This window comes from Marinisporobacter balticus (assembly GCF_004345705.1).
Taxonomy (GTDB): Bacteria; Bacillota; Clostridia; order Peptostreptococcales; family Thermotaleaceae; genus Marinisporobacter; species Marinisporobacter balticus.
Map to the genome: position 1 here is coordinate 1 of NZ_SLWV01000015.1, position 57,671 is coordinate 57,671.

Below are 57,671 nucleotides of genomic sequence, written 5' to 3' on the forward strand. Positions count from 1 at the left end.
GGTTTCCCGAGGCTATCCCTCTGTATAGGGCAGGTTGCCCACGCGTTACTCACCCGTCCGCCGCTAAGTTGTTTTAAAGTAAGCTTTAAAACAACCTCGCTCGACTTGCATGTGTTAGGCACGCCGCCAGCGTTCATCCTGAGCCAGGATCAAACTCTTAAAATAAAAATTTTCTCCGAAATTTTTATGTCGCCAACGAAATTATTCACTAGCGTTCATAATTTCCGTTGCTCAAAATAAAAAGTTCATTGCTCATTATTGCTTTAAGTTCTTAGAACTTATTGTACTTGACTTAAGTCAAGTGCTGGCTTAAATTCTTACACTGTGTAGTTTTCAAAGATCAAAACTTAGATGTTACAGAAATTTTTAATTTTGCTGTAATTCTTTGCTTAGCATTTACTAAATTTCATTTTTAGTTCACCGCCGTTTGGCGACTAGATCATCTTATCATTTTTTGTCGAATCTGTCAACTACTTTTTTTACCATATGTTACAGAAACTTTTCTAAAATTCCATCGTAACCCCTCAGCAACTTTTATCAGATCTTTACCTTGTCGATTTTTTAAGTTCTGCAATTGACGACGGCAATATATATTATAGCATATTTATCATCTTAAGTCCATTAAAAATTTATTCTTGTTTTAAATTTTCTCATCTTCGAAAGGGACAATCATTACTATATCATAAACATACATAGTAGTCAATATATTTTCAGTAAATCATTATATAATTCTTATAATATTATGTTTATGCCACAAAAGCATATTTTAAAATATCTTACTTAAATACATATTATCCATAAATATAGGCAAAGTTTATTCACTATTTCTTTAATTTAACCCACAGATATATGATAACAAAAGCCCACTTACCATAAGACGTGAGCTTTTGTTCTATACTAGGTGTTCCTGGGTAAGCTGAAACAAATGTTATACGCCACTCATGCATTCCGCAAACAATATCTTCATTGGTCCATTAAAAACTTCTTTCATTTTTATACCTTCAATTATTTAAAATAATATTTTATTGATTCGCCGCAATCACACTTCCCAAAGCAATTGAGTTAAGTTTTGCTTCATGGCTATCCGCTCTTGAAACCAAAACTACAGGCGCCTTAGCACCCATAACAATTCCTGCTGATGCTGCACCTCCAAAATAAGTTAAAGCTTTTCCAATTCCATTTCCCATTTCAATAAAAGGCACAAGTAAAACATCTGCATTTCCTGAAACTTCACTCTCAAAATTCTTGATTTTTGCTGCTTCCATTGATATAGCTAAATCAAAGGATATAGGTCCCTCTACAATAACATCTTCTCCAAATTCACCTTTTTGACTCATTTGTTTTAATTTATCGCCATCAACCGTTGCTTGCATTTTAGCGCTTACTTTTTCTTTTGCTGCTAGAGCTGCAATCTTAACATTTTCTATACCCATTGCTTTCACTACTTTTACAGCATTTTTTGTGATTTTTACTTTTTCTTCTAAGTTCGGTGTAATGTTCATACCTCCGTCCGTTAAGAATAATAACTTGTGATAATTAGAAGCTTCGTAGACCATCACATGACTTAATTGACTATCTGTTCTAAGACCAATTTCTTTGTCTAATACGGCCTTTAGTAAAATAGCCGTATCTAATAAACCCTTCATTACAAAATCCGCTTGTCCTGAGCTTACCAAACCCACTGCTGCCTTTGCAGCTTCATCTAATCCTTTTTTGTTAATGATCGCATAGTCATCAATTTTCAAATTATGTTCTTTTGCTATTTTTTCAATCTCATCTTTGTCCCCAACCAATATGGGGTCCACAATTCCTAACTCAGATGCATTACAAACAGCAATCAAAACTTCTTCATCTTGTGCTGCTGCTACTGCTAATCTCATTTTTTTCTGTTCTTTGGCAATTTTGATTAATTCTTGAAAATTTTTAATCATGTCATCACTCCATATATTTTTATTATATATTAAATTCTTTTAATAAAGTCTAAACAAAATTTTTAAATTCTCTATTTCATTTCACTTATTATACTATCCTACCATTTACTATACTATAATTCACTGAATTTTTCCAGTACTTTGACAGATGCTTTTTCCTATTTTCATTCAATTTTATTCTATTCTTTCTGAAATTTATGCATGTCTATGTACGTAAAAATAACACCAATAATCATTGATGTTATTTTTTACATTCCATTAAATTCAATTTCTTAAGACATTGATTCGTAATTTCATCTTCTGCATTTATTTTTATAGATTTCTCCAAAACTTCTCTCGCTAAATCAAATTTCCCACTTTCCATATAGGTCATTCCTAAATTAGATAATATTTCAGCATCGTTTTCTTGAAATTGAAGACCTTTTACAAAATATTTTTCTGCATTTTTAAAATCATGCATCCCAGCATAACATAAACCTAATTCATTAAGTGTATCCACTTGTGTTGGTTTTATTGTTAGTATTTTCTTTAAATAGTTTATAGCTTCTTGTACATTTCCTGATTGTCTATACCCTAGCCCAATAAAAAATAATAGATTCCACCAATTAGAATATTTTTCAAGAAGTGGCACAAGTTTTTCAATCCCTAAGTTAGGTTGATTGTTCAAAATAAAAGTATAGCCTTCTTCATATTGTATCTGATCGGTTAGTTCTTCTATCTGATACAATATTTCGCCATTCTTTTCTTCATCTATCCCTAAACTTAAACATTTTTCCCATGTTAACTGTGCTTTTTTGAATAACTTTTGATTGGCATAATGAAACCCTAAATGGTAATAAGCCAAAGAAAAACTAGAATATTTTTCAGTGATAATCTCTAAGGCTTCAACAGCTTCTCTTTTAAAATCTTTTTTCTTCTCTTCTTCTTCTGATTTAAACCCAATATCTTGGCAAATCCTAGCATAATTATATAATCCATTAATATTATCTTCCTCTAATGTTATTAGGGCTTTAAAATAAATAAGTGCATCAACTAGTTCTCCCTCTTCTGCGAATTTTAGTCCTTCGTAACTAATATAGTCTACTATTTTAGCATCGAATGCGTATAAAAATGTTTTATATTCTTTTATGTATTTAAATTCACTATCCAATCCAATTAACCTAAGCATTCCTCTTGCCATGCTTGCTAAGGAAATATTATTCGCATCCTTTCCCTCTTTTATAGGCTTGGCCAATTCATTTATATGTATAGGGATAGGTACACTTTTTAATATTGCAAACTTAGAATCTATCATATACGCATCCTTTTTTAATTCGATAAACATAATTCTTTCTAATCTATCTGCTATATGTTTTTCTATTATTTTGAACATAACATACCTCCTCTCTTCCTTATTCATTGATTATATCCCATACTACAAGGATAATTCAACAGGAAAATCTATTTGTTTTCGTCCTATTCTACATCTTTTTTCATCCCATAAAATTCAAGCATCTCTTTTGATTGCACATATACTCCAAATAAAACAACAATACTTATAATCACACAGAGTAATACTATAATTTTAAAAGGCTTTTGATTAAAATTATTAAAATAGATGGGTCCAAATGAAATGCCTAAAAACCGAAAGCTATTATAAATCGCTGTAATCACACCTCTTTTTTTAGCCGGTGCACAACTTGTGATAAATGTATTCAATGTAGTTAATATAGCACCCACACTAATCCCAATCATCTCAAGAATTATAAATTTATGGCTATATTTAGAAACGTAAGGAATGAACCCAATCGCTATGGCGCAAACAATCAATCCGAGAATTGCAATTAGTTTATACATATTCTCTTTTTTTTGTAAGATTCCACCAAACCAATAAGACACAATAGACATGCTTATCAGTGGCAATGCTACAATAAACCCTCTTGTCAATAGGCCTTTATTCTTTTCTTGCCCAATAATATCTGATAAATTTGCAAGAATACCATATAAAATAAATAAAGAAACAAACCCCACAATCAAGCACATAAGGATCGATACACTTTTATCTTTTATCAAACTGATTATTTCTTGAAAATACTTTTTTAAAGGCTTCCGCTCTGCAATACTTTTAGGTTCATGAATAAAATACCCTATGGAAATAGCAATAGGTATCGTTAAAATGGAATAAGAAAAGAAAATCATATACCAAGCAATCAAAGCAATGATCGATCCTAAAATTGGACTAAGCACTTTTCCGATCCCATTAGATGCTTCAATCATTCCTAAAGCTTTACTTCTTTCCCCTTGAGAAAATAGATCACTAACAAATGCCATCGCAATAGGAGAAGTCCCTGCTGCTCCAAAACCTTGTATCACTCTTCCTAATAAAATATATTTATAAGGTTCATGAAATAAAACACTAGAAGACCCTGACACCACCCCACCTAATCCATATATCATCAAAGAAGGAACAAGTATCTTTTTTCTACCGATTCGATCTGACAGAAATCCTAGAAATGGAATAATCATAGCCGCTGGTAACGAAAAATATGTAATCATCAAACTTACTTCATATTGACTAATTTGAAGTTCTCTCTTTATATCTGTGAATACAGGAATCAACATAGAATTTCCTAAAACCATTATAAACGGAACAAAAGATAGTGCAATCATTTTAAGTGTTGTATCTTTTTTCATTCAATCACCTAATTTCTTTTTTGATAGCATTATCTTTTCCATATTTCTTTTTTCATAATCATTTTCATGAAAAATCCATACGCTTCGTATTCATTTGCGGTTGGTAATGATGACCCTTACCTTACTTATATACATTTCTCATAAACATTCTTTTTCTTCTTGTTGTCATACTTAAAATATCAAATAATAAACCCCTATAGATCATGGTATAAGACAATAAAAGTTGCCCTGCAAAATACATGATAAAACTTCCTGATGATAAAGAAAAACCTATTCCTCCCATAAGCATGTTGAATATAATAGTTCTTCCCATAATCGAATAAAATAGTAATCCTAAAATAATATTTGGTACAAACCAATCGATCCAATTTTCCTTAATAAATGAAAAAGCATAGCTAAAGCTTTCTCCTAATGCATACTCTTTTTGATAAATCATCTCTGGCAAAGGATTTAGTAGTATAAAACCTACCCCTTGTACCAACATCCACAAGGACACAAAACCTATTTTGATATTTAATATAGGACTTAAGAGCAAGCTTACAGCATAATTTACGAGCCATATCACCACCACGATCCCATATATTTTTCGTATATATACGGTAAACCCTTTTTTGAAATCATCCAATGTAATTTTCCCATATCGAATAATATTTTCTACTAAATACAAATAGTTAGAGAATAAAGCACTTACTACTAAAGTTACAACGATTCCTGCTAAAATCCAAAATACAAAAACAATCCGAAACAATAAAATTGAAATGATTGAATAGACCAAGCCTGTAAAAATAATCTGCCAATTTTTCAGTGCCAAATAAAATGCCTTTGGAACGATACTTTTATTCGTCTGAATAATATCCTTTAAAAAATTCATACACTCCCCTCCTAAATAGAAACTTTATGGTATTTCGCATTGACAAAAACTTTATAATCTAAATTATAGTCAAATAAAACTGTATTGCTTCTTTTTATGGCTGCTTTTGCATTTGGGTCACTTATAAGCGCCACAATATCATATTGAAAGTTTTCAAAATGAATTTCTTTTATCATTTGTTTCGCTAAAATCCCTTTATATTTAGGTAAATATTTTTCTATATTTTCTTCTTCATGTAAAAAGTTATGTATTCTTTGATTAAAATCCTCCATATGGACATGTGAAAAGTATTTTGGCACCGTACCCTTCCCTTGCATTAGATAATCAAATTTGAGTATTTCACAAAAAACCTCTTTGTTTTTCCATTGATTGCTATCATAAAATTTTAATAATATTTCATACATTTTTGCTTTTCCATGGGAAACATGGTGATATCCCTTTTTTTCCCAAAAATCTGCTAATGCATGATAGAAGTCTGAAGGATTCTCATAAAAATTATGTATAATATAATGAATCGAGTGCTCAAATCCATGAGAATTAAAAAAGATTTCTACCATTTCTTCTATCATTTTCAACTTTAAAATATCTTTATATCTTATATACTTATTTTCCAACACTTCATAAGGTGCTTCTTCTTTAAAAATATACCCATATATATCTTTATCTTTTCTAATCGCCGAACCTTTCAATAGCTTTAAAAATCCTAATTGTAATTTTTCAGGATTTAGATCATATACTTCATCAAAAGATTTTTTAAATCGCTCAAAATTTTCATAAGGTAATCCTGCAATCAGATCTAAATGTAGATGAATATTTTTGAAGTTAGATATTTTTCTTACTACGCTACTTAAAATACTAAAATCAACCTTTCTATCAATACTTTTCATGGTTTTGTCATAGGTTGTTTGAACACCCACTTCAAATTGAAACAATCCCTCTCGCACCTTAGAAAGAAAATCTAATGTTTCATCATCTAATAAATCTGCTGTAATTTCAAAATGAAAGTTTGTATAATTATTATCATTTTCAACAATATATTTCATGATTTCAAGGCTATGGCTCTTTTTTACATTAAAAGTTCTATCTACAAACTTTACTTGCTTCACTTTATTCTCTAAGAATATCCCTAAATCCTGTTTTACCCCATCTAATGGAAAAAACCTTACCCCTCTAATGGTTGATGATAAGCAATATCTACAATTATGAGGACATCCTCTGGTGGTTTCATAATAAATAATTTTATTTTCATATCCCTCTAATCCATCCATATAAGGTGAAGGAATCGTTCCTAAGTTTTTTATCAATTCTCGTTCAGAATTTCTTAAAATATCTTTTCCTTTTCTATGGGTAATTCCCTTTATGTCATTAAGTATACCTTTTTTATTGACTAAAAAGTGCAATAGTTCTTTAAATGTTTCTTCTCCCTCACCAGAAATAATATAATCAATATCATTTTCTAACACCATTAAATCTACCGGATCAAAACTCACCTCAGGTCCTCCAAGTATAATCGTTAGCTTTGGGTTTACTTTTTTTAGATTTCTCACAATTTCTAGGGTATTTGATCTATTCCATATATAGCACGAGAAACATACAATATCAAATCCACCTTTATAAATTTCTGATAAAACATAGTCTGTATGGTGATTAATCGTATATTCTTGTATATTCAAACAATCAAATTCATCCTTACAATAGCTATATAAATAGCGCAAAGATAAAGCAGTATGAATATATTTTGAGTTTAAAGTAGTTAATAAAATTTTCATCTTTTTATTCCCTTCTGTCATAATTCTTTCTTTTGTAAATCTTTCTCATTATTACCCAATACATTATATCACATTCATTCTCTTATAAATATAAAAGTCCATCTTCAGATATTACGCGTATTATTAACAAAATCTATTGTGCAGTTTTATTCATATTTTTGACCTCTATATTCTAAATCCTTTTATATGAATAAATCTTAATTTTTTAAAATCATAATTTGATAGAGGATAATAAATTCTATCGATCGTATGGGCTGCTATCAAAATTTTGTCTAGCGTTTTTATTCCAGCTTTTATATCTATGACTATAGGTGTATGATCATATTTATGATCTTGCTCAAAATTAATTTGCACTACATCCCCAATCTCTATATCATATAAATCCGTTTCTTCTCCAACAGGTCCGACAGATGTATTGTTTGTAATAAATTCATAAAAATATTCTACACTCGTCCAAGCAGCTGCACGATCATTCAAATGATTATAATACCACCCATATTTTCCGTAATTCATTGGACATCCTCCAGCATGAACAACTTGTGATGCAAAATTTGTACAGTCTCCTCCCATTTTCTCAAAATCAGTATACCTTTTATTTCGATCTAACGCCCATTTTACTGCATATTGTACAGCTTCTTGCCTATTATATTCATAAATCTTACGCATTATAAATCCCCCCCTCATCATACTTTATGCTAAATCATCATGAAAATTAACGTACATATGCTCCAGGTTTTAGTCGAATCATAGAAATAATTCCCAATTACTTTATCCTTTTTTCAATTTCAAGGTTATTTAAACTATTTGTATGGTATAATATAGTAAGTTCAATAAAGGAGGAGATGTTTATGACAATTTTCTCAGCTAGACGATTAAAGCATCAATTTTGCATAGAAGAATTAAGGAAAATCGGTGCAGAAGTTATGGAAATAGAAGGAATTATGTTTATTGTGAAATATCACTGCAATAATTTAAACATTGAATATATTTACCATATAAGTCCAGATAACGCCTATCTTCTTGAGCGTATAAAACCTTATTCATTAGTGCTTAGTGAACATACTACTGAAGAAAGCGTGATCAATGCGATAAAAAACGATATTGACCAATTCAATAATGCAAGAAACAGCAAAAACTTTGATGATTTTGTAAGTATAGATAAAGATCTTACTAAAATCGTAAGATATTTTGAAGATTTATATTTATATTATAATATTAACAACGAAGATATTAATTATCTCAAAAATGAGGTACATAAAATGGCAAAATCTATTATTGAAATCCAAGATCGAAGTAAAAGAGTCTATCACAAAACAGAACCAAAGAGCTTTCGATAAAAAGGAGTGTAACGCATCTCCTTTTTTTTATGTCTTAAAATGTTATTAAAATTTATCATAATTTGAAGGTTTTATAAATTTTTTAGCGAATTAAATAGTAATCACTATAAGCTATTAAGAAAGGAGATTCCTATGGAGAATTTTGACAGAATTTCAATCCAAGAGATTTCTAAAAGAGATATGTTAATGATCGTAAAAGCCCTTGAATATACAGGTGAAAAAACAAATATTGATTCTTTTCTTTCATTAAAAGATAGTATTTTAAAGCAATTATGTTCCTTAGCCGAAACAACAGAGGAAGAATTTTTATATTATCTAGAAAAATAAATCTAATGAAAAACCACAGCATCTATAACAAATGCTGTGGTTTCTCTATAATCTTCTAAATATTTCCTCTTTCACATCATAAGCATCTTTCATCATTGCCTCTAATTGTTTTAATAAACTTTCTTTATCCTGAGGCAAATTTCCTTCTAATGCAACATAGTTTGAAGCATGATTACTTCTAAAAATACAATCTCCTACATTTAAATTTCCTATTAATGTTTTTGTCTCCAGTAAAACCTCTTTTGGTGTTAGTAACTTAAAAGCTCCACTTTGTACTGCTTCATATATTTTTGTACCCGGTTGAATTAATAAGGTTAGAATCCCTAGATAGCGTGGATTGATTGCATTAATCACTCTTGCAGATTCTTTTGCATGTTCTAACCATCTTTCTCTTCCCCCCAACCCTGATATAAGGGTTACAGATAGCGGAATCCCCGATTCAACCATTCGCTTCCCTGCTTGAATTGATTCTTCTGAAGTAACACCTTTTTGAATATCCTTTAAAATAGCATCGCTTCCTGATTCAACCCCTAAATAAGCAATCCCTAGTCCTAACTTTTTTAATTTTTGAAGTTCTTCTACACTTTTTCTCAATATATCCTTTGGTGCGCTATAGATTCCTACACGCTCACACTCTGGAAAAAGTTCTTTAATTTTTAATAATATGCGCTCTAACTTATCTGTTTTTAATGCGAGTGCATTTCCATCTGCTAAAAATACACGTTTAATATGTTTATAATGTTTTCTTGCCATTTCTAGATCTTCTTCTATTTCTTTTAGATCTCTCATTCTAAATTTCTTATCTTTATACATACTACAAAAAGTACATTTGTTATGTGAACAACCAATTGTAGCTTGAACAATCAGACTATAGGCTTCACTAGGAGGTCTATACACGCTTCCTTCATATCTCATATTATTCACCTTCCTACATTTTCTCAGGTGCTGCAATACCAAGTAATCCTAGACCATTTTTAATCGTCTCTTTTGACGCATATACAAGGGCTAATCTAACCTTTTGTAATTTATGATCTTCTACGATAATAGGAGAGTTGTGGTAAAAACGATTAAACGCTTGGGCAACATTTACAATGTATCTTGTAACAATAGATGGTTCGTATTTTCTTGCTGCTTCTTCTACTATTTCCGGGAACTGCTCAATGATTCTCACTAAATCCATTGCATCTTCATTCCCTAATAAAGCATAGTCTACATTTTCATCTATTTTCACTTGCGCCTTTCTAAGTACGCTACATGCTCTTGCATGGGTATACTGCACATAAGGCCCCGTCTCTCCATCAAAATTTAAGGTTCTATCCCATGAAAATGTATAATCCTTTATTCTATTGTTCGATAATTCTTGGAATACGACTGCACCAATACCAACTTGCTTTGCAACTTCCTCTATATTTTCAAGTTTTGCATTTTTTTCTTCAATAATTTCTCTTGTTTTTTCAACAGCTTTTTTGAGTACATCTTCTAAAAATACAACTCTTCCCTTTCTTGTAGACATGGTTCCATCTTCAAGACTTACGAGTCCAAATGGCACATGAATACAATCTTTTGCCCATTCATACCCCATCAATTCAATCACTTTAAACCATTGTGCAAAATGTAGATTTTGTTGGGAGGCTACTACATATATATTTTTATAAAAATCATAGTTTTCTTTTCTATAAATAGCAGCAGTAATATCTCTTGTAATATAAAGGGTTGAACCATCACTTTTTCGAATCAAGGCTGGTGGCATATTGTATGCTTCTAGATCTACAATATCTGCTCCTTTTGACTCTTTTAATAAATTTTTCTCTTCCATCATTGTTAATACTCTAGGCATTTTGTCAGAGTAAAAGCTTTCTCCTGCATAAGAATCAAATTTAACGTTTAGCATACCATAAACTCGATTAAATTCTTTTAAACTAACCTCTCTAAACCATTGCCAAAGTCTCTTAGCTTCTTCATCACCATCTTCTAATTTTTTAAACCACATTCTACTTTCATCTTCTAATGCTGGGTTTTTTTCCACTTCTTCGTGGAGTTTGATATAAAGCTTTAATAATGTAGGGATTGGATTTTCTTCTACTTCTTTTTCATCTCCCCAATTTTTAAAAGCAACAATCAGCTTTCCAAATTGAGTTCCATAATCTCCCAAATGATTAATTGTAACCGTATCGTAACCTAAAAAATCATAGATCTTGTAAATGGCATTTCCAATGACTGTACTTCTAATATGTCCTATATGAAAGGGCTTTGCAATATTCGGAGACGAAAACTCAACAATCACTTTTTTTCCTTCTCCTATATTTGAAGATCCAAACTTTTCTCCTTTTGTTAAAACTTCTTCTACTACAGACTTTGCAAAAATAGCTTTATCAATAAAACAATTTACATAAGCAGCTGCATTTTCAACCTTTTCAAACAAATCATTTTCTCTTATTGATTCAGCAATCTCCTGCGCGATCATTTGGGGTGCTTTCCTAAATATTTTTGCTAGTTTGAAACAAGGAAAAGCAAAATCTCCCATTTGAGAGTTTGGTGGAATTTCAATCATTTCAAGTATTTCTTCCTTCGTTAATCCTTCAATCTTTTGTTCTAGCATATCTGCTATTTTTCTTTTAAAATCAATCATTTTGATTTCCTCCTCTTATATACTAAAAAAAAACAAAAACTCCCGCCTCTTAAATCAAGAGACGAGAGTTTTCCCGTGTTACCACTCTTATTGATGCAAAATGCATCCACTCTACTCCTTTATAACGGTAGGACTCCGTTTTGCCTATTTTTTAGCAAAAATCTCAAAGGTACGTTTCGATCTTAGTCGTGTATCAGACTCTCACCAACTCTGATTCGCTTTGACACATCCTAAAATCTACTCTCCTTATCAGCGATAGAACATTCATTTTGTCTAATAATTTATCATAACATTTTATTCAAATCAAGAGATTTCTAATATTTTTCCCAAATAAATCATAAATACCCTATTTTCATTTCGTTTCTTATCTTTAAATATGATACAATGACTTTAACGATTTTTAAATGGAGGTTTGAAATGTAATGATACGCACTATTTCTCTTATGATGAAATACTTTATCGAACAGAAAGAATTTTTTCTATATCCCTATAAAGAAATTAAGAGTATATTTGATATTGTCCTTAGTAAACAGATTTGGTTTTCACATTTTTTTATCGATTTTATCCATCAAGATTTTTTCAACGCATCCATAGACTATCAAAAAAGTATTATTTATAATCAATACGCAGAAATAAAATTAAAAAATAAATATAGAAAATTGTTTTTTTATAAAGTTATTCTTGTACAAGACCCTAATCATTATTCAACAGAACATTTAGAAGAACTGTTTTCTTGGCTAAAAACAGAAAAAATACATGTTAATTTAATCGTAATGGACAGCTCTTCTAATAAAGTATTGACTATATTCTCAAATTTTAAAGATCAAGAAAACATCGAAAGCTTTATCAAAGAAAACATTGGTCATATTCACAATAAAGATATAGAAGAAATTAACCTTTTAGAAATTGAAAAGACAACAAAAGAAAAGAAAGGTTATTATTTTGCACCTAAGAAAGCTTATTTTACAAGTATTTTTATGGCACTCAATATACTTTATTTCATCTATATATCTATGTCTGGTAGTACTACGGATATCTCTCATATTATTCAGTTTGGTGCAAAATATAATCCACTCATTGCAGATGGACAATATTTTAGGCTTATTACAAGCATGTTTATTCATATTGGTGTGCTCCACTTACTTTTAAATACCTATGCTTTAAAGATATTAGGAAAAGACGTAGAATTTATGTATGGTTCTTTAAAATTCATATTGATTTATCTTCTTGCTGGAATATTCGGAAGCCTCGCAAGTTTTTTATTTAGTAATGCCGTATCAGCAGGTGCTTCAGGTGCCATATTTGGTCTGATGGGTGCCTATTTATATTTTGGTATTCGTAAACCCACTATTTTTTCATCAAGGTATGGTATGAATATCATTACCATGTTAATCCTTAATATTGTCTTTGGTCTTACAAATTCGAATATTGATAATTTTGCGCACCTAGGCGGTCTTATGGGTGGCTTTTTCACGAGCTATGCACTAGGTCTTAAAGGCGAAAAGATATTTAAACTTAAACAAATGCTTTTTCAAATTCTCATTATAATTTTTATCATCACAACCCTCTTTACAGGCGTAAACATTCATCAACAGTCATGGGAATACCATCTTCATAAGGGCGTTAACTACCTTAAAGAAAAAGATTTTGAACATGCTGAATTACAATTTGAAGAAGGCTTAAAGAAAAATGAAAATATATCTGAGTTTTATTTTTATTTAGCATACAGCCACTATCAACAAGGAAATAGAGATACCGCCATACAGTATCTTAAAAAAACATTGTCTATTGATCCAAACGATCAAATGGCAAAGAATTTTTTAAATGATATTCAAAATGAATAAATAATAAAAACTGCTCCCTGTGTTGAGCAGTTTTTAAATTTCACGTTTTTACTTTTTTCTGCCCGTCATCTAAAATTTTCTTTTAATCTCCTCTCAATTGATTATAGATTTCTTTCAACATTAAAGTTACTGCCCATACAGGCATTGGCTCATTAATTTTCTCTTTCCATCCTTCTAAATCATTTAGCACTCCTTTTTCATATAAATACTTGATCCCTTCATATTTCCAACGATCATGATTATCTTCTTTCACTATTTTGTCATAAGTATGACCCATATGGCTACATACAGCCTTTATAACTGATTCTGCATATTTTTCCCAATCACTTAAAATTCTTTTTGTATCTTCTTGATTGTCTGCAAATCCATATTCAACAATTACAGTCTCAACAAATCCAGTTTGTCGGTGCATAAAATAATAATCTAAATTAGCGCTATTTGATAATGTTTTAGAAAATGCCCTTCTTTTCTTCTGTCCAACATTTATCAGTTCTGCTAAGATAGCCTTCGCCAGTTTCCCATCACCATGAATACTATATATGGTTTCTGCACCTTCACCACCTCCTGCATTGATATGATTAGATATGCAATATTTCGCCCCTGATTCTTTGACTATTTTTGTTCTTTGGGATGCCCCCAAATATACATCCTCTGCTCTTGTCATTTTTACATTAAAACCCAATTCTTTAAATCTTTTATACTGATACTCTGATATTTTTAGTACCATTTCCTTTTCCAACCAATATTCATTGCTGCCGCCTCCAGGGTCTTTGCCGCCATGCCCAGGATCAATAATAATAGTATTATTCATCATTTTTTCTCCTTTTTCGCCTTATCTAATACATTTATATGCCTTACTATTTTTTTTGCTACCGATTTTTTCGTCATAAAAATCTACCTGAATCCCCTAGGCATTTTTAGAATTGTTTCTCATCGGATAAAGTTTTTTACACTGGGAACACTATCTCTATTGGAGGTGATACAATGAAAAACCACTCAGTTGAGCGGTTTTTATTTATCAGGATAAAATGCATCCATATATTCAAATGGTTTATTTGTATCAACACCATTCATTTTGTCCAAAATTTCTCCTTCAATCATAAATTGTACTTTTTCATTATCTGGCATTATAGTCATCGTATTAACAATGCTTGCAAGTGTTAATAACGTATCATTATGATCACTCGTTAATCCTTCACTAAATTCTTTCGATAAATTTATCGTTACGGTTTTATCATTTTTTTCAATAGATAATAATTTTGTCCCTTTCGGAATTGGGTTGATATTTTCTCCAACACCTTCACAGTCCATCAGTTCATTCATAACAAATTCCTCTACTGTTTTATCTTTTAGCTTTTCATCATTTGCCTTTATACTATATGCTTCATCAAATAAAAAAGGCATCTCCTTATGTCTTAAATATAAAACATAATCAATCATTTTCGCTTCTTTTTGTTCATCATTTTCTTGACTTATGGTGTTTTTCTCTTTTTCATTTTTTTCTTTGCTTTCTTTTTCCTTACAACCTGTAGCAAAAACACTCACCATCAATACCATACATAAAAGAATTGTTATAAATTTTTTCATGGATATCCCCCTCTTTTAAAATATTATTTTATAGTTGTTTCAAAATTTTCTTCATCTAAAACATCTATCCCTTCTCTTTTTAATAGCGCAACAGTAACCCCATCTCCAATCTTCTTTTTACCTGAAAAACTACCATCATAAATAATCCTACTTCCACAAGATGGACTTCTTTTCTTCAAAATTGCAGTCTTAGCCCCATATATTTTAGCAATTTTCAAAGTTTCTTGTGCCCCTTTTATAAAAAACATACTCACATCTTCACCGCTTTTATTTACAACTTTTGCCTGATTATTTAATACATCTTCTCCATCCCCATCAATGATTTCACATGGTAACCTTGGCGTAGCCATCCCCCCTAATTGCTCTGGACATACTAAAATCGCTTTTTTTTCTTTCACAAGTTTTAATATTTCTGGTATTTTATTATCTCCACCATCATATCTACATTCAAGTCCCGCTAAACATGCACTAATCAATATCATTTTTCACCACACCCTTTGTTTCACTATTTTAATTCCACAATCGTTACCCCTGTTCCACCTTCACCATAAGCGCCATCTCTAAAACTTTTCACATGTTTATGACTTTTTAATTCTTTCTTAATCCCTTCACGTAAGATCCCTGTACCTTTTCCATGAATGACCGTTACCTCCTTTAGTCCTGCAATGTACGCATCATCTAGATATTTATCCGTATCCAGAAGCGCTTCTTCTAATGTCTGTCCCCTAAGATCTATAGATGTTCTTATACTTTGCGCTTTATTTTTTGCAATTTTACCCATACCTGTTTTTTGGATATTCTCTTTTTCTTCCCTTTCTAATCGTAAATTCTTAATATTTACATTCACCTTCATAATCCCCACTTGAACCGTCAAATCTCCATTTGCATTAGGTTTGCTTACTACATTTCCTTTTTGATTTAAATTTAAAATAATAACCGTATCTCCAACCTTTAAGTTCTTTGGTGGCTTGGTATTTATCGCTACATCCATATTGATTCCCAAGTCTTCTTCCATTTCATTTAATTTTCCTTTTAAACCGCTTCTCGCTTCTTCTATTTTTCTATTTCTATCTTTTTCGTCTTGCTCTTTTGATAAATCTCTTAATTCTTTGATGATTTTATCGGCCTCTACCTTGGCATTCTTTAGGAGTCTCCTCGCTTCTTCTCTTGCTTCTTTTAAAACTTTATCTCTTTGTATCGCTAGTTTTTCATTCTTTTTATCATATTCATTTTTCTGGCTTTGAATCATCAACTTTAATTTTACAGCCTCATCTCTTTCTTCTTCAGCTATTTTCTTATCTTTTTCAATTCTAGTTAATATATCTTCAAAAGCAATATCTTCTCTAGAAATTAACACTCTAGATTTTTCTATAATATACTCGCTTAGACCCAATCTTTTGGATATGTCAAAAGCATTTGATTTTCCTGGAACGCCAATCAAAAGTTTATAAGTAGGACTAAGGGTTTCTACATTAAACTCCACAGATGCATTCTCTACCCCCTTAGCTGTTAGGGCAAATTGTTTCAATTCCGTGTAATGGGTTGTAGCAATGGTCCTTACGCCCAAAGTATACAAATGATCTAAAATTGCGATGGCTAAAGCGGCTCCCTCTGTAGGATCTGTTCCTGCTCCTAGTTCATCTAATAATACAAGGGAATTGCTATCTATGTCACTTAAAATTTCTACAATATTGGTCATATGGGAAGAAAATGTACTTAAGCTTTGTTCAATGCTTTGTTCATCCCCTATATCTGCAAACACTTTCTCAAAAACAGATAATTTTGTTTCATGATCTGCTGGCACATGGAGTCCTGCCTGCGCCATTAGCGTCAATAACCCTACTGTTTTTAATGTGACTGTTTTTCCCCCTGTATTGGGTCCTGTAATCATTAAAGTATTAAATGCATCTCCGATCCAAATATTTGTGGGTACTACCGTTTTTTGATCTAATAATGGATGTCTTCCATTTTTGATTCGAATAAATCCATTTTTATTCATTTCTGGCTCTACTGCATTCATTTTTACAGCTAGTTTTCCTTTTGCAAATATAAAATCTAATATAGCTAATATCTTTTGATTAGACTTTATTTCTTGCATTTTTTCGCCAATTAAAGCAGTCAGTTCGCTTAAGATTCTCTCAATTTCTACCTTTTCCTTCAATTTTAACTCTTTTAACGCATTATTAAGTTCAACAATAGCCATAGGCTCTATAAAAAGAGTTGCCCCACTAGAAGATTGATCATGAATTAATCCTGGAAAATTCCCTCTATATTCTTGTTTTATAGGCACTACATATCGATCTTGCCGAATCGTAATAATGGCATCTTGAAGAAATTTCTGATTTTGACTAGAAGCGATAATACTATTTAATCGATTTCTTATCGCACTATTTTTAGACTCTATACTTCTTCGAATATTTTTAAGTGCGAAACTAGCATGATCAGATATTTCATTTTCTCCAACAATACATTCATTAATTCGATCTTCAATCGATTTAAAAGTAAAAAGGCTGCTCACATACCCTTCAATAATAGAGAACTTATTTTCACCTTCCCTAGCCTCTTTTATAAAACTTTTAGTTCTTCTTGCTGCTCTTAAGGTATCCGTTACCTCAAGTAGCTGCCCAGGATATAAGAAAGATCCTATATCAGCCCGTTTTAGATGATATGACAAATCATGTACCCCACCTAAAGAAATACTGCCTCTTTGTAGGATTAAGCTTGTTGCTTCATGGGTTTCTTTTTGCCATGTTACAATCTTTTCATACACTGTAGAAGGTCTAATTTTTTCAACCCATTCTTTTCCTAATGTTGATTCAGCATAAGTTATTAATTGATCTTTTATTTTTTGAAATTCTAAAACTCTCAAAGTTCTTTCGTTCATTATAACGCCCCTTACCTATATTCTTATTTACATAACACCTCTAAAAAAGTGCCCCTTTGTCAATCCTTGTTCTTTCATATTTTTAATAAAATCTTTTGTTTCTTGACTTTGTTCTTTATTGCCTTCCAACGTATTTTTTATTGTTTTCATATACGCTTTTAGTGTACTTACAATTTCTTTCTCATCTTCCGTTGTAAATTGTATGCGCATATGGCGTATTCCACCATCCATAAGTTCTTTGATCGATTCAATTAAACAGAGTTTTTGTGCATTTAATATTTGTATTCTACAATTTGAATCTCTTACAATAGGAAAAGTCATCCCTAATGGATCTTTTAATCCAAATTGATTATTTTTGCAAAGGTTACAATGCTTCTGCCCATCTTTTAACATAGTCGAAATAGGACAATACTTGCTAATCATCAATGGTAGATTTCCATGTACAATCACTTCACAAGGAAGTTCAGACTGCTTTATTATCTCTTTTATTTGTTTTAATGTTAACTCGGGGGATAATGTAATTTCTTCTACATTCATCTCTTTTAAGCATTCAATCGATCCATTATTAAATACATTTAACGAAAAATCTGTAATGATCTTTATATCTTTAAAATCTTTCAACATATTTAATACCCCTAAATTTGAAGCCATCAACCCGCTAAGCTTTTCTAACGTATGCATTTTTTTATTGATATTCACCAGTTCTACATCCTCTGTAATTCTTGAAAAAGTTGGAATTAGCGGGGTATTGTATGGTTCTGCAATTTTTAAAGCTTCATCTATGGTAGCAATATCACTATAATAGATTCGATCTATATGAAATTTCAATACAGCCTTCAGCTGGATAATATTATTTACATATACCCTTAACCCTATATGTTCAGACTTTATTCCCTGCTTATTTTTAATCCATGTTTTTGTTTTTTCATAAAAAGCTTTTAAGTCAATATTTTCTCTATGGTTATGATTTTCTCTTAATTGATTCATTTTTTCTATCACATTTCTTCTTAAATTGTTTAATTGTCCAATAGAAATTGCTACCCCTTGATCTAATTGCATCTCTAATGTTTTTAGTTCATAAGGTGTATTTCCTAATTTTGCAATCTGTTCACTAATTCGCTCCTCTGTAATGGATGTTTTTAATGCTTCTTGGACAATATATTCTCCCTTTTCTTCTATATAATTCCCATCATCATCCCATAACAAAAGTTCTATTGCATGATCTAATTTTCCTTTGAATTTTCCATATAGAGCGATCTTTTTATCCTTTTTTTCATAAGTTTCTTTTGCACGCTTAAGCAATGCACTATCAGAAGTTTTATATACAGGACTATCTTTTAAAACAGTTTTATTGAACTTAATTTCAATAATTTCTCCATGATTTGCAGTCTCTTTCTTTTCCCCTTTTTTAAATATGTTCTCTACAATCGTTCCGGGGTTATCCCCTTTTCTAGACCAAATTTCGATTCCATCTCCTTTTGAAAGAAATCCTTCTAATTTAATCTTTACTTTCCTTTTATTTTTATCATAATCTATCACTTTGCCAATCTTTATTCCTCTATTCCCAGGCTTCATAAAGTTCATAATCTTATTCCCTGTTTCTGCTAGTATGTATCCTTTTGTAAATCTTCTATTAAATATCTGTTTTACATCATTGGATATTTGAGCATCTATTTCTGGTTTTCCTTTGTTTAAAATATATTGATCGATTGCTTTTCGATAAGCATTTACAACGGTTGCAACATATTCTGCTCTTTTCATTCTTCCTTCAATTTTAAGGGATTTTATACCTGTATCTAAGACCTCATCTATGTTTTCAAGTGTATTTAAATCCCTAGGACTTAATAAATAGTCTCCTAATGGACTGCTTATTTTTTTTCCACTGTGCATATCTATTAAATCATATGTTTTTCTACAAGGTTGGGCACATCTTCCTCGATTGCCACTTCTCCCACCAATCATACTACTCATAAGACATTGACCAGAATAACTAACACATAGTGCTCCATGGACAAATACTTCTATATCTATTTTGCTGTTTTTTCTCACCCATTCAATTTCTTCTTTTGACATTTCACGGGCCAATACTGCCCTTTGAAAACTCATATCCTCTAATTGCTTTACCCCCTGAAGATTATGTACAGACATTTGAGTACTCCCATGCATTTCAAAATCAGGTAATAGTTCCTTTACAAATTTAGCTATACCTAAATCTTGTACAATGATTGCATCCACATCTATATTATACAGGAATGCCAAATATTTTCCTAATTCTATCAATTCTTGATTGGATACTAACGTATTTACTGTAACAAATACTTTTACACCTCTTATATGACAATATGCTACTGCCTCTTTTAAAACTTCATCATCAAAATTCTTTGCATTTTGTCGTGCACTAAATAATGTGCCTCCTAGATATACAGCATCTGCTCCATTTTGCACTGCAGCCTCTAATGCTTCAAAGCTCCCAACGGGTGCTAATAATTCTATTTCCATATAATCATCTCCTGTAAGAAAATATTGCTTAAATAAAAAAGTAGTAATATTATTATATCACTACTTTCATCATATCATTAGAAAGATTTTACTAATTATTCCTTTTCATCAAACGTTTCAATAAAACTATCTAACTCTTTTCTAGCTTGTACATATTTTATTTGACTATCAAAAATCTTGTTTTTGAGTTTTTCATTTTCTTTCATTGTTTTTTCTAATTCCTTTTCTTTTAAATTCAGTGTCGCCTCCAATGCCTCCATTTTTTTTAATAATTGTTCCCACTCATCCTGTTTTGGATTACTTTTTTTTTCTTCTTCCAACGCTTCAATTGTTTCAATATATTCCATTTCCTTGGTTTTAAAAGCTGTAAGGGTTGCTGCCAATTGATTTCTAGTTTGCTCCAACTCTTCTAACGGCTTCATTGCTTGCGCTTTTATTGCTTCCTTTTCTTCCTGAATTTTAAAATATTCATCTGCTATATTAAGGGAAGTTAAAACTGCTGTCATTGCAGTACTTAATACTTTTCCATTCTTTGAAATATATACCATCTTGTCATCCACATAATTTGCAACTTTTTGCATGTATTCCCTAGATTCCTGTCCAACCATTGTATATTCTTGTCCATATATTCTAACAATCACTTTGTTTTTATTACTCATCCATATCTCTCCTCTTAAATAATTGGAGTCCTATATATATAAATTCTTTAGAAAACTATAATTTCCTTCTTGTTTTTATCGAATGCTCATTTATTTAACTGAATTTATTCTATATAACCTATTATATTATATCTTAGTCATGAAATAAATACTATAGGAGCCCTAAATTCGTTTATTTTTTGAACATTCTACATTTCTGATTTTAGGTATGTATCCTTGAATTTTCGAACCTTCTTCTGTCTGTTAGCATACTATATAATTGAATAAGAACCTTAGCATGCTTGAAGAAAACTACTACAATATTTTCATATTAGATGGAGGAGGTAACATTTATGAGTTCTGTAAACATATTCCCACAAGTAGATACAGCTCAAATCAGTTCTTATGAACCAAATAAAGTATTTGGTTCATGTAAAGATATGTACTTAGGAAGAAAAGATATAAATACCCGCTTTCGAATGCTCTTTAAATTTCCCATTACATCCATCCCTGATGAATGTATGATTTTAAAAGCTGTCCTTAGAATCTATGTTCAGTTTGCTGGAATGCTCATTCCTAGTTTCTTTACCCCTTATGCATTAAAAGAAGATTGGCATAAACAAACCGTTACATGGAATAACCAACCTTTTTTTCATCCGAATGTATCAGGAGATACAACGATTATAAAAAGAGTGGATTGTCATTATTTCAATATCACAAAAATGGTTGCAAAGTGGTATGAGCATGAAATAATGAACTATGGATTAATTATAAAAAATGAAGAGTTACTGGATGGAACATGCAAACGCGTTAACACAGTTTTAAATTCTGATTTGGCCCCTAGGGTAGAAATAACCTATGCTCAAAAATCTAAAATCAATATTGTTCCTACACGCTTTGTTTCAGGAATAGAAGTAATGGATACAGATGAGCTTTACAGCTTTTCATCTACAATAAATACATCTCTTACAACAACAATTACCTGTCACATCGAAAATTTAGAAAACAAGCCCGTAGAAGTAAAATATCAAATGAGTCCTAATGGGATTGATTTTGTTGATGATTGTAGTTCGCCTAGAATCACACCAGCTAATGGAATGATTCTATTTGTTCCTTGTTCATTTGCAAAATATGGGAGAATTGCAGCAAGAAATGTACATTCTGGAGAAACATCAAAAATCAAAATATGGTATCAAGCGCAAGAATAACGCCTTTTTAAATCATTTAAAAAATAAAACTAGGCACATTTTATTTCGTGCCTAGTTTATTTTTTAAAAAGATTTTTTTCATCATATTGAGCCCTTCATAATCTATTTGATCAAAAAGCTTTATGCTTCTTGCAAATTCTTCATAAGCTATGTTATCAAGTCCATGATGATAGTACAGCTTAGCAAGTCTTAATAAAACTTCATCATTTTCAATAAGATTCAACAGCTGTAATGATTTTTCAAAGTTTTCAGGAGATGTAGCTTCAATAATAATATTTAACAATTCAAAAATAATATCTGTGAATTGTTTAGATTCTTCTTGATCATCACTAATAATTTCATAGTTTTTTCCTTCTAATGTATTTTTCAGAGCATAATATACCTTTCTTGTATTGTTGTTTTCAGGATTTCTAACCATATTCAAAAGCTTAGTAGCATTGTACATATTGCCACTTAATATTTCACATAATACCATCTTATAAATAGCCTTTTCATAAAGTTCTCCTTTTTTTATCTTTTCAAAGGTTTTGTAACTTTCTTTATAGTTTTTCAAGAAAAGTAGACACATTCCTTTTCGATAAAAATGTTTAGAAGAAAACCCTATCATTTCTTCTGCTTTTATAAGATATTCATAGGCTATCTCATACTTTCTTTGCTCAAAATACACATCTGCAAGAGTAATATACTCTTTTCCATCTAAATTTGTTCCAAAAAAACTTTCCAATTTTTCTTTTATATCATTTATGTCTCTTTGCTCATTGAATAATATTTTCATAATTGTATGGAGAGGGTCTATAAATTTAGGATTTACTTGAAGTACCTTTTTGCAGTAATGATAACATTCATCATAATCTTTTAGTTCATAGTAAATTTGTGCTAAAGCATCATATGCTCTAAAACTTCCTGCCCCTTCAATAAAATTCAGATATATAGGAGATTCTCCCATATCTAAACATTTATTAAATTCCTTTATTGCTAAAGAAATTTTATTCTGCTTATAGTACAAGGTTGCCCTTAAAAATATTAAATCCGTAAAATCTGAATAGTATTCAAGCCCTTGATCTATAATTTTTAATCCTTCCTCATACCTTTCCAGTTGATCTAATGTCTTTACCATCCTAAATAATAATTTTGGACTGTATTTTTCTTTCGGTATGAATTTTTCAAAACCTTCTTTATAATATTCATATGCGTTTTTGTAATCCCTATCCTCAAAGTATTTATTTCCCATATTATAAAAAATTACAGGATTTATATTTTTGTTTTCTATATTTTTTGTCACAATTGTCTTATCTTTTTCCTCAAATTTATTAAACTCTATCTGAAGCTTTGGTATATATATTTCATCATCATTATCTTTGCTGTAGAAGGCTACCATAGGGTTGCTATTTTCATCTGAAGCTTTTACTAATAACCCATAGTTAGGATAAATCCTACAGTACCAATCATTAAAAAGCTTTGTTATATCTACTTTGACATAGGTATTTATTTCCTCATTTATTGTAAAGGCTTGGTATAAAACTTCATCAATAATTGGTTGATTTGCATAGTTTACAGTATTTTCTTCAAACCCTTCTGTCATTCTATAAATTTGAAACTCTTTTTTGCAGGATGGATTATCATTACGAACAATATACAAGTGAAGTTCTACCTTATTTACCCTTCCTATCCCTTCTAAAGCTGGCAAATCAAAATATAGCAAACTTCTATAGATAGAATGCTTCATATATTTCCCAACAAATAAAGCATAATAATCTCCATAGTTTTCATAGGGCATAGAACTGTTAATAGCAGCATCTTTGAAAGGACTTTGTTCTATTATTTTTATCATATTCACCCACTCACTTTATAGTTTTGTATTATTATACGCATCAAACTTTTAGGTTGTTACTGTCATAGGGGTATCTAGTATATTTTTCATCATTTCCACACCTTCTTTATCTATTCTGTCAAACATCTTTATAGACCTTATAAATTCTTGGTATGCTAAATTATAATGTCCATTATTATAGTAATGCTTTGCAAGTCTTAACAAAACTTCATCGTTTTCAATGAGATTTAATAGCTGTAATGCTTTTTCAAACATTTCTGGTGTTGCTACTTTAATAATAATATCCAATAGCATAAAAATATTATTTGCGAATTGCTTTGACTCTTCTTTATCATTACTAATGATCTCACATTCCATATCTTCCACTAAATTTTTAAAGGATTTAAAAACAATATAATTTTTATTCTTAAAATTCTTTGCAATATGAAGTAACTTTTCAGCATTCTCCATATGATTAGAGAAAATCTCACATAAAATCATTTTATATATAGCCTGTTCATAACGGATTCCTTCTTCAATTTTTTCAAAATTTTTATAAGCTTCTTCATAATTCTTAAGGTGAAACTGGCTCATTCCTACATAATAATCTAAATTTTGATCTGTTTTCAAAATTTCTTGTGCCTTTAAGAAATATTCAAGCGCAACACGATATTTTCTCATTCCAAAGAATATATCCCCCAGTTTCGTATATGCACCTACATTTAACCTCTCCCCAAAGAATTTCTCTAATGTAGCCTTTGTTACATCTATGGTTCTTCCTTTTTTCACTAAAATCTCAGCAATTCTATAAAGAGGCATATAAAAATTAGGCTTTGCCTTAATTGTTTCTATATAATAGTAATAAGCATCATCATAATCTCCAAGTTCAGAATGAATTTCTCCTAATGCATAATAAGCCCTATAACCACCTACATCATTAATATTATATTGATCTAAAGGTGGCTCTCCCATCTCTATACACTTTTTAAATCCTTTAATAGCTAATGAATATTTTTTTTGTCTATGAAATAAACATGCTCTTATATACTCTAAATCTGTAAATTTAGGATAATACTGCAGTCCAGTATTTAACATTTTCAGTTCTTCATCATGCCTATGCAATTCCTCTAAAGTAATAATCATCTTTAATAATAGTTTTGGGCAATAAGCAAGATTTGGCATAAAATTTTCATATGCTTTTTTGAAACATGCAAGGGCTTTTTCAAATTTTCTAAGTCTAAGATATTCATTTCCCATATTATACAAGTGAAAATTATGATTTGGATCATTTTCTAAAAGTTTCTCTAAAATTTTCATATTTCTACTAGGTTTATCCTTTTTTATTGCAACTTTGATTAAATATCCATAATGATAAACGATTATTTTTTCTGTTTTTACCTTGTTTCCTTTAATAGGATTTATGCTGTTATATAACTGTTCATGGATTGCGCCCATATATTTATATCCCTTATGGTTTCTTATTAATCGAATATTTAAATTGTTAACAGTTTCTAGCCCTGGTGTATTTCCAACATAACTCAATGTTTGAAAAAGAAATACATCTATGTCGCGATTATTCAATAATGAAAGAACTTTATTTTTATCAGAAGCACTTAACTCCTCATCTGCATCCATTGTCATAATCCAATCGCCTTTTGCTTGTTCTAATGAAAAATTTTTTGCATCACTAAAATTATCATTCCACTCAAAATGAAACACTTTTGCTCCATAGCTTTTCGCTATTTTTATCGTATCATCCGTAGAACCTGTATCTACAATGATCATTTCATCTACAATATCCTTTATGCTTTCGAGACATCTTGGAAGATTATCTTCTTCATTTTTCACAATCATACATAAGCTTAATAGCAAGTCTATCCCCCTCCTTCATATATACGGCTATCGGAATAAATCCGATAGCCAAGTTAGGTTAATTATGAGAATTATAATAAACTGATGCAGTAGCGCCTCCACTGCCTGCGGTCAGGTATAATCTTGTGTATTTTAAGAATCTCTCTGGAACTAAGACAGTCGTAGAATTAGCAGTCATAACTGCACTAGTTGCATCATCTATAAAGTAACTGTTTGTAGTAGTTGGAGATATTTGCACAATTACAGTTGCTGCTCCTGATGAAGCTATATAGTATGAATACATATTTTTTTCAGAAGTATCCATACTTAGAACTGCAGCTGATGCATCACCAGCTAAAACAACTACACTAGATGACTCTGTATAATCATTGCTTACAATTTTAACATCTACCGTATCTGTTACGTGAGTTACCGTATGAACTGATGCTACATAATCTACTGTGTCTACGGAGCTTACATTTGCTACCTCATCTACTGTGTCTACTGAACTTACATTTGCTACCTCATCTACTGTGTCTACTGCTGCCACATAATCTACTGTGTCTACGGAGCTTACATTTACTACCTCATCTACTGTGTCTACGGAGCTTACATTTACTACCTCATCTACTGTGTCTACTGAACTTACATTTACTACCTCATCTACTGTGTCTACTGAACTTACATTTGCTACCTCATCTACTGTGTCTACTGCTGCCACATAATCTACCGTATCTACTGCTGCTACATAATTTACTGTATCTACAGTTGCTATATAACTGATTGTATTAATTGTGTCTAGATTACCAATCAGTATTTTACCACTAGAATCTACTGCTACAACCCTTGTAGTGGTACCATCATTACCATATATCTCTGTTTTCAACTGCCTGGCAACATTATTGAATACAATATTATTAGGCATTTTGTTCCTCCTCCCTCGATTTTTTCTAGATTAGAAGTTGTCTCCTTAATCCTAATTTATATTATGTTAATTTAATACAAGTGTTCCAAAGAACACACAAAAAAATATACTGTATTAGAGAACAAATAAAAAAGTTTTTAGATCAATAGATAACTAGGAGGAGATGTCGTAATGAAAGGCATAATCTTGGCAGGAGGAACTGGGTCAAGACTTTATCCCTTAACCAAAGTTACCAATAAACATTTACTACCAGTAGGAAAATATCCTATGATTCTTTATTTGATTGCTAAGATGAGACAGGCAGGAATAATAGATATTATGATTATCTCTGGAAAAGAGCATATGGGAGCAGTGGTAAATCTATTAGGTAGTGGCTATGAATATGGAGTCAATTTTACCTTTCGAATACAGGATCAACCTGGTGGAATCGCTCAGGCTTTAGGTTTATGCGAAGAGTTTGTTAATGATGATAAATGTATCGTAATGCTTGGTGACAACGTTTTTGAAGATAATATCAATCAATATGTTGAAAATTTTGAAGGCCAAAAAAAAGGAGCAAAAATATTAATCAAACAAGTCAATGATCCTACAAGGTATGGCGTTGCAGCGCTAAAAGGTAATAAAATCATAGGTATTGAAGAAAAACCCAAAACCCCCAAAAGCAATTATTGTGTTACAGGAATATATATGTATGATCATAGTGTATTTAACGTCATTAAAACCTTAAAACCTTCTAATAGAGGTGAACTAGAGATCACAGATGTAAACAATTGGTATATAAAAGATAATTCCCTCACCTATGATATTTTAAATGGATGGTGGACTGATGCAGGAACTTTTCATTCTCTACTAAATGCAAATATATTGACCCAAGATATAGATTTAGCGCATATATTGAATAGAGAATATAAAAAAGAGTAGGTGAAGTTTCTATGAAAATATTGATTACAGGAAGAAATGGTCAACTTGGAAGTGCCATTATAAAACTATTTAATGAAAAAGAGTGTCCATTAGGTAAACTTGATAAAAACTATTTTTATTCACAAGTAAGTGGTGTAGGTAAAGATACATTAGATATAACTTCTTTAGAAAATGTTAAAGATTATTTCATGAAATTCAGACCTGATATAGTGATAAATACAGCAGCATACACAAATGTAGATGGATGTGAGTCAAATATCGATTTGGCATTTCAAGTAAATGCTTTAGGTCCTAAAAACTTGGCAATAGCATGTGAAGAAATAAAAGCAAAACTCATTCATATCTCTACAGATTACGTTTTTGATGGACAAAACAAGGTTCCTTATAGAGAATTTGACTTACCCAGCCCTATCAATATTTATGGAAAATCAAAATATTTCGGTGAAGAATATGTAAAGCAGTTTTGTTCTAAGTATTTTATCCTTCGAACAGGTTGGCTTTATGGATACACTGGAAAAAATTTTGTAAAAACAATACTAAAAGTTTCAAAAGAAAAAAGTTCTCTTGAAGTTATAAATGATCAGATAGGAAGTCCAACAAATGCAGAAGATTTGGTCTATCATATTTTGGAATTAGCACTGACTGACGAATATGGTATTTATCATTGTACGGGTAATAGTGAATGTAGCTGGTATGAATTTGCAAAAGCGATCATTCAATATGCTCATATAGATTGTAAGATCCATCCAATATCTTCTTATGCCTATAAAAATATTGCAAAAAGGCCACCTTACTCATCACTAGATCCTATGATGCTAAGATGTACCATTGGAGATAAAATGAGACATTGGCAACATGCATTAAAAGATTTTATCAATACGCTTTCATTATAGGAGGATGCTATGAAAACTTATTTGATTACAGGTGGAGCCGGATTTATTGGCTTAAATTTTATTATGTTTATGTTTGAAAAATATAAACATATCAAAATCATCAATGTAGATAAATTAACTTACGCTGGAAATTTAGAAAATCTTAAAAAAGTAGAAAATCACCCTCATTACAAGTTTGTAAAAGCTGACATATGTGATGAAAAAGCCATTCAAAGTTTATTTAGGGAAAATGATATCGATTATGTAATAAACTTTGCAGCCGAATCTCATGTAGATAGAAGCATTAAAGATCCTACCGTTTTTGTTAAAACCAATATATTAGGCACTATAAATCTATTAAATTGTTCAAAAACTGCATGGGAAACAATAAATGGATTTAAAAAAGGAAAGAAATTTCTACAAGTCTCTACAGATGAAGTATATGGTTCATTAGAAAGTACTGGATATTTTACAGAAACTTCCCCCCTAGATCCTCACAGTCCTTATGCTTCAAGTAAAGCATCAGCTGATCTAATGGTTAAAGCATATTTTGATACCTATAAAATGCCTGTAAATATTACTAGATGTTCAAATAACTATGGTCCATATCAATTTCCAGAAAAGCTAATACCTCTTATGATTCATAATTGCTTAAATAAAAAAAGCTTACCCATTTATGGTGATGGCTTAAATGTTAGAGACTGGCTTTATGTAAAAGATCACTGTAAAGCAATAGATATGGTTGTTAATAATAGTAAACCAGGAGAAGTCTATAATATTGGTGCCCATAACGAAAAAACGAATATTTATATTGTAAAAACAATTATCCAATATATCAACAACAACATTGATCCTACAGTAACACAAAAACTTATAAAATATGTAGCCGATAGAAAAGGACATGACAGAAGGTATGCAATAGATCCTACTAAGATAAAAAATAGATTAGGTTGGAAGCCAGAAACAAGTTTTGAAGAAGGAATCAATCAAACAATTAAGTGGTATTTAGAGAATAAAGCTTGGCTTGATCATATAACTAATGGAAAATATCAAAATTACTATCAAAAAATGTATAGAAATCTAGGTGAGTAAAAATGGAAAAGTTTAAATTTATTAAAACCCCCATAGAAGGATTATACATTATTGAGCAAAAAGTCTTTGAAGACAAAAGAGGCTATTTCATGGAAACTTACAATTATCACGAATTTAAAGAAGCAGGACTTGATATGCTGTTTGTTCAGGATAATCAATCACAATCACAAAAAGGTGTCCTTAGAGGACTTCACTGTCAAAAAAACTACCCTCAAGGAAAATTAGTGCGAGTAATCAAAGGTGAAGTTTTTGATGTAGCAGTAGACCTAAGAAAAACTTCTAAAACCTTTGGAAAATATTGTGGATATATTCTAAGTGCTAAAAACAAAAGGCAGTTTTATATCCCAAAAGGTTTTGCCCATGGATTTTTAGTCCTTTCAACTGAAGCAGAGTTTGTATACAAATGTACTGATTTTTATCATCCTGAAGATGAACATGGAATTATCTGGAATGATCCAGATATAAACATTCACTGGCCACTAGATCATATTGATAAAATTATATTATCTGACAAAGACACACATTGGATAGGCTTTAAAGAATATAAGAAAATATATTATCTCGAAATAGGAGGTGAAAATGAATGTTAAATAATAGAAAAATATGTTTCATCATCTGTGTAAATGATGAAAAAATATACAAAGAAGCATTATTATATATTAAAAACTTAAATGTCCCTGAAGGTTATCAAGTAGATACTTTATGTATTAAAAATGTAGGAAATATCGGGAAAGCATATAATCAAGCTATACAAGATTCAAACGCCAAATATAAAATTTATATGCATGAAGATGTATTTATAATTAATAAACATTTTATAAAGGATTTTGTCAATATCTTTGAAAAAAATGAGAAAATCGGAATGCTCGGCGTAGTAGGTTCAAAAAAAATCCCCGTCAACGGAATATGGGAAGAGTCTACTGATAAGTATGGAAAAGTATACAATAGCCATACTGAAAAAATGAAACTACTGGAGTTTCATGAAGTATCAAATGAATATGAAAATGTAAAAACACTAGATGGTCTACTGATGATCACCCAATATGACATTCCATGGCGAGAAGACATTTTTGATGATTGTTATTTTTATGATCTTTCCCAATGTGTTGAGTTTACTAAATCAGAGTATGATGTTGCTGTTGCAAAACAAACCCAACCGTGGTGTATGCATGACTCTGAAATCTTTACTATTAATGATCACTATGAATATTATCGGAAACTTTTCTTAGATCAGTATTTAACAGAATATTCGCCCAAATATAATATAAAGCAGAATACGGAATTAAAATTCGTTACATTGTTTCCAGAATGTGATAATGTACATTTAATTAAAGATGTAGGAATGATTCCATATATAATGCATAAATATTTTGGCTATAACTCAAGCGTCGCCACCTATGAAAATTCTAAATTCCCTTTTTTAGATAAAGAAGTTAAAGGACTAAAACTAGATTATATAACAAGATATACTAGCAATTCAAATCTAGATGGCTATGTGTATTTAGTTCAAAATGCAAAAAATATAGATGTATTGCAGCTTTTTCATTTGATTCCTAGAACATTAAATTGGATTAATATCTATAAACATATAAATCCAAAAGGCAAAGTTTATTTAAAATTAGATGAAAATGTGAGAATTAAAAACAACAATTTCAATGACATTTTCAACGAAACAAATGTTAATATCCTGAAACAATGTGATTTGATTAGTGTAGAAACAAAAGACTTATATGCGTATATAAATAAAAAATGGCCTATTAAAGTAGCCTACATTCCTAATGGCTTTTTTGCTCACGATTATAAAAACAAAATGCATATTAACTATGAAGAAAAAGAAAATGTGATCTGTACGGTTGGTCGAATTGGAAATTATTTTAAAGCTACAGAAATTTTGATGGAGGCTTTTAAGATTGTAAGTATTCATATTCCAAATTGGAAGCTAAAAATAGTAGGTCCCATAGAAAAAGACTTTAAACCTTATATCGAAAAATTTTTTAGAGAAAATCCACAGTTAATCGATCAAATAATATTTACTGGAACAATAGTAGATAGAGAAAAAGTAAAAAAGGAATATGAAAATGCAAAAATATTTTGTTTAACGTCAAGGCTCGAATCATTTGCTATTGTACTAGTGGAAGCTATCAGTTCAGGATGTTATATCATCACTTCAAATATTCCATCTGCAAATGATATTACAAACAACAAAAAATTTGGAGATCTATTCAAAATAGATAATATTAAGGAGTTATCACAATGCATAATGAATGCTTGTCGCAATGAAGAAAAATTAAAAAGCGTTTGTTGTGAAGTACAAGATTATGCTTATGACAAATTTAATTGGGTCAAAATATGTGCAAAGATTGACAAATTATTATAGTGAATTTTTTTGATATCCATTCATTTACAAAATATTTTCAGAAGGAATGATGAACCGTGAAAACAAGTATTATCATATTAACTTTTAATCAATTGCATTATACAAAGCTTTGCATAGATAGTATAAGAAAATATACGGAAAAGGACACTTATGAAATTATTGTAGTAGACAATCATTCTACCGATGAAACTGTGCAGTGGTTAAAAAATCAAGAAGACATTAAAACGATTCTAAATAAAGAAAATTTAGGATTTCCAAAAGGATGTAACCAAGGAATAAAAATAGCACAAGGTGATAATATACTTCTTCTCAATAATGATGTAATCGTTACACCCAATTGGCTTTCCAATTTAAATAAATGTTTATATAGTTCCGATGATATAGGTGCTGTAGGAGCAGTTACAAATTATTGTTCTAATTATCAAACAATAAAAGGTGCATATAAAAATACGGAAGAAATGATCGATTTTGCGAAAAAAAATAATCTCTCTAATAAAGATGAATGGGAAGAAAGATTAAAATTAATTGGATTTTGTATGCTTATTAAAAAAAATGTGCTAGAAAAAGTAGGTACGCTGGACGAAATATTTTCGCCAGGAAATTTTGAGGATGATGATTATTCTTTTAGAATTAGAAAAGCTGGATACAAGTTAATGCTTTGTAAAGATGTATTTATCTATCATTTTGGTAGTATTTCTTTTAATGAGAATAGAAACAAATTTTCCGAAATTTTTACTGTTAATAAAAAGAAATTTGAAGAAAAATGGGGTTTTTCTACATCTTATTATTCAGATATTCAAGTTGATTTAATCAATTTAATAGATCATTTTCAATTTGAAAAGATCAATGTATTAGAAATAGGCTGTGGTTTTGGCAGTACTTTGCTTCAAATAAAAAATGTTTATAAAAATGCCGGTTTATATGGAATAGAATTAAATAAGAAAACCTTAGAAATTACTAGAGCTTTTGCAGATATACAATGTATAGATATTGAAAAAGAAGATCCCCCCTATGCAGAAGAATTTTTTGATTATATTCTATTAGGTAATACCCTTGAACATCTATATGATCCATTAAATGTGTTAAAAAATATAAGAAAATATTTGAAAAAAGAGGGGAAAATTTTAATGAGTATTTCTAATGTCATCCATTATAACATCATTAGAAATTTACTAAATGGAGATTGGAGACCTGTTCATCATTTTCTAAAAACACCTATTCGATTTTTTACAATAAATGAAATTGATACTATGCTTAAAACCGCAAAGTATTCAATAGAAATAGTTACAGGAAAAATTACACAACAACATGAGGATGATAAACAGTTTATCAATTCATTAAACCAAATAATAGGGAAAGATATGACAAGCCAGTATAAATATTGTGAATATTACATCAAGTCAAAAAAATTCGAATCTGCCTCAGGAGAAAATACAGAAATCAAATTCTTACTAAGAAGAATTGAAAACGATATATTAGTGGAAGAAAGTATAACATGCTTAATAGAAATGCTTCATAAATGCAAATTGGATTTATATACCATTATGAAACTAATCGATGTAGCTATTATAAAAAAAGAAAAAGTATTTAATCAATTGGCAGCTCAATTATATAAAAAAAGCATGTACGAATATGCAAATGTTCTATTAGCTAAATCCTATGAAATGAATCCTCAGCATATGGAAACACAAAAACTATTAAAATGCATGGAAGGTGAACATCCATGTTAAATGCTAAAAAAATATGCTTTTTCACTTGCATAAATGATGAAAAGACATATGCGGAATCCTTGTTGTATATAAAGAATTTAAATATTCCAGAAGGCTATGAAGTAGCTACTTTATGCATTAAAAATACAGAAAATGTAACAAAATGGTATAATCAAGCCATGAAATATTCAGATGCTAAATATAAGGTCTATATGCATGAAGATGTATTTATCATTAATAAAAATTTTATAAGCGATTTTATAACTATTTTTGAAAAAGCTAAAAATGTTGGAATGATTGGAATAATAGGCTCTAAAGTAATTCCTACAACAGGAGTATGGAACCAGTCACAGCATAAATATGGAAAAGTTTACGACAATAGTAGTGGAAAACTAAAACTATTACAATATAAAAACGTAGAAACTGAATATGAAAGCATCAAAGCTATAGATAGTATGCTTATGATAACTCAATATGACATTCCATGGAGAGAAGACATTTTTGATAATTATTATTTCTATGATATTTCTCAATGTGTTGAATTTAATAAAGAAGGATATGAAGTAGTGATTCCAAAACAAGATAAACCTTGGTGCATTCACGAGTGTAAAACTGTTAATATCAAAGAGCGCCCTGAAAAATATCAAAACATCTTTTTAGATGAATATGCTAAAGATATATTTCCTTTAGTAAGTATATTTTTAGAAGCTTGTGGTAGAGCCAACTATTTTAAATCTTCTCTTGATAGTATCATCAATCAAACTTATAAAAATATTGAAATTATTGTTATTGACGGAAGCCTAGATAACAAATGTAAAGAAATAACCGAACTTTATTTAAAAAAGTATCCCTGCATCAAGTACTATACACCTACTATACTATTTCAAAATAAAAATGTATCTAGTCAGCTTTTACAAATATGTTCTGGCGAATATATAAGTTATTTAACAGATGATGCTATATATCATAAGGACAGAATCAACATCATGATTGATTATTTTTTAGAATATGAAGATGTATCTTTTATAACCTCCTATAGACAATTTATAGATACAGAAGGAAAACCACTAATAGATTTTAATATGAATAGAAAGTTATTTGAAAAAAATTCAATTGTAAAAGATCATGCTATATTTCATTTTATATTAAAAAAAACATTTGATATGATTAATGAAATTACAAGTCCTTTATTTAATCGAAAGATTTTTGAAGATATTGAAAAGGATATACAAAAATGTAAATTTGGTATATATACAGAAAAACAAAATAAAATTATATCTAATTTACTTGTATGGATTAGTACTATTTATAAAGAGAAAGGAATATATCTATCAGATCCTTTATGTTATTTTAAACCTCATGATATGGATGAGCAAAGAAAGGTCAATACCTTAATTCATCAACTATTAGAATATCTAATTAGCAAAGATATGAACTTAAATTAAGTTAAGTTAAGTAATCAATAAAGGGGTGGAATATGTTGGAGAATAATAAAGTGATTTGTTTTTCTTGTATAACGCCATTGCATGTATTTGTTTCATATATATTGTCTAAAACAATTTATATAAACAATTATAAAATTATTATATTCTCAGATTATCATCTTAAAAGCATCTATCAAAATGCAAAAAAATTTAAAATTTGGAATGAACTAATTCTAATAGAAGAAAAAGATCTTCCATTTAGTCAAATTCAACCTCAGTTCAATAAAATTGATTTTAAAAATATAGATGTACTCCATTATTTTTCTTGGGGTTCCCCCTTTAACACTGGTTTAATGCATTATACATCAAATAAGACAAAAATAATTTTAACTGATGAAGGCGGAATGACTTACATTATAAAAGAAGCCTATAATCACTGGAGAAGCAAATTCAAACTGCAATCAAACGCCATAGATTTTAATAAAATATCAGAAATATGGTTGTTTGATAAACGACTTTATATAAGCGAATTAAATAAACCGCTAAAAGATATTGCATTTAAAAAATATCTGGATAGCGATTTAAAATATGAGATATGCAGTGAGTTAAATACATTATTTGATTATAATCGTGAAACTATTGATTGGGATATTTTATTTTTTGATCAATATCTCTCTTATGCAGACTTATCCTATATAGAAGAAAAACATTTATTAATGAGTATAATAAAAGCATCACAACCTTTCAAATTACTAATAAAAAAGCATCCTCTTGATGATTACAAAAAATATAATAATTTAAATGTAAACATTCTAAAAAACAATAATGTTCCTTGGGAAGTAATATTTTTAAATGAATACATTCATGATAAGATGAAAGTACAAAATAAAACATATATGACATACGGTTCCTCAGCACTGTTTAATACTTGTATTCTATTTAAGGATTTTGATATAGACAATCATTTTATTATACTGAATAAATTATTAATAAACTCTTCAAAAAATGGATTTGGTACAAATAATGAAAAGAATAAATTTTATAATACGTTCAAAGAATTATATGGAATAAATTTGTATGAAGTTGAATCTTTAATAGAATTAAAAAATATTCTTAAAAAGTTATTTTAACCAACAAGCTCCCAAAGTTATTTGGGAGCTTGTTGGCTTTGATTTTTTTGCATAATCTTATGCTTTAAAAATAAATTTGTATAATCTAATTTAGCTTGATCATAATCTTGCATTTGGCCAATATCCATCCAATACTCGGTTATTAAAAAACTACCTATTTTTCTTTTTTTATTTAATGATACATTAATCAAATCTGTAATATCACAATACGCATCTTTAGGTATACATTCTAAAGTTTCTGGCTCTAAGCAATACATACCCCCACTGATGAAAACATCTAAAGATGGCTTTTCTAATAATCCTGTAACAGTTTCTTCTTTTTCCTTTAGCTCAATCACGCCATAAGGAACCTGTATCTCATATTTCCTTGTTCCTATTGTAATCAAATTTTCATGTTTTTGATGATAGTTTAGAAATTGCTCAAAATTAAGTTTCGTAAGGATATCTCCATTCACTACAAAAAAAGATTTATCTAAATACTTTTCTGCTAATCTGATTGCACCTGCAGTTCCTAATCTTTTTTCCTCTTTTACATATTTAATATTGACACCTAAGCTCGAGCCGTCTTGAAAATAATTTTCTATCATATAACCTTTGTAATTTAAACACAATACAATATTTGTATATCCATAGGATTTTAACTGCTCTATAATCGTTTCTAAGATTGGTTTTGCTCCTAGCTTTAACATAGGCTTTGGAATTTCATTTGTTAGAGGACGTAATCTTGTTCCTAATCCTCCTGCCATAATCACAGCATAATTTTCTTTTGATGGTTTATTATTGATCTCATGATACATAATAAGATCCATTACTTTCATATGATCATCCAGCACGGGTAACTGTTTAATACGCTTTTGTTCAAAAATATTACGCACTAATGTTTGTGTATAATTTTTAGTAATAAATATAAAATTTGTATTCATAATGGATTTTACTAAACAATCTAAAGAAACTCCGTTAAGAATAGCTCTTCTAACTTCCGAATCTGTTATGATTCCTATTAACCTATCATCTCCATCTATAACTAACGCAATAGCTTTCCCTTCTTCATCCATTACTTTCATTGCATGACCTATATCTACATCGGGTCTTATGCATAAATTTTTGATTATATTCATATTCATTTTATACTGACCCCTCATGAGTAATACATGGCAGATCACATTTTCTACATATTTTTATATTGTGCCATTTGTTATTTTTATGCCGATTTCGAATATACATATATTTTTCATTCTTCCAAATGTTTTTGATCGTATCTTTATGGATATTTCCTACTATATATTCTTTTTCACTATCCACACAGCATACCAACACATCGCCATTCCAACTAATAAACATTCTCTGCCATAGTTGACTACATGCAAATTCCATTTCTGTATTCACATTTTCTTTGTCTTCTCCAACGGGTGTTCTATACTCTACATAAGCTACAACATCCACAATATCTTTAAATAATTTTACAAATTCTTCATATTCATCTTTATTTTCTTCCATAAGAACCATAGAAACCCTCGTCAACGGCGTTGTTTTTCCTAATTCATTTCTAATTTTTACAATCTTTTTTATATTCCTTAACGTATCCTCATAATTCGCTCCTACTCTAATTTCTTCATACTTTTCTTTGTATGGAGAATCAAAGGAGAAAAATATTTTATCTAATCCTGCATCAATTAATTCTTTTGCCATTTTTTCAGTAAGTGATACTGCATTTGTATTCAACATTACATCTACAATTCCCTTATTTTTTGCATATCTAACCATCTCTACAATATCAGGATGTACAAGTGGCTCACCCAACCAGTTTAATTTTACTGAATATACACCAATTTTAGTAGCTTCATCTATTATCTTTTTATAGGTATCTATATTCATACTTCCTATATTAAAATTTTCTTTCTTATTGATATCATTAAGAAGTACAGTCCTTGGACACATGGGACATTTTAAATTACATAAATTTGTAGGTTCTATATCTAAATGTAGTGGTACATTTTCTAAGATGAAATTTTTAGCATTTTCTACCCATTTTTTTCTATATTCTTTATATCTGCGGCACTTATTTTTCTCCCACTCTTTTGCAAAATCATTTATAACTTCATGATATGTTGGATTTATTAGGACTCCCATTGTTAATCTCTCTCCTTTTTTACTTAGTAAGTTTAATCTGTGTTCATAAATATACTATTCATTTAAATATTCAAGTGTTCTAGTATGAACAAACTTCAGCGCACAATAAAAACGACAGTAGGAAAAACCTTGGTGGTTCTTCCTATTGTCGTTTTTGAATTTAGGGATAATCTACTATTGATTATAAGTTTTATCCTTTATCTCTATTATTTTTTGAATATTACTTGTATACATGCTGTCAATCTTGTTTCTTATATCCTCGCTTATATCTAATTGAATGCATTTACTATTTATCTTTAAAGTATTTGGATTATTTTTCAAATAATCTATTGCATTATATAGGTTTAAAACCTTCTTGAATTTTACATTAGAATACAAATGGTTTATAAACTCATAATCTTCTTTATAATCAAGGGTAAATCTTAGTTCTGGCCAATTAAGTTTATCCTTAACATGAATCGTATGAATGTTAAAAATCTCAGGCCGATCTATAAGTCTTCCCCATATTTCTGTATCTACAATGTTTTTAATTTTGCATATAGTTTCTAGCGCTTTTACGTTCATTCCATATGTTGCACACCCTAAAGGCATTCCTTTTATTTTTATAAAATCATATTTACCCCTTTTTATCTCATCTACAATTAAATTTGAGTACTGTATCGTTAATAAAGGATTATCTGCTGTGATCCCTACAAAATAATCCAATCCAAATAATTTTGATGCATCTAAAAGTCTTTGTAACACATCGTCTTCACTTCCATTGAAATAGTAAATATTATTTTTCTTTGCTATATCTATGAGTGGCTTATCTTGTGGATTAGTCGAAGTACATAAAATAATTTCTGAAATATCTTTAATTTCTTTTACGCGATCAATGATTCTTTCTATAACCGTTTTTCCATTAAGATCTAAAAGTACTTTAAAGGGTAATCTGCTTGATTTTAATCTAGCAGTTATTAAAAATCCTATTTTCATTTTTTCTCCTCCAAACCACCTGCTAAATCTTTGAAGTTACTTATTATATACTTATAATTTACTTTTGAAAAATCAATGACCTCATCTTTTTTTATATCTTTTAATACTTCTAGTCCTATGAATTTAATAAATTCTTTTTGTTTAATAGGCACTTCTTTTTCAGTTCTTTTAAACCAGATATTATTAAAAGAAATTTTTTCTCCTTTATAAATATCTATTTTTGCTACAAGCGCCTTTTTCATAGGTCCTATATTCCCATATTTCAATTCAGCTTCTGACATTGATAGCGACCCATTTCCATAAATAGTTAAATACATCTCCATTTTCTTTTTAATTTGCATCATATGCTCTTTGCCAACTGCTGCATGGTAATCTATACGTGGTATCCCAAAATCAGGTGTATAATGTTTCTCCAATACATTTATCCCTATAGCAGCTGCCAAACTTGATATATCAACATTGTTTTGATCATCATATGCAGTATGATCTGCATATCCTATAGGTAGATCAAATAAACTTTTTAGTTTTAACATTTTTAATAAATTGATTTCTTCATAATTTGTAGGATAAGATTGATATCCGTACATCAAAAATATGTTACTTTTTCCATGTTCTTTTAAAAAATTAACTGCATACTCTATTTCATCAATTGTGGATCCTCCCACACCTAAAATTATTTGGTTATTAAATTTTAATGCTTCTTTTAGCATAAAGTAATCGTTTAAGCTTGTAGCATGTAGTTCTATTGCTTTAATATCTTTGTGTTTATTATTAACATACGCTAATGACTCCACATCATCACATAAGGCTATAGTATCAAGATTATTCTTACTAGCATATTTAAAAATTTCATCCCATTGTTTTTCTTTGAATATCCACTTTTTTACAGTTTCCATTAAAGGATGTTCATTCTGTAAATAGCTATATGGATTGAATAGTAGGTGAAATTTTACTGCATCAAGTCCTATTTGTGCAATATCTTTTATCATTTCTTTTAAATACGCCATATCTCCTTCATGATTATATGCTGTTTCGCCTATTATATATGGTTTTATAAATATCGTCCTCCTTCCTTTAAATATTTATTATTTTTCTATGTATTTCATCAATCTGAAAGCTTCTGCATATTTAACGCCACAACTTGCACCTCTAAACTTTGCTAATGACTTTATATTCTCTAAGCTTCTCGGAAATGGATGCTCTCCTATTTCACTTTCATAAATTTTAAAAATCTCTAATTTCTTATCTAGATAATCTGTTATATCCACAAAGTAATTAGGCACAAACCCTTTATCACTATCTGAAAAATCCGTCTCAGATAAAATTTCCATACAAAGAACTCTCTTAACAAAAGGATATCTAAAAGATTTCGTGCATGCATATACGCACTCATAAATAATTTTATGATCCGAATGAACATCATATTCATAAGGTAGGATCACTATATTAGGTTTTACTTTATTAATAATTTTAGATATTTCAGTTATTATCTCTACTTTAGGATATTTATCAAGAGCTGCAGGTTCTAACTCTAAATTATAAAAGCCATCAAAATTATAAGCTTCATTTACGGATTGTATTTCCTTATCTCTTTTTAATTTTTTCGATTTAGAATACCCATATTCTTCCTTAGTATTTGTTGCATTCAGCCAATAGACCTTTTTCCCTTCTTGTTTATATTTCAAGATTGTTCCTCCTGCACCTAAAGTTTCATCATCTGGATGAGGTGCTACGATTAGCATCTTTGTCATAAATAATCACCTTCTTTTAAGAGCACATCCTCACAATCTAATACTTTTATAAGATGATCACTCGCTTTTATTAAAAATGAATTTTTCGAATATACTTTAAGTACTTTTCCTGGCTCTATGTTTTCAAAACCTATTTGTTCAACTTCTTCAACTTTCCATACTTTTATATCTCTTTTGTTGTGCACAAAATGTGCCCCTACATATGGTTTTGTCAATGCTCTGACTAAATTATAGATGCTTCTTGATGACATTCTCCAGTCTATTACACCATCCCATTTATTTCTTTTCCTCCAATAATTAGTCTCCTTATGATTTTGTTTTATTCTGTAATAAGCATTTTCTTTCAACTGTTTGGTAAATACCTCTACCTGATCTTTAGCTATATCCATTATTTTTTCATATAAGCTATTCGCATCGTCTGTGTAATCAATTTTTATAGTTTCCTGAGATAAAATATCGCCTGTATCCATCCCTTCATTTATAAAGAAAAATGTTGAAGCAGTTTCTTTTAAGCCTAATGCCAAAGCCCAAATCACAGGATGTCGTCCTCTATTTTTAGGCAAATGTGCAGGATGAAACCCTATAACACCTTTATTAGGAATTTCAATAATTTCTTTTCCTATGATCTGTGATAGTCCAAAACAATATATAACATCTGTATCTTTTTGTTTTATATATTCAAGGCTTTCTTTTTCATTTATATTATCTATATATTTATAATCTATATTGTTTCTTTTGCACACCTGAGCTATATCATAAAAATCAGCATTAAATTTAGACTCTTTTTTAGTTAAAACACCTACTATATTTTCATTCATAGATATTAATTTTTCTAATAATATTTTAGACGATTTAACAGTTCCGATAAATAATATTTTCAACTCACCGCACCTCTGTATCATAAAAAGACTTTTTTATATCTATTAAATTATTTAGTACCTGTCTTTTAATTTCATAAACAATTTTATCTGATACAATTCCTTCCCCGTATGGATTCTTAACGTTTTTTAACTGATCTTTGAATTCACTAGAAAAGGCTTTTTTAAATTTTTTTAGTATTTGACTTTTATCCGATGTACAATTTATTATTGATTCAGCTTGTATTCTCCCTTTTTGTCTATCTCCTATATTAATAGTAGGTATTTTAAAGGTTGGTGTTTCCACTATTCCACTTGATGAATTTCCAACTACCACATCTACATACTTCATGGCACTTAAATATCTTAGTTGTCCCATAGATACAAATGCTATAGATTTATCTTTATTTTTTTGTACATATTCGTCTATCATTTGATTGATTACTCTTCCATCTGTATCTGCGTTTGCTTTAGTAAATATAATTTTAAGATTGCTTATTTCATCTATTGCCTCTAAAAGATTTTTAAATTGTTCTTTTGATGAACTTTTTTCAAGTGTAACAGGATGAAAGGTAACTAATGCAGTTTTTTCTTCAAATTTAAAATCAATGCTTTTTTCTAATTCTTCTTTAGTCAATAAATGTATATTTTTTATGTTTTCTATTCCTATAGCACCTACATTAAATACTCTATTAGGATGCTCTCCAAGTTGTATCACCCTTTTTCGATATCTTTCTGTACTAGTAAAATGAAGATAACTCATTTTAGTAATTGAATGTCTTATTGCCTCATCTATTAATCCTTCCGTAGCTTCTCCTCCATATAAATGTCCAACTGGTATTCTTCCTATCATTGCAGCACTTACAGCAGAAAACATTTCATATCGATCTCCCAAAACCATTATCATATCAGGTTTTAGTCTTTCATAAACTTCTGAAAAACTAATCATACCAAGCCCCATAGATTTAGATATTCCTACAGGCGTATCAGAACTTAAAAGAATTTCTATTGTCTCATCTATTTTATAACCATCTTTTTCTATATCCTGATAGGTCAATCCAAATTCTGGTGATAAATGCATCCCTGTAGCAATCAATTGCAGTTGTAAGTTTTCATCATTATTTATTTTTTCTATCACAGGTCTTAGCAGTCCATATTCTGCTCTTGTTCCAGTAATTATACATACTTTTTTCATATTTTTATCATCTCATCTTCTTTATAATCCCTATTAGCAGTTTTTCCTATCATCTCATCCCATCTCATTGGTGATAGTCCATTTCCAGGTCTTTTCACTGCCAAATTCTTATCCGTTAAAATTTCACCTTTTTTTATATTACAATTGGCTACAATACTTTTACGTACTATATCTATATTTTTCATTTCAGATTTTGATGGTTTCTTTATGCCATCCCCTAAAGCTTTTTCTATATTTCTAATAGCTTTTACCATTTGCTTTAATTCAAAAGGTTCTAGACTTGCCCTATGATCTGGTCCTTCCATATTTTTATCTAACGTAAAATGTTTTTCTATAACTTTTGCACCTAAAGCTACCGCTGCTATGGGAACTTCTATTCCTAATGTATGGTCCGAATATCCTACTTCTACCTTGAAGGCTTCTTTTATTGTTTTCATAGCTTTCATATTAACATCTTCCATAGGTGTAGGATATTCTGTATTACACTGTAAAACCGTAATATCATTTGTTCCATTTTCCCTTAGTATGGTTAAAGCATTCTCAATTTCTCCAAGTGTTGTCATTCCAGTTGATAATATTACTTTCTTTTTTAACTTACCTATTTTTCTTAAGTATGGTAAATTTGTAATTTCTCCAGAAGGTATTTTAAATATTTCTAGACCTAACTGCTCCAATAAGCATATGCTTTCCAGATCAAAAGAAGATGCTAGAAACAATATTTCTTTCTGTTTACAATAACAAATTAGTTCCTTATGTTTTCGATAATCTAGTTCTAATTTTTTAATCATTTGAAATTGATTTTCGTCATCTCCTGTTGTCTCTTTTTGGTATACTGCTTTTTCTGCATTTTTTGAAACTAATTTTTCTGCTCTAAAACTTTGAAATTTAATTGCATCGGCTTCTGCTTCATTCGCCGCATCTATTAATTTTTTAGCTAATTCTAGATTTCCGTTGTGGTTTATTCCTGCTTCTGCAATTATAAATACTTTAGACAATTATTCTACCTCCTTACATGGATTCCCATAAGCTTTTACATTATTTTTTACATCTTTTATCACTACACTTCCTGCCCCTATAATTGTATTACTTCCTATTGTAATATATTGTATTATTGTAGTATTTGTCCCAATATGTGTATTTTCCCCAACCACAACCCCACCACTTAGTGTACTGCCTGGTGCTATATGAACAGAATTTCCTATTGTACAGTCATGTTCTACTATAGCTCCTGTATTAATAATACAGTTCTTTCCTATCTTAGTATTAGAATTTATTATGACTCCTTTACCGACGAAAGTTCCCTCATGGATAACACTATTATTTGATATTATTGCAGTTTCATCTATTATAGTAGGAAATATTAATCCAAATTTTTGAGCGTATTCATAAAGTTTAATTCTTAATTCTGTTGTCCCTACGCTACCTACACTTACAAATGCATATTTAACACCTTGCTTATAGTAGTATATTAAATCATTATCTGTCCCAATTATTTTTATATGATCTATATTTGTTCCTACTTTTTCTTTGGTGTCTAGTATGCCAATTATATTAAATTCTTTCCTTTTTTTGATTGTATCTATTATACTCCTGCAATGACCTCCTCCACCCATAAGCATAATGTCTTTCACTGTTTTTATCCGGTCCTTTCAACAAAATTTTTTTAATCTTTTTAGCATATTAACTACTGTTGAAACATCTTTTTCAGTCAGATTTGTACTACAAGGAATATTTAAAATTCGATCTAAATAATACTTAGCTTTTTCTATTTTATATACTTGATTATTTTTATAAGGCTTTTGCTCATGAATAAGTGCCCATATGGGTCTAGTTTGTATTCCTCTTTGATTAAGTTCTTTTAGTAATTCATCTCTATTTAATCCATATTTTTCTTTATCTATCACTAAAGAATAAAACCAATAATTAGGCCTTGTATTCATATTAAAATTCAATAAATCTAAACCGTCTATATCTTTTATTCCTTTTTTGTATAAATTGTAATTTCGTGTTTTAGCTTCTATAAACTTTTCTAATTTTTCAAGTTGAGCAACTCCTAAAGCTGCTTGTAAGTTAGTCATTCTGTAATTATATCCTATTTCATTATGTCTATAATAAAGTTGATCATCTTTAGCTTGTGTCGATAAATACTTAGCCTTAGTAGCTAAATGAATATCCTTAGCTACTAACATGCCTCCGCCACCAGTTGTTATCAATTTATTTCCGTTAAAAGAATATACGCCAAAATCTCCTATTGTTCCAGCAAAGCTCCCTTTATATTTTCCTTTCGTACAATAAGACCCTAAAGCTTCCGTTGCATCTTCTACTACTTTAAGATTATATCTATTAGCGATCTCTATAACTTTTTCCATATTGGCCATATTTCCAAATACATGTACGATCACTAAAGCTTTAATCTTCCTATTTGTTTTTTTATTGATTAACCCCTTTTCTGTTACTCTGCATTCTTTCTCGCAAAATGCTTCTAGTTTTTTTAAATCCATGTTTAATGTATCATCACAATCCATAAATATTGGCTCTGCACCTAAATATCTTACAGGATTTACCGCTGCTATAAATGTAAGGGTTGGAACGATAACCTCCTCTTTAGCTTCTACCCCTAAAAGCTTTAAAGCCAAATGTAGTCCTGCTGTTCCATTTTGGCATGCCACTGCTTTTTTCACTTTTAAATACCTAGCTATTTCTTCTTCAAATTTATTGATGTATTCACCACCTGTAGAAACCCATTCTGCTTCTATAGCTTTTACAACATATTCCAATTCTTTTCCTTTCAAATTTGGAACTGATAAAGGTATCATCTTATCCATATTCACGCCCTCTTTACATGTTATATATATCAACTTTATATTTATCTAAATTATTTTTAAACCATTCTATCGTTTCAGCTAGCCCTTCTTTAAATGTATATTTCGCTTTCCATTCTGTAAGGTTCTTTATTTTTTCATTTGATCCAAGTAATCTATTCACTTCACTTTTTTTAGGTCGCATTCTTTCTTCTTCACAAACTATTCTTGCATTTGGGTTTATTTGATCTATAAGTTCTTTCGCTAGTTGTCCTATAGATATTTCTTTTTGTGTTGCAATATTAATTTCTTCTCCAATTGTTTTATCTGATTTAGCTATTTCCATAAATCCATCAACTGTATCTTTTACATAATTAAAATCTCTAGTAGGCGTCAAACTTCCAAGTTTTATTTCTTCTTTTCCTGATAAAAGCTGCGTGATTATTGTTGGTATAACTGCTCTTGCTGATTGTCTGGGTCCATATGTATTAAAAGGTCTAACAATTGTAATAGGTAAGTTGAAGCTTCTATAAAAGGATTCTGCAATTCTGTCAGCTCCTATTTTTGTAGCTGAATAAGGCGATTGTCCTTGCAATGGATGTTTTTCATCTATGGGTACATATTGTGCCGTACCATAAACTTCAGATGTAGAAGTTATTAAAACTCTTTTCGTTCCTAAATCTCTAGCTGCTTGCAATACATTTAATGTTCCTTTAATATTTGTATCTACATAAGAATCAGGAGAATGATAACTAAAAGGAATGGCAATAAGTGCTGCTAAATGATATATTTCATCTATCTCTTTCATTGATTCTTTAACGCCATTTGGATCTCTAATATCTCCTGTGAAAACTTCTATTTCTTTTAACTTTTTTTTAGAAAAAGTATCCAGCCATCCCCATGAATTAAATGCGTTATAATAAACAAAAGCGCTTACTTCATTTCCTTCTTCTAATAAATTTTCAACTAAATGACTCCCTATAAACCCTTCTCCCCCTGTTACTAATACTTTTTTCACGTTACACCCCCTAACTATAAACTATTCAGACCTCTTTCTTTTATTAATATATTTAACAGAATATTTTTTATGAAATTTATTTTTAACTTTATCATTATGTAACAGTTTGTGCTTATAAAACATACTATTATTATGTAGTGAATATGAAAAGATCAGTGTATAACTTACTACCTATAATATGCAAATTAAAAAAAGATAGAATAGTTTATAAAAACCATTCTACCTTTTTGATGATTAAGTTTTTTATTCTCTTAAACTTCCCCCTAACTTTTCTTCTAACACTTTTACAATATTTTCATGAACTTTTGTCACTTCTTCATCTGTAAGCGTTCTATCCTTCGCCCTATACACCAATGAGTAAGCAACACTCTTATAACCCTCTTCAATCTGCTTGCCTTTATATACATCAAATAGTTTTACACTTTCTAAAATCTTTTCCCCATTTTCTCTTGCAATATCCTCTATCTGCTTCACATAAATCTCATCTTTTACAACTACTGCAATATCTCTTGTTATTGCAGGATATTTAGGTAGTTCTTGATAAAATTTATCCAGTCTCGTAATCTGAAGAAGAATATTAAAATCTAGCTCTCCCACGTATATCCTAGTATCTATATCATGATTTTCTAAAACATCTGGATGAACTTCGCCAATAACCCCTAATGTATGATTTCCATAAACAATACTTGCACATCTTCCAGGGTGGAAGCTTTTATGATTTTTCTCTGGTATATATTCATAGCCTTCTATACCAAGTTTTTCAAATAGTTTTTGAACTACACCCTTTAAGCCATAAAAATCAATTTCTTTTCCGTACATGCCAAGAGTCAATACTTTCTTCTCTATAGGAAGAGCTTCAACTGGAATGCTCTTAGGAATAAATGTATTTCCAATTTCAAAGGCCTTTGCACATTCAACATTACGATTATAGTTTCTTCCTAGTACCTCTAACATATTCCCCATTAGGGTCGTTCTCATAATGCTATTTTCTTCTCCAAGAGGGTTGATTAGCTTTACAACATTTCTCATAAAACTATCTTCTGGTATACATAGCATATCGAAAGTTTTTGGACTAATAAATGAATAGGTTTGGATTTCATTTAACCCAGATGCATTTAAATTGATTTTTGTAATTTCTTCAATAATTTGTCCATTTGTTTTAGCTCCCTGACTATTTCCTTTTGGTAGCGTCATGCCTAAATTATTAAATCCATAAATTCTTGCGATTTCTTCTACAAAATCTATTTCCTGGGTAATATCTAATCTAAATGTAGGTACATTCACCATAAATTTATCTTCTTTAGGTATTACTTTCATTTCTAATCTTTTTAATATACCAATCATTTCTTCATTACTTAAGCTTGTACCTAGTAAATCATTCATTCTTTTCGGTCTAATTTCAATTACTTTTTCATCTGCGCGATTTGGATATAGGTCCATCACGCCCCCTACAATTTTACCCACTTCTAATTCTTCAATCAGTTGACAGGCTCTATTGGCAGCCATAATTGCAATATTTGGATCTATTCCTTTTTCAAATCTTGCAGATGCCTCTGATCTTAATCCTAATTTCTTTGATGTTGCTCTTACAGAATTCGCACTAAAGCTAGCAGCTTCAAGTAGTATTGTTTTCGTTTCTTTGGTTACTTCAGAATTTAATCCTCCCATGACCCCAGCGATTGCTACATATTTTTCACTATCTGCAATCATAAGCATACTACTATCTAATTTTCTTTCTACTTCATCAAGGGTTGTAAATGTTTCTCTATCTTTTGCTCTTTTTACAATAATTTTATTTCCTTCTAACGTACTTAAATCAAAAGCATGAAGTGGTTGTCCTAATTCAAGCATTACATAGTTCGTTATATCTACTATGTTATTAATCGGTCTCATGCCTGCTTTCATCAGTCTGTTTTGCATCCATTGAGGCGATGGTTTTATTTCTACGTCCTTTATGACTCTCGCTACATATCTGTTACAAAGCTCGTTGTCTTCTATGTCTATAGCTGCATAATCAGCAATCATATCTACTTCTTCTTGAACATTTATTTGTGGCGCCTTCAACGGAATATTAAAAGTAGCTGATGTTTCCCTTGCCATGCCTAATATACTTAGACAATCTGGTCTGTTTGGTGTAATCTCAAATTCAATAATATGATCATTCAGCCCTAAAATCTCTTTAATATCTGTTCCAAGAGGATACGCCTGATCTAAAATGTATATGCCATCCTTTGCTTGGTGTATTGGTAAAACCTTATCAGCAATGCCTAATTCTTCACCAGAACACATCATCCCATTAGATAGTACCCCACGTAGTTTCCCGCTTTTTATTTTTGTACCATCAGGCAGTCTTCCTCCATTTAAAATAACTGGAATATATTGACCTACCTTAATATTCTCTGCCCCTGTTACAATTTGGAGTACTTCCTCTCCTACATCCACTTGTGTTACCACCAATTTTTTTGCATCAGGGTGATTTTCAATTTCTAAAATTTTTCCTACAACGATTTTATTGATTCTTTCCCCTAAATCTTCTACGGTTTCAATATTAGATCCTGACATAATCATATTGTCCCTTAATGTATCCATATCTAAACCATCTATATCTACATATTGTTTTAACCATTCTACTGGCACGAACATATTATTTCCTCCTTTATTCTTTAAAACTGCTTAATGAAACGCATATCATTTTCAAATAATAGTCTTATATCTTGTATTTCATATTTTAGCATGGTCACGCGATCAAGTCCCATACCAAAAGCAAATCCACTATATTCTTCTGGATCAATCCCACATTCTGCTAAAACATTCGGATGTACCATACCGCATCCTAAAATTTCTATCCAGCCACTTCCTTTACATACACGGCATCCTTTGCCTTCACATTTAAAGCAAGTAACATCTACCTCTGCACTTGGCTCTGTAAATGGAAAGTGATGGGGCCTAAATTTTGTTTTTGTCCCTATCCCAAATAATTGCTTTGCAAATAAATCTAATGTTCCTTTTAAATCTGCCATTGTAATCCCTTTATCAATCACTAATCCCTCTACTTGATGAAACATCGGTGAATGCGTAGCATCTAACGCATCTGATCGAAAGCATCTTCCTGGTGAAATAATTTTTATTGGTGGCTTATTCTTTTTCATGGTTCGAACTTGCACAGGTGAAGTTTGTGTTCTAAGTAAAATATCTTCTGTAATATAGAAAGTATCTGTTAAGTCTCTTGATGGATGATTTTTAGGTGCATTTAATGCATCAAAGTTATGATAAACGGTCTCTACCTCTGGCCCTTCAGCAATCTTAAACCCCATACCCATAAATATGTCTTTTATTTCATCTAAGGCCAATGTAAGTGGATGTTTATGCCCTAAATCTTTCGCTTTTCCTGGCATGGTTACATCAATTGTCTCACGTGCTAATCTTGAATTTTTTTCCTTTTGTTTCATTTCTTTTTTTGCTGTATCTAAAGCACCTTCAATCGCTTCTCTTACATCATTGACAATCTTTCCTACTAAGGGTCTTTGTTCAGCAGATAAATCTTTCATCCCTCTTAAAAGAGCTGTAAGCTCTCCTTTTTTTCCTAGGTATTGTATACGCAGTTCTTCTAGTTCTTGCATAGACTGTGCACTTTGAATTTCATTTTCTGCACTGTTTCTTATTTTTTGCAATTGTTCTTTCATTTATATGCTCCTTTCTGATTATCTTTAATATATTAAAATTAAAATAAATCATTTTAATTATTGGCAAATAAAAAAATCTTCAATCCCGAAAGGGACGAAGACTGCTCCGCGGTACCACCCTAATAGTCGAAAAAAATTCAACCACTTATAGACTTAACGGCGTCAACCGATAGAACCTACTGTAAAAGTAATAACTAATATATTATCCTAAAACCAAAATTTTAGCTATTCTCTTATATTCTTTCAATTCTATAGTTCAAGAGGGAACTTCAGTTAAGTTGTTACTTAGAAATGTTCTCAGCCTTTGACATTTCATCTCTGTAAGTCAATCTAAACTTACTTTTCTCTATCATTACTGATTTTCATATTAATAATTTGAAACCAATTCCTTATAACCCAAATAGGCATTAATATTTCCGGTTAACATAAAAATTTTCCAAAGCCATTCTTCTGTAGCGATCATAATGCCCACGCCCCTTTTCACTATCACCTTTTCTTCATTATAGCACAGCAAAAAGAGGTTTACAAGAAAATAAGGCTATGATTTTGTAATATTTTTCAAATTTTCTGATTCCTTCGCTGCCTCACTGCTTCATACATCATAATTGATGCAGCAATCGCAGCATTTAAAGACTCCGCTTTGCCTTTCATAGGAATTTTCACTAATTCATCCGAAAGGTCTAATACCTCTTTTAATACACCATGTCCTTCATTTCCTATGACAAACGCAGTTCTTCCTTTGTAGTCAACTTCATCATAGTACTTATTCGTTTCTAAACTTGTGCTAACAATTTTTATAGTCTCTGCCTTTAAGTGCTGAATCACATCTTTTGTTTTTCCTACATGAATAATGGGAAAGTGAAATATAGATCCCATGGTGGATCGAATGGTTTTTAGATTATATAAATCAACGCAACCCTTTGTCAAAAGTACAGCGTCAAAGCCTGCTGCATCTGCACTTCTTATGATTGTTCCTAAATTCCCTGGATCTTGAATGCGGTCAAGTATTAAAAACAAACTCTTTTCACAGTTTAGTATAGCGTCTAAATCATATGCTTTACAAGAAAAGATTCCTATAATCCCTTGGGGATTTTGTGTGTCTGAAAGCTTCAAAAATATAGATTCTGGCACTTGATAGATCTTTATGTTCTTTTCTAATAAGTCTTGTAGTAATCCTTCTCCTCCTGAAGTATTATACAATCTTTCTGAGAATACTATAGATTTGATGCTACTATTATTTTCTAGTCCATCACGAATAATACGTACACCTTCTACCATATATTCGCCATATTCCAATCTATATTTTCTCCTTGCAAGCTGTTTTATGTGTTTGATCATTGGATTTTCATCTGAAGAGATATTATAAATCAACTATTTTCACCTCAAACCTTATGCCTTTTGCTCTATTTTTTGTATATCATCATTATGTCCAATCACAACTAATACATCCTCTTTTCTTACAATATCTGTTGCAGTTGGAGATATATTAATTTCTGTACCATGCTTTATAGCCATTATGTTAATACCATATCGCGCTCTTACATTTAACTCTGTTAAATTTTTTCCTTCCCATTCTTCTAAAGCAGATACTTCTACAATGCTATAATCTGGTGCTAATTCAATAAAATCTAATATATTAGAAGATACAAGATTATGTGCAACTCGAACCCCCATATCCCTTTCAGGGAATACAACACGATCTGCTCCAATTTTATAAAGCACCTTTGCATGTTGCTCATTTTGTGCTTTTGCTACAACATATTTCACCCCTAATTCTTTCGCAATAAGGGTAGCCATAATGGACGCTTGTATATTGGAACCAATAGTTATAACTGCTACATCAAAATTTCTCATGCCAAGTGCTTTAATAGATGCTTCCTCCGTTGCATCCGCTTGTACTGCATGGGTAACAAATTCAGCCATTCCTTGTATCACATCTTCATTCCTATCAATTGCCAATACATCCAACCCTAACCCATAAAGTGTTCTTGCAACACTTGCACCAAACCGTCCACAACCAATTACCACAAATTGTTTCATACTAACACTCCTTTATCCTACAATTACTCTTTCTTCAGGATATTTTATTAACCCTTTATTCTTCTGCTGTTGTCTTGCTAAAGCTAGTGCGATGGTCATAGGTCCTACTCTCCCTGCAAACATAGTAAGAGAAATAACAATTTTTCCTATGAAGCTTAATTTAGGTGTGATCCCTAGAGACAGACCTACTGTAGCAAATGCAGAAGTAACTTCAAAGAAAATCTCAATAAAACTACTTCCATCCTCTGTTATAGATAAAACCATTGTTACAAATATAATAAGTGCCATGGCGATTCCTATTACTGCTAAAGCACGATTCACAATATTTTTAGGTATTCTTCTATTGAACACTTCTGTATCTTCTTTCCCTTTAATGATACTAATGATTGTCCAAAGAATCACCCCTGCTGTTGTTGTTTTTACCCCTCCGGCAGTTGACCCAGAAGAACCACCTATAAACATAAGCACTATGGTCATAAAGATCGTAGCGGTTGTCAATTGGTCTGTTGGTAGCGTGTTAAACCCAGCCGTCCTAGGTGTAACAGAGTGGAATAGCGCTGATAATAATTTCCCCTTAAAGCTTAGGTTTCCCATTGTATTAGGATTCGTGTATTCTAGTATAAATACACCAACAAACCCAAATATAAGTAAAGCACCTGTAATATAGAGGACTAACTTTGTATGTAAGCTAAATTTTGCAAACTTTCGTTTTTGTAAAATCTCAACGATCACTGTAAAACCTAGTCCCCCTGTTATAATTAAAAGGCAAACAACTACGTTAATTAGGAAATCATCCGCAAAAGGTGTTAAACTCCTAAAGTTCCCTACTAAATCAAATCCAGCATTACAAAAAGCAGAAATTGCATGAAATATGCTCATGCCTATGCCCTTAGGTATCCCATATATTGGAATAAATTTAAAGGATAATAATATTGCGCCTATTCCCTCTATTGTAAAAGTTGTAATCAATACATATTGGGTAATTCTCACAATCCCAGATATATTGAATTGATTGAGTGCTTCCTGCATCACAATCCTTTCTCTTAGCGTAATTCTCTTTCCAAAAATCAAAGCAAAAAAGGTAGCCATGGTCATAAATCCAAGTCCTCCAATTTGAATCAAAAGAATAATCACGCTTTGACCAAAAACTGTCCAGTAAGTGCTCGTATCTACTACAACAAGTCCCGTTACACATACTGCCGAAGTTGCTGTAAAAATTGCATTCATAAATCCTATACTATGTCCAGAATTTGATGCGATCGGTAAGCTAAGGAGAATCCCTCCCATTAAAATAACACTCGCAAATCCTAATACAAGTATCTGTGCAGGGTTCAATGTATGTTTATCAATTCTTTTATTAATATTTATTTTTATCACCCCTGTCCAAATTTTTCCTAACTTTCTCATGCATTCATTATAGCATTATCTTTTTAATTTTAAAAGAAAACATAGTCATTTATTCCTACCTATTATTTTAAACAAATAATGATCAGTATATGAATAAATAATGAAAAAAATAGACTCATTGATAGAGTCTATTTTTAAGCATTCAATTTTTGTTTCGCAACAACTACTAATTGTGCAAAACCTTTCTCATCATAAATCGCCATTTCAGATAGCATTTTTCTGTTAATTTCAACACCTGCTAACTTTAATCCATTGATCAATCTACTGTATGAAATATTATTCATTCTTGCAGCAGCATTGATTCTTGCAATCCAAAGTTTTCTAAAATCTCTCTTCTTTAACTTACGTCCTATATATGCAAATCTTAAAGATCTCATTACAGCTGGATTTGCAGCTCTAAAGATCTTGCTTTTTGCGCCATAATATCCTTTTGCAAGTTTTAATATTTTTTTATGCTTCTTCTTAGCGTTCATTGCTTTTTTTACTCTTGCCATGTTTTTCTACCTCCTTTACCTTCTTATTTATGCGTATGGTAATAATTTTTTAATGTTACTAGCGTCTCCCTTTGCCATCATTGTAGCTTTACGGAGATTTCTTTTTCTTTTAGGACTCTTTTTTGTCAAAATATGACTTTTATAAGCTTTCGCTCTCTTAACTTTACCTGTTTTTGTTAATTTAAATCTCTTTGCTGCACCACGATGTGTTTTCATTTTTGGCATAATTATTTCCTCCCCTCTATGGTCTAAGCATTTTTAGGTGTTAAGAACATAATCATGTTCCTACCTTCCAAATTTGGCTTTTTCTCAATAGTACCAGCTTCAGAAATGAGTGTAGTGAATTTTCCCATCACATCATATCCTAATTTTGTATAACCCATTTCTCTACCTTTAAATCTTAATGTAACTTTTACTTTATCACCTTTTGATAAGAATGTAATGGCGCGATTTGCTTTTACATTTAAATCATTCTGTTCAATGTTCAAACTTAATCGAACCTCTTTTACATTAATTACCTTTTGTTTCTTCTTTGCTTCTTTTTCTTTTTTAGATAGTTCAAACTTGTACTTGCCATAATCCATAATTTTGCAAACAGGTGGTTTAGCTTGAGGTGCGATTTTTACTAGATCTAATTTTTTTTCTATAGACATTTCTAGTGCTTCTCTGCCTGATACAACACCTAATTGTTCTCCATCTGCATCAATTAGTCGAACTTCACGATCCCTAATCTCTTCATTGATTTCTAATTCTTTAATAATTTAACACCTCCTAGAATTGATGACGCATGTAACAAAATATAACATATATAAATAATAATAAGCGGATGTATAATACATCCGCTTCACAAGCCTAATAGAGTACTTGCTCTATATAGAACAAGAAACACCCTTATAAACCTTACGAACGTATGTTGCAAGGTGAGAAGCGGAAATCTTCTACTTAATATTACTGAATCAGTTTAACATCATTCTTTAATATTGTCAACGCATTTTAAAATTTTTATTCCAGTTTACTTTTTACGCCTACACGTTTCCTCCATGCATGTAACCCTAATGATAAACCAATCACACCATAGGCAACGAATGCTCTAAAAAACTCACCAATTTGTGCATCTCCAAATAAATTTTTACCAGCCATTGGTGAAACAATAAACAATGTGTGAAAAAGTATTGTTCCAAGTATTGCTTGACCAATCGTTGCTCTTGACACAGATGCACCCCCTATAAGAAGTGCAGCAATGGAGAAGGTAGCAATTTGCACATGGCTTCCATAAGTGTTAAGTGTCCCAATATTTTGAAGAAAAATAAGTTGTCCCCAAGCAGCTAATAACGTTGACAAGGTAATAGCAATAATTCTTATCTTATTTACATTAATTCCAGAGATCTTTGCAATATGATTATCTTGACCAACGGTTCTAAAATCCTGCCCTAACTTCGTCTTTACAATCATTACATTAAATAAACATAATCCTGCAATAACCAAACATGTTGCAATAGGTAGTTTGATCTTTGTAATCATTTTCAAATTATTGGGTATACCTTCATGAAACATGAAAATACTGCAAATTAGTATTCCCACGAAACAACCTATCATTGTAGATAAATATTGACCTGTGATAAATTTTTCTTTTTTCTTTGAATTTTTTATCTTATAGAATCTAATCCCGCTATATATAATTATTGTAGCAACCAATGCAATTAAAAGCACTTTAATGGCAGGAACTTTCTTAAGATTATCTAGCGCATATTTAATCCCAACATTTTTAGATAAATCAACCGTGTTTCTTATACCAATACCGCTACTTAGCATCATTATAGGGTCCTTCATTGGGATTATACTTCCCACTGCAAACAGAAAAATAAATTGGTAGATTCCATTTGCAAAGAAACCTGCAATCATACTTGTAATCATTTCTTGACCTTTCGTTTTATTTAAAAGTGTACCTATTAAATATCCAAAAATCATTGCAATAGGTACAGACAACAAGCCACATAATAAAAAACCTTGTATCCCTGTTATTCCCCAGTGGGTTACAGCAATAATGGCAATTTGTCCTGCCATGGCTCCAATAGTTATCCCAAAATTCAAACCCATCCCTGCTAATACAGGAATGATTAGGGAAAGCACGAGGAATGAGTTTCTTGAAATTCTTGTCAACAATTCGCTGGTGATGAAAAACAATGGTAATTTTGATATTTTCACACCAATAAGACATATAATAATAAATAATATGGTTACACTATGGTCAATGAAAAAACTTTTCATCTTTAATGATATCGCTTCACTTTCTTTCGTTTTTTCTAATACTTCAACATGATTCGTATTTGACATATTACTCTCCTCCCCCTACTTTTGTCAATGCATAAAGAATTATCCCATTTTGTACGATCATTCTAAGTACTTCAGATAAATTCCCTTCACTTACAATTTCATTTGCAACAGGAAGAGCAACCGTTAACAAGCCTTGAAATAAGAATACACCGATAATCACATGTGATATTTTCGCTTTACTCGCTGAAGCGCCCCCAATTAATATAGCCGCTACAGCTGGAAATGCCATCATCAAAGGCGCCTGATATAATTGGATAAACCCATAGCTTTGGGCATAAACAAGTATCCCAATCGCACCAAGTACTGTAGATAAAATGGTTCCAACAATTCTACACTGATCCACATTGATCCCTGAAACAAGCGCAAACTTAGGATTATCCCCTGCAGCCTTCATGGCAATACCTAATTTACTTCTCGTAAATAGCCATACACACAAACAAGAAAGTAAAAAAAATAACAATAATCCAGTAGGGATCTCTACACCACCTATAGGAAATTTCCACAAATTATTTAATATTTGTCCAAAAGTAGAATCTAACGCAATGGTTACCCGTAATCCATCTCCAATTGGCCAAATCATTTCAGGATGCTTAAAAGGTAAAAAAATCCACATGATACTCATAAAAAATACAACCGAAAAACCAGTATAGGTTGCAACCAACATTTCTGAACCCTTTA

50 protein-coding genes, 1 rRNA gene and 2 other annotated features (1 of these 53 running past the window's edge) are annotated in these 57,671 nt (G+C 30.6%); of the genes, 12 read left to right on the forward strand and 39 right to left on the reverse strand.

Annotation, left to right across the window (positions count from 1 at the left end; all coding sequences use genetic code 11):
• The 7 genes from EV214_RS11085 to EV214_RS11115 form a co-directional block, all read right to left on the reverse strand.
• Positions 1-165: ribosomal RNA gene (locus EV214_RS11085) — 16S ribosomal RNA — on the reverse strand; the annotation flags it as partial.
• Between the two features lie 857 nt (positions 166-1,022).
• Positions 1,023-1,931: a bifunctional enoyl-CoA hydratase/phosphate acetyltransferase gene (locus EV214_RS11090; RefSeq protein WP_132245752.1), complete on the reverse strand. Its 909-nt coding sequence runs from the start codon at positions 1,929-1,931 to the stop codon at positions 1,023-1,025.
• A 241-nt stretch (positions 1,932-2,172) separates the two neighbouring features.
• Complete coding sequence (locus EV214_RS11095) at positions 2,173-3,303, reverse strand: tetratricopeptide repeat protein (protein WP_165916338.1); 1,131 nt, start codon at positions 3,301-3,303, stop codon at positions 2,173-2,175.
• An 83-nt stretch (positions 3,304-3,386) separates the two neighbouring features.
• Positions 3,387-4,604: an MFS transporter gene (locus tag EV214_RS11100; RefSeq protein WP_132245756.1), complete on the reverse strand. Its 1,218-nt coding sequence runs from the start codon at positions 4,602-4,604 to the stop codon at positions 3,387-3,389.
• Positions 4,605-4,725: 121 nt separating this feature from the next.
• The gene (locus EV214_RS11105) at positions 4,726-5,475 is read right to left on the reverse strand and encodes a hypothetical protein (protein WP_132245758.1); all 750 of its coding nucleotides are present in this window, start codon (positions 5,473-5,475) and stop codon (positions 4,726-4,728) included.
• Positions 5,476-5,486: 11 nt separating this feature from the next.
• Positions 5,487-7,244 carry a B12-binding domain-containing radical SAM protein gene (locus EV214_RS11110; RefSeq protein WP_132245760.1) on the reverse strand — a complete coding sequence of 586 codons (1,758 nt, stop codon included), beginning with the start codon at positions 7,242-7,244 and terminating at the stop codon, positions 5,487-5,489.
• Between the two features lie 165 nt (positions 7,245-7,409).
• Positions 7,410-7,910 (reverse strand): amidase domain-containing protein, encoded by a 501-nt coding sequence (locus EV214_RS11115; protein WP_243116629.1) that lies wholly within the window; start codon positions 7,908-7,910, stop codon positions 7,410-7,412.
• A 182-nt stretch (positions 7,911-8,092) separates the two neighbouring features.
• On the opposite strand from EV214_RS11115, the gene EV214_RS11120 reads away from it, so the two are divergent.
• Both EV214_RS11120 and EV214_RS11125 read left to right on the forward strand, forming a co-directional pair.
• Positions 8,093-8,581: a hypothetical protein gene (locus tag EV214_RS11120; protein ID WP_132245762.1), complete on the forward strand. Its 489-nt coding sequence runs from the start codon at positions 8,093-8,095 to the stop codon at positions 8,579-8,581.
• A 132-nt stretch (positions 8,582-8,713) separates the two neighbouring features.
• Complete coding sequence (locus EV214_RS11125; protein ID WP_132245764.1) at positions 8,714-8,908, forward strand: hypothetical protein; 195 nt, start codon at positions 8,714-8,716, stop codon at positions 8,906-8,908.
• 45 nt (positions 8,909-8,953) lie between these two features.
• On the opposite strand, the gene EV214_RS11130 is transcribed toward EV214_RS11125, so the two are convergent.
• Positions 8,954-9,823, reverse strand: coding sequence for a radical SAM protein (locus EV214_RS11130; protein WP_132245766.1), 870 nt, complete (start codon positions 9,821-9,823; stop codon positions 8,954-8,956).
• Between the two features lie 13 nt (positions 9,824-9,836).
• Entirely contained in the window at positions 9,837-11,537 is a 1,701-nt protein-coding gene (gene argS, locus EV214_RS11135) for an arginine--tRNA ligase (protein ID WP_132245768.1), read from the reverse strand.
• A gap of 54 nt (positions 11,538-11,591) precedes the next feature.
• Positions 11,592-11,799 (reverse strand) — a binding site (T-box leader).
• 160 nt (positions 11,800-11,959) lie between these two features.
• On the opposite strand from argS, the gene EV214_RS11140 reads away from it, so the two are divergent.
• Positions 11,960-13,381: a rhomboid family protein gene (locus tag EV214_RS11140; RefSeq protein WP_132245770.1), complete on the forward strand. Its 1,422-nt coding sequence runs from the start codon at positions 11,960-11,962 to the stop codon at positions 13,379-13,381.
• Between the two features lie 82 nt (positions 13,382-13,463).
• On the opposite strand, the gene EV214_RS11145 is transcribed toward EV214_RS11140, so the two are convergent.
• The 6 genes from EV214_RS11145 to zapA all read right to left on the reverse strand — a co-directional run bounded on the left by EV214_RS11145 (position 13,464) and on the right by zapA (position 21,010).
• Positions 13,464-14,192, reverse strand: a complete 729-nt coding sequence (locus EV214_RS11145) for an N-acetylmuramoyl-L-alanine amidase family protein (RefSeq protein WP_132245772.1) — start codon at positions 14,190-14,192, stop codon at positions 13,464-13,466.
• A 200-nt stretch (positions 14,193-14,392) separates the two neighbouring features.
• Positions 14,393-14,968: a GerMN domain-containing protein gene (locus EV214_RS11150; RefSeq protein ID WP_132245774.1), complete on the reverse strand. Its 576-nt coding sequence runs from the start codon at positions 14,966-14,968 to the stop codon at positions 14,393-14,395.
• A 23-nt stretch (positions 14,969-14,991) separates the two neighbouring features.
• Positions 14,992-15,450: a DUF523 domain-containing protein gene (locus tag EV214_RS11155; RefSeq protein ID WP_132245776.1), complete on the reverse strand. Its 459-nt coding sequence runs from the start codon at positions 15,448-15,450 to the stop codon at positions 14,992-14,994.
• 23 nt (positions 15,451-15,473) lie between these two features.
• The gene (locus EV214_RS11160) at positions 15,474-17,852 is read right to left on the reverse strand and encodes an endonuclease MutS2 (RefSeq protein ID WP_132245778.1); all 2,379 of its coding nucleotides are present in this window, start codon (positions 17,850-17,852) and stop codon (positions 15,474-15,476) included.
• Positions 17,853-17,879: 27 nt separating this feature from the next.
• The gene (locus tag EV214_RS11165) at positions 17,880-20,351 is read right to left on the reverse strand and encodes a DUF3656 domain-containing U32 family peptidase (protein ID WP_132245780.1); all 2,472 of its coding nucleotides are present in this window, start codon (positions 20,349-20,351) and stop codon (positions 17,880-17,882) included.
• Between the two features lie 95 nt (positions 20,352-20,446).
• Entirely contained in the window at positions 20,447-21,010 is a 564-nt protein-coding gene (gene zapA / locus EV214_RS11170) for a cell division protein ZapA (RefSeq protein ID WP_132245782.1), read from the reverse strand.
• A gap of 332 nt (positions 21,011-21,342) precedes the next feature.
• Between zapA and EV214_RS11175 the strand changes: the two genes are divergently transcribed.
• The gene (locus EV214_RS11175) at positions 21,343-22,197 is read left to right on the forward strand and encodes a DNRLRE domain-containing protein (protein WP_165916339.1); all 855 of its coding nucleotides are present in this window, start codon (positions 21,343-21,345) and stop codon (positions 22,195-22,197) included.
• A 40-nt stretch (positions 22,198-22,237) separates the two neighbouring features.
• Here EV214_RS11175 and EV214_RS11180 read toward each other — a convergent pair whose 3' ends face one another.
• The 3 genes from EV214_RS11180 to EV214_RS11190 are packed head-to-tail and all read right to left on the reverse strand — an operon-like array spanning position 22,238 to position 26,783.
• Positions 22,238-24,028 (reverse strand): DNRLRE domain-containing protein, encoded by a 1,791-nt coding sequence (locus tag EV214_RS11180; RefSeq protein WP_132245786.1) that lies wholly within the window; start codon positions 24,026-24,028, stop codon positions 22,238-22,240.
• Positions 24,029-24,076: 48 nt separating this feature from the next.
• Entirely contained in the window at positions 24,077-25,879 is a 1,803-nt protein-coding gene (locus EV214_RS11185; RefSeq protein WP_132245788.1) for a glycosyltransferase, read from the reverse strand.
• Positions 25,880-25,937: 58 nt separating this feature from the next.
• Entirely contained in the window at positions 25,938-26,783 is an 846-nt protein-coding gene (locus EV214_RS11190) for a DUF6385 domain-containing protein (protein ID WP_132245790.1), read from the reverse strand.
• 171 nt (positions 26,784-26,954) lie between these two features.
• Here EV214_RS11190 and EV214_RS11195 point away from each other — a divergent pair, with 171 nt between their 5' ends.
• From EV214_RS11195 to EV214_RS11230, 8 genes are read left to right on the forward strand one after another with little or no spacing between them, the layout of a single operon-like run.
• Positions 26,955-27,704 carry a sugar phosphate nucleotidyltransferase gene (locus EV214_RS11195; RefSeq protein WP_132245792.1) on the forward strand — a complete coding sequence of 250 codons (750 nt, stop codon included), beginning with the start codon at positions 26,955-26,957 and terminating at the stop codon, positions 27,702-27,704.
• An 11-nt stretch (positions 27,705-27,715) separates the two neighbouring features.
• Positions 27,716-28,597 (forward strand): dTDP-4-dehydrorhamnose reductase, encoded by an 882-nt coding sequence (rfbD, locus tag EV214_RS11200; protein WP_132245794.1) that lies wholly within the window; start codon positions 27,716-27,718, stop codon positions 28,595-28,597.
• A 9-nt stretch (positions 28,598-28,606) separates the two neighbouring features.
• Positions 28,607-29,668 (forward strand): dTDP-glucose 4,6-dehydratase, encoded by a 1,062-nt coding sequence (rfbB, locus tag EV214_RS11205; protein ID WP_132245796.1) that lies wholly within the window; start codon positions 28,607-28,609, stop codon positions 29,666-29,668.
• Between the two features lie 2 nt (positions 29,669-29,670).
• Positions 29,671-30,258, forward strand: a complete 588-nt coding sequence (gene rfbC / locus EV214_RS11210; protein ID WP_132245798.1) for a dTDP-4-dehydrorhamnose 3,5-epimerase — start codon at positions 29,671-29,673, stop codon at positions 30,256-30,258.
• Positions 30,252-32,045: a glycosyltransferase gene (locus EV214_RS11215; protein WP_132245800.1), complete on the forward strand. Its 1,794-nt coding sequence runs from the start codon at positions 30,252-30,254 to the stop codon at positions 32,043-32,045. Before rfbC ends, EV214_RS11215 begins: the two co-directional genes overlap by 7 nt.
• A 56-nt stretch (positions 32,046-32,101) precedes the next feature.
• The gene (locus EV214_RS11220) at positions 32,102-33,775 is read left to right on the forward strand and encodes a bifunctional glycosyltransferase family 2 protein/class I SAM-dependent methyltransferase (RefSeq protein WP_132245802.1); all 1,674 of its coding nucleotides are present in this window, start codon (positions 32,102-32,104) and stop codon (positions 33,773-33,775) included.
• On the forward strand, positions 33,769-35,199 hold the full coding sequence (locus EV214_RS11225) for a glycosyltransferase (RefSeq protein ID WP_132245804.1): 1,431 nt from the start codon (positions 33,769-33,771) through the stop codon (positions 35,197-35,199). The genes EV214_RS11220 and EV214_RS11225 overlap by 7 nt, the downstream gene beginning before the upstream one ends.
• Positions 35,200-35,234: 35 nt before the next feature.
• Entirely contained in the window at positions 35,235-36,308 is a 1,074-nt protein-coding gene (locus EV214_RS11230; protein WP_132245806.1) for a hypothetical protein, read from the forward strand.
• A 17-nt stretch (positions 36,309-36,325) separates the two neighbouring features.
• On the opposite strand, the gene EV214_RS11235 is transcribed toward EV214_RS11230, so the two are convergent.
• From EV214_RS11235 to EV214_RS11340, 21 genes are all read right to left on the reverse strand, one after another.
• Complete coding sequence (locus tag EV214_RS11235; RefSeq protein ID WP_132245808.1) at positions 36,326-37,432, reverse strand: nucleotidyltransferase family protein; 1,107 nt, start codon at positions 37,430-37,432, stop codon at positions 36,326-36,328.
• Between the two features lies 1 nt (position 37,433).
• Positions 37,434-38,438, reverse strand: a complete 1,005-nt coding sequence (locus tag EV214_RS11240) for a radical SAM protein (protein ID WP_132245810.1) — start codon at positions 38,436-38,438, stop codon at positions 37,434-37,436.
• A 174-nt stretch (positions 38,439-38,612) separates the two neighbouring features.
• Entirely contained in the window at positions 38,613-39,413 is an 801-nt protein-coding gene (locus tag EV214_RS11245) for a cytidylyltransferase domain-containing protein (RefSeq protein ID WP_132245812.1), read from the reverse strand.
• Positions 39,410-40,420, reverse strand: a complete 1,011-nt coding sequence (locus EV214_RS11250) for an N-acetylneuraminate synthase family protein (protein WP_207669678.1) — start codon at positions 40,418-40,420, stop codon at positions 39,410-39,412. Before EV214_RS11250 ends, EV214_RS11245 begins: the two co-directional genes overlap by 4 nt.
• 78 nt (positions 40,421-40,498) lie before the next feature.
• On the reverse strand, positions 40,499-41,164 hold the full coding sequence (locus EV214_RS11255) for a PIG-L deacetylase family protein (protein ID WP_132245816.1): 666 nt from the start codon (positions 41,162-41,164) through the stop codon (positions 40,499-40,501).
• Positions 41,161-42,045 carry a formyltransferase family protein gene (locus EV214_RS11260; RefSeq protein ID WP_132245818.1) on the reverse strand — a complete coding sequence of 295 codons (885 nt, stop codon included), beginning with the start codon at positions 42,043-42,045 and terminating at the stop codon, positions 41,161-41,163. Before EV214_RS11260 ends, EV214_RS11255 begins: the two co-directional genes overlap by 4 nt.
• 1 nt (position 42,046) lies before the next feature.
• Positions 42,047-43,216: a UDP-N-acetylglucosamine 2-epimerase gene (gene neuC / locus EV214_RS11265; RefSeq protein ID WP_132245820.1), complete on the reverse strand. Its 1,170-nt coding sequence runs from the start codon at positions 43,214-43,216 to the stop codon at positions 42,047-42,049.
• A complete protein-coding gene (gene neuB, locus EV214_RS11270; RefSeq protein ID WP_132245822.1) occupies positions 43,213-44,211 on the reverse strand; it encodes an N-acetylneuraminate synthase in 999 nt (332 codons plus the stop codon). Before neuB ends, neuC begins: the two co-directional genes overlap by 4 nt.
• On the reverse strand, positions 44,212-44,847 hold the full coding sequence (locus EV214_RS11275) for an acetyltransferase (protein ID WP_243116630.1): 636 nt from the start codon (positions 44,845-44,847) through the stop codon (positions 44,212-44,214).
• A gap of 18 nt (positions 44,848-44,865) precedes the next feature.
• Positions 44,866-46,041, reverse strand: a complete 1,176-nt coding sequence (locus EV214_RS11280) for a LegC family aminotransferase (RefSeq protein ID WP_132245824.1) — start codon at positions 46,039-46,041, stop codon at positions 44,866-44,868.
• A gap of 13 nt (positions 46,042-46,054) precedes the next feature.
• Positions 46,055-47,035, reverse strand: a complete 981-nt coding sequence (locus EV214_RS11285; RefSeq protein WP_132245826.1) for an NAD-dependent 4,6-dehydratase LegB — start codon at positions 47,033-47,035, stop codon at positions 46,055-46,057.
• A 243-nt stretch (positions 47,036-47,278) separates the two neighbouring features.
• On the reverse strand, positions 47,279-49,678 hold the full coding sequence (pheT, locus tag EV214_RS11290) for a phenylalanine--tRNA ligase subunit beta (RefSeq protein ID WP_132245828.1): 2,400 nt from the start codon (positions 49,676-49,678) through the stop codon (positions 47,279-47,281).
• Between the two features lie 20 nt (positions 49,679-49,698).
• Positions 49,699-50,718 carry a phenylalanine--tRNA ligase subunit alpha gene (gene pheS / locus EV214_RS11295; protein WP_132245830.1) on the reverse strand — a complete coding sequence of 340 codons (1,020 nt, stop codon included), beginning with the start codon at positions 50,716-50,718 and terminating at the stop codon, positions 49,699-49,701.
• An 87-nt stretch (positions 50,719-50,805) separates the two neighbouring features.
• Positions 50,806-51,080, reverse strand: a binding site (T-box leader).
• 196 nt (positions 51,081-51,276) lie between these two features.
• Positions 51,277-52,089, reverse strand: coding sequence for a TrmH family RNA methyltransferase (locus EV214_RS11305; protein WP_132245832.1), 813 nt, complete (start codon positions 52,087-52,089; stop codon positions 51,277-51,279).
• Positions 52,090-52,107: 18 nt separating this feature from the next.
• Positions 52,108-52,758, reverse strand: coding sequence for a potassium channel family protein (locus tag EV214_RS11310; protein ID WP_132245834.1), 651 nt, complete (start codon positions 52,756-52,758; stop codon positions 52,108-52,110).
• A 12-nt stretch (positions 52,759-52,770) separates the two neighbouring features.
• Entirely contained in the window at positions 52,771-54,165 is a 1,395-nt protein-coding gene (locus tag EV214_RS11315; RefSeq protein WP_132245836.1) for a TrkH family potassium uptake protein, read from the reverse strand.
• A gap of 134 nt (positions 54,166-54,299) precedes the next feature.
• On the reverse strand, positions 54,300-54,659 hold the full coding sequence (gene rplT, locus EV214_RS11320) for a 50S ribosomal protein L20 (RefSeq protein WP_132245838.1): 360 nt from the start codon (positions 54,657-54,659) through the stop codon (positions 54,300-54,302).
• Between the two features lie 27 nt (positions 54,660-54,686).
• Entirely contained in the window at positions 54,687-54,884 is a 198-nt protein-coding gene (gene rpmI, locus EV214_RS11325; protein WP_132245840.1) for a 50S ribosomal protein L35, read from the reverse strand.
• Positions 54,885-54,907: 23 nt separating this feature from the next.
• Positions 54,908-55,420 (reverse strand): translation initiation factor IF-3, encoded by a 513-nt coding sequence (infC, locus tag EV214_RS11330; protein ID WP_207669681.1) that lies wholly within the window; start codon positions 55,418-55,420, stop codon positions 54,908-54,910.
• Between the two features lie 241 nt (positions 55,421-55,661).
• Entirely contained in the window at positions 55,662-56,993 is a 1,332-nt protein-coding gene (locus EV214_RS11335) for an ABC transporter permease subunit (protein ID WP_207669679.1), read from the reverse strand.
• A 1-nt stretch (position 56,994) separates the two neighbouring features.
• A protein-coding gene (locus tag EV214_RS11340) for an ABC transporter permease subunit (RefSeq protein ID WP_132245842.1) crosses the window boundary here: on the reverse strand, positions 56,995-57,671 show its 3' portion. Its footprint extends 364 nt past the window's final position; 677 of the gene's 1,041 nt are visible here — the last part of the coding sequence; the start codon falls outside the window, past its right edge — the gene reads right to left on this strand; the stop codon is at positions 56,995-56,997.

Bases quoted from the DNA above. Each gene is read 5' to 3' on its own strand.
- rpmI (WP_132245840.1), bottom strand. From the start codon at position 54,884: ATGCCAAAAATGAAAACACATCGTGGTGCAGCAAAGAGATTTAAATTA.
- EV214_RS11165 (WP_132245780.1), bottom strand. From the start codon at position 20,351: ATGGAAATAGAATTATTAGCACCCGTTGGGAGCTTTGAAGCATTAGAG.
- EV214_RS11140 (WP_132245770.1), top strand. From the start codon at position 11,960: ATGATACGCACTATTTCTCTTATGATGAAATACTTTATCGAACAGAAA.
- argS (WP_132245768.1), bottom strand. From the start codon at position 11,537: ATGATTGATTTTAAAAGAAAAATAGCAGATATGCTAGAACAAAAGATT.
- EV214_RS11095 (WP_165916338.1), bottom strand. From the start codon at position 3,303: ATGTTCAAAATAATAGAAAAACATATAGCAGATAGATTAGAAAGAATT.
- EV214_RS11175 (WP_165916339.1), top strand. From the start codon at position 21,343: ATGAGTTCTGTAAACATATTCCCACAAGTAGATACAGCTCAAATCAGT.
- EV214_RS11150 (WP_132245774.1), bottom strand. From the start codon at position 14,968: ATGAAAAAATTTATAACAATTCTTTTATGTATGGTATTGATGGTGAGT.
- EV214_RS11145 (WP_132245772.1), bottom strand. From the start codon at position 14,192: ATGAATAATACTATTATTATTGATCCTGGGCATGGCGGCAAAGACCCT.
- EV214_RS11125 (WP_132245764.1), top strand. From the start codon at position 8,714: ATGGAGAATTTTGACAGAATTTCAATCCAAGAGATTTCTAAAAGAGAT.
- EV214_RS11235 (WP_132245808.1), bottom strand. From the start codon at position 37,432: ATGAATATGAATATAATCAAAAATTTATGCATAAGACCCGATGTAGAT.
- EV214_RS11335 (WP_207669679.1), bottom strand. From the start codon at position 56,993: ATGTCAAATACGAATCATGTTGAAGTATTAGAAAAAACGAAAGAAAGT.
- neuC (WP_132245820.1), bottom strand. From the start codon at position 43,216: ATGAAAAAAGTATGTATAATTACTGGAACAAGAGCAGAATATGGACTG.
- EV214_RS11195 (WP_132245792.1), top strand. From the start codon at position 26,955: ATGAAAGGCATAATCTTGGCAGGAGGAACTGGGTCAAGACTTTATCCC.
- EV214_RS11280 (WP_132245824.1), bottom strand. From the start codon at position 46,041: ATGGATAAGATGATACCTTTATCAGTTCCAAATTTGAAAGGAAAAGAA.
- EV214_RS11105 (WP_132245758.1), bottom strand. From the start codon at position 5,475: ATGAATTTTTTAAAGGATATTATTCAGACGAATAAAAGTATCGTTCCA.
- EV214_RS11160 (WP_132245778.1), bottom strand. From the start codon at position 17,852: ATGAACGAAAGAACTTTGAGAGTTTTAGAATTTCAAAAAATAAAAGAT.
- EV214_RS11115 (WP_243116629.1), bottom strand. From the start codon at position 7,910: ATGCGTAAGATTTATGAATATAATAGGCAAGAAGCTGTACAATATGCA.
- zapA (WP_132245782.1), bottom strand. From the start codon at position 21,010: ATGAGTAATAAAAACAAAGTGATTGTTAGAATATATGGACAAGAATAT.
- EV214_RS11155 (WP_132245776.1), bottom strand. From the start codon at position 15,450: ATGATATTGATTAGTGCATGTTTAGCGGGACTTGAATGTAGATATGAT.
- EV214_RS11090 (WP_132245752.1), bottom strand. From the start codon at position 1,931: ATGATTAAAAATTTTCAAGAATTAATCAAAATTGCCAAAGAACAGAAA.
- EV214_RS11240 (WP_132245810.1), bottom strand. From the start codon at position 38,438: ATGGGAGTCCTAATAAATCCAACATATCATGAAGTTATAAATGATTTT.
- EV214_RS11190 (WP_132245790.1), bottom strand. From the start codon at position 26,783: ATGCCTAATAATATTGTATTCAATAATGTTGCCAGGCAGTTGAAAACA.
- EV214_RS11110 (WP_132245760.1), bottom strand. From the start codon at position 7,244: ATGAAAATTTTATTAACTACTTTAAACTCAAAATATATTCATACTGCT.
- pheS (WP_132245830.1), bottom strand. From the start codon at position 50,718: ATGAAAGAACAATTGCAAAAAATAAGAAACAGTGCAGAAAATGAAATT.
- EV214_RS11310 (WP_132245834.1), bottom strand. From the start codon at position 52,758: ATGAAACAATTTGTGGTAATTGGTTGTGGACGGTTTGGTGCAAGTGTT.
- EV214_RS11255 (WP_132245816.1), bottom strand. From the start codon at position 41,164: ATGACAAAGATGCTAATCGTAGCACCTCATCCAGATGATGAAACTTTA.
- EV214_RS11130 (WP_132245766.1), bottom strand. From the start codon at position 9,823: ATGAGATATGAAGGAAGCGTGTATAGACCTCCTAGTGAAGCCTATAGT.
- pheT (WP_132245828.1), bottom strand. From the start codon at position 49,678: ATGTTCGTGCCAGTAGAATGGTTAAAACAATATGTAGATATAGATGGT.
- EV214_RS11225 (WP_132245804.1), top strand. From the start codon at position 33,769: ATGTTAAATGCTAAAAAAATATGCTTTTTCACTTGCATAAATGATGAA.
- EV214_RS11245 (WP_132245812.1), bottom strand. From the start codon at position 39,413: ATGAAAATAGGATTTTTAATAACTGCTAGATTAAAATCAAGCAGATTA.
- rfbC (WP_132245798.1), top strand. From the start codon at position 29,671: ATGGAAAAGTTTAAATTTATTAAAACCCCCATAGAAGGATTATACATT.
- EV214_RS11100 (WP_132245756.1), bottom strand. From the start codon at position 4,604: ATGAAAAAAGATACAACACTTAAAATGATTGCACTATCTTTTGTTCCG.
- rfbD (WP_132245794.1), top strand. From the start codon at position 27,716: ATGAAAATATTGATTACAGGAAGAAATGGTCAACTTGGAAGTGCCATT.
- EV214_RS11250 (WP_207669678.1), bottom strand. From the start codon at position 40,420: ATGGCGTATTTAAAAGAAATGATAAAAGATATTGCACAAATAGGACTT.
- EV214_RS11315 (WP_132245836.1), bottom strand. From the start codon at position 54,165: ATGAGAAAGTTAGGAAAAATTTGGACAGGGGTGATAAAAATAAATATT.
- EV214_RS11120 (WP_132245762.1), top strand. From the start codon at position 8,093: ATGACAATTTTCTCAGCTAGACGATTAAAGCATCAATTTTGCATAGAA.
- EV214_RS11180 (WP_132245786.1), bottom strand. From the start codon at position 24,028: ATGATAAAAATAATAGAACAAAGTCCTTTCAAAGATGCTGCTATTAAC.
- EV214_RS11215 (WP_132245800.1), top strand. From the start codon at position 30,252: ATGTTAAATAATAGAAAAATATGTTTCATCATCTGTGTAAATGATGAA.
- rplT (WP_132245838.1), bottom strand. From the start codon at position 54,659: ATGGCAAGAGTAAAAAAAGCAATGAACGCTAAGAAGAAGCATAAAAAA.
- rfbB (WP_132245796.1), top strand. From the start codon at position 28,607: ATGAAAACTTATTTGATTACAGGTGGAGCCGGATTTATTGGCTTAAAT.